Here is a 56,222-nt window from a genome sequence, read left to right on the forward strand (position 1 = left end):
GGTGCTCGGCCCAGACGACGACATCACCTACTTCGAGTACGTCAAACGCAACAACCGCGACACCGGGCCGGCCCTGGTGGGCGTGGAGCTGGGAAACCCCGGCGACTACCGCTTCCTGGTGCAGCGGATCGACGAATGCGGCATGACCGCGGAGGAAGTGGCCTACGACAGCCCGTTCTTCCGCTTCCTCACCTGAGCGTCCTGCGTCAGTGCTTGACGGCGCGCTTCAGGTCCTTGCGGAGCTCCGGCGGCAGCGCGAACTGAAGCGTCTCCTCGGTCAGGCGCTCCTCCACCGCGGGCGGGAAGCCCATGGACTCGAGGTACTCCAGCACCCCGTCGACGAGCAGCTCCGGCACGGAGGCACCCGAGGTGACGCCCACCGAGTGGACGCCCTCCAGCCAGGCGGGATCGATCTCCGAGGCGTTGTCCACGCGGTAGGAGGCCTTGGCGCCGGCCTCGAGCGCCACCTCGACCAGCCGCACGGAGTTCGACGAGTTCTGCGAACCCACCACGATCATCAGGTCACACCCGCGCGAGATCTGCTTGACCGCCAGCTGCCGGTTCTGCGTGGCGTAGCAGATGTCATCCGACGGCGGGTCCATGAGCAGCGGGAACTTTTCGCGCAGCTTGCCCACTGTCTCCATGGTCTCGTCCACGGACAAGGTGGTCTGGCTCAGCCACGCCACAGATCCGTGCTGGGGAAGCTCCACGGAGGCCACGTCCTCAGGCGACTGAACGAGGATGGTCTGCTCCGGCGCCTCACCCATGGTGCCTTCGACCTCCTCGTGGCCGGCGTGGCCGATGAGGAGGATCTGGGTACCCTCGGACGCGAAACGCCGGGCCTCGTGGTGCACCTTCGTGACCAGCGGGCAGGTGGCGTCGATGGTCTTCAGGCCCCGGTCCGCGGCTTCGGTGTGCACCGCGGGAGACACGCCGTGGGCGGAGAAGACGACGGTGGCGCCGGTGGGCACCTCGTCGAGCTCCTCCACGAAGATCGCGCCTCTGGCTTCCAGGGTCTCGACCACATGCTTGTTGTGCACGATCTGTTTGCGCACGTAGACGGGCGGCCCGTACAGATCAAGCGCCTTCTCGACGGTGATGACGGCGCGATCCACACCGGCGCAGTACCCGCGGGGGGCTGCGACGACGACGCGCTTGATGGCCGGGGCAACGCTAGACATGCCAACCAGTCTAGGTGGTGCTCCGCCGGTACCCTAGCGGCATGGATTCCCCCCAGCTCCACGCCGTCGGCTTCGATGCCCCATCCCTGGACCAGCTCGTCGCGTCCGCGTTCAGCGCGGGCGTGCGCGGAGTGGACACCGCGCCGGGCTTCGACCTGGTAGGGACGTACACGGACCCGAGCGGTGCCCGCCTGTGCTTCGTCAAGCGGGAGGGGCAGGGGGTCAGCACGACGGGGGCGCTTGCCTCGGAATCGCGCTACCGCGCCCAGGTGGTTCGGTTCTCGGACCTGCTGGCGCGGGTGGCGCTGTACGGGACCCACGCGCCTGGGCCGCTGCTGGCCCAGTTCGTGGCGCTGGTCGACGACCCCGTCGCCTATCCGCAGCACGAGCTGCGCGCCGGCGGCCAGTACACCGTGATCGAGTCGTTGCGCGTCGCGGCGCTGGCGATCGAGGTCACGGTCTACGAGGATGCTGCCGCGTTCGAGGCCTCCCCGGAGGCTGCTCCCGGAGGCGACCTCCGGATCCCCGCCGACGCGCTGATCTCCCCCAGTCTGATCGCCCTCCAGGCCGCCGCGATCCCGCCGGCCGAGGCCTCCCCCGCGCTCCTGATGGGCGTGGAGGTACTGAGCGTCGAGCCCAGGCGCAACACCCTCACCGGCGTGGAGTTTCAATACGTGGTGGGGCGCAGCGCGATCGAGATCTCCTGCGCGATCCCGGCGGAGGTCCCAGTGTCGGTGGGCAACGTGGTGCACGGCACCTGGTTCGCCACCTGCTCCTCGGGCCTCTGGGACTGACGAGTCTCCGCATGGGGTTGGAGAGTTCCTCGGAGAAGCCGCAGCCGCTCGGCCGGGTGATCATGGCAACCAAGGAGTGGGTGGGGCGCCTGGGAGAGGTGTGGGTGGACGCCCAGGTGGTGGAGATCAAGCGTCGCAACGCTCCCACGCAGTTCCTCACGTTCCGCGACAGGGTGGCCGACATGTCGGTTCAGGTCACGGTCTCCACCATGGTGCTCGACGCCGCCGGGCCCCTTCCCGAGGGATCCCGGGTGACCGCACGGGTCAAGCCGCGGGTGTGGGAGCGCAACACATCGCTCAGCCTGGAGTGCCTGGAGATCCAGGTGGCGGGCGAGGGCCGGCTGCTGGCCCAGCTGGAGCAGCTCAAGCGCAAGCTGCAGGCCGAAGGCCTGTTCGACCCGGCCCGCAAGCGCCGCCTCCCCCTCCTCCCCCGGATGATCGGGCTGATCACGGGCCGGGACTCGGACGCCGAGCGTGACGTGGTGACCAACGTCGGCCGCCGCTGGCCCGCCGCCGGCATCCGTACCCGGCACGCGGTGGTCCAGGGCCCCACGTCGGCGGAGTCGGTCATGCTCGCCCTCGCCGCGCTGGACGAGGACCCCGAGGTGGACGTCATCATCATCGCCCGCGGCGGCGGGTCGCTGGAGGACCTGCTCTCGTTCTCCGACGAGGGCCTCGTGCGCGCCGTGGCCGCCGCTCGCACCCCCGTCGTCACCGCCATCGGGCACGAGCGCGACGCCCCCATCGTGGACCTGGTGGCCGACCTCCGCGCCTCCACGCCCACGGATGCCGCCAGGCGCGTGGTGCCGGATCACGCCGACGAGTCCGCGTCGCTGGCGGACGCGAGGGCGCGGCTGGAGCGGGGGGTCGACGCGCGGCTCCAGGAGGCGCAACGCCAGCTGGACCAGCTCCGCTCCCGCCCCGTCATGATCGACCCCACCAGCGCATTCGCCGCCCACTACGACAGGCTCAGCCTGCTGCGCCACAAGCTCGACACCGCCGTCGACCGCCGGCTGCGCGACGAGGAATCCCACCTGCGCTCCGCCGTCAGCTCAGTCCGCGCGCTCTCCCCGAAACGGACCCTTGAGCGCGGCTACGCCGTCCTCGTCGACGACGCCCACCGGTCTGTGTCGGCCGTGGGCGACACCGCACCCGGCGCCCGCATCCACGCCTATCTCTTCGACGGTCAGCTCGACCTCGACGTCGTCGCCACCACAGCTGAAGGAGACCGGCCGTGACCGATCAGAAGCCCACCTACGAGGCCGCCCGCGACGAACTGGTCGACGTGGTGCGCCGGCTGGAGTCCGGCGGCGCGTCACTGGCCGAGTCCATGGAGCTGTGGCACCGCGGCGAGAAGTTGGCCGAGATCTGCCAGGGCTACCTCGACGGCGCCAAGGAGCAGGTCGCCAAGGCGCGCCGCGCCGTCGAGTGACCGGCCGCGGCTCCCCCTGCTACCCCTCGGTGAGTGTTGCCGCGAACGCTTCCAGCGCCGTGAAGTCCGCGTCGGCCGTCACGATGGAGGTGACCAGGTCGTCCTCGTGCACCAGGCTGCGGGTCCGGCCGTCGTCGCTCTCGAAGCGCTCCCAGGTGCGCCCCGCCAGCTCGACGGCGCCGCCCAGCGGGCTCCCGTCTCTGGTCGTGTCGGTGACGAACGCACCGGCACCGCCGTCGCGCTGCTGCACCCCGTAGTAGATCTCCTCCGGGGAGAGGTAGCCCACCTGCCACCAGTTGCCTGCCGCGGGCTCGCTGGTGATCCACGGGTCGCCCTCCTTGGCCCAGGCCACCCGCACCGGTACCCACCCCTCGTCGAGGTCGCCAGCACGCAGCACGGGGTAGGGCGATTCCGCCTCGGCCCTGGTGAGGGTGGCGTCGACGTCGACCACCTCCGGCTTGGGCTCCGGGTTGAGGGTGAACCACCAGACGATGAGCGCGATGGGCACCAGCAGCACCGTCATCGAGATCACCATGTCGCGCGAGCGGTTCTTGGGGTTGCGGCGGGCCATGCGCGCCATCGTGCCACGACCTGCCGCGGTGCCCCAAAGGCCGGGGATCAGCGACCGAAACGGCGCTCCCGCTGTGAGTACGCCCGGAGCGCTCGGACGAAGTCGACCCGGCGGAAGTCCGGCCAGAGCGCCTCGCAGAAGTAGAACTCGCTGTGCGCGGACTGCCACAGCAGGAACCCGGAGAGGCGCTGCTCGCCGGAGGTGCGGATGATGAGGTCCGGGTCCGGCTGGCCCTTGGTGTAGAGGTGGTCGGAGATCTGATCGATCTCGAGCGTCTCGGCCACCTCGGCCAAGGTGGCACCCTCTGCGGCCCGCGCCGCGAGCAGGGACCTGACGGCGTCGAGGAGTTCGTGGCGGCCGCCGTAGGCCACCGCGACATTGACGTGCATGCCGGTGACCCAGCCCGTCGAGTCAGACGCGGCCCGAAGCGTGTCGGACATCGCCTCCGGAAGGAGATCCAGCGCGCCGACCGCCTGCACCCGCCAGCGCCTGGTGGCGGCAAGGTCCGAGACGAGTTGGCTGATCACCTCCAGCAGGGGGGTCAGTTCATCGTCCTCGGCGCGCTCCAGGTTGTCCGTGCTGAGCACCCACAGGGTGATCACCTGGATGCCCGCGTCGTCGCACCACTCGACGAACTCGCGCAGTTTGGCGGCCCCCGCCCGGTAGCCGGCGACGAGGGGCTGGCCGGGCGCGTTCATCCGGGCCCATCGCCGGTTGCCGTCTGCCAGGACTGCCACGTGGCGGGGCAGGCTGTCGCGGTCCACGTGCCGGAGGACCTGGCGTTCGTAGCTGGCATACAGCCATCTGGGCGGCCACACGCGGTCGATGAGGCGCTGCACCGCTGACATGCGAAATACACTAGCGCCCAGTTGGCTTCCCGCGGCCGGAGTAGTAACCTACGGAAGCGTAAGTTACTCAACCGTAGGTATGTGCATGAGCCAGATAGCAGAACCCCCTTTCGCCTCCACCGACACCGCTGCGGCCAGCCCCGCGAAACCCAAGCTCCGCGGCTGGCTGCACCTCGGCATGGCGCCGGTGGCGTTCATCATCGGGCTGGCGTTCACGGTGTTCGCCCCCACCCTGACGGGTCGCATCGGCTGCGGCATCTACACCCTGGCCGCCGTGCAGCTGTTCGGAACCAGCGCCGTCTACCACCGGGGCACCTGGTCACCCCGCGCCAACGCGATGTTCCGACGGATCGACCACTCCAACATTTTCGTCTTCATTGCCGGCAGCTACACCCCCCTCGCCCTCACGCTGCTCGAGGGATCCTCGCGCGTGACGCTGTTGGTGCTCATCTGGAGCATCGCTGTCCTCGGCGTGCTGTTCCGGGTCCTCTGGCTCGGCGCCCCCCGCTGGCTGTACACCTTCCTCTACCTGGCCATGGGATGGGCGGCGGTCGGCTGGCTCACGCAGTTCTGGGCGGCCGGCGGCCCGGCTGTGGTGCTGCTGATCGGGGCCGGGGGCCTGGTCTACTCGCTGGGCGCCATCGCCTACGCCACCAAGCGCCCCCAGCTGTCGCCGACCTGGTTCGGGTTCCACGAGGTGTTCCACGCCTGCACCGTCATCGCGGCGCTCCTGCACGCCGCCGCCATCGGTCTGGCGGTCTTCGGCGCTTCCTGAGGTCCGGACAGGTCTGGCGTGTGACGGTGGCTACTCGGCGCGCATGGCGGCCAGCGGGCTGAGGTTCGTCGCCCGCTGCGCCGGCACGAGGCCTGCAAGCGTGCCGATCAACGTCGCGAACACCACCGCACCGACCATCAACCATGCTGGGACGACCGACAGCTCACCCGAGCCGCCCTCACCTGCCACCTGTGCGCCGAGGGTGGCGTTGAGCAGCGCCGAGGCCGCCAGGCTCAACACCAGTCCGATCACGCCGCCGAGGAAGCCGATGGCGGCCGACTCGATGAGGAACATCCTCCGGATGTCCCCCAGCGCCGCGCCCATCACCTTCATGATGCCGATCTCCTTGGTCCTTTCGTAGACGCTCATCATCATGGTGTTGGCGATGCCGATGGCCGCCACCAGCAGTGACACGAACCCGATGCCGCCGAAGACCGCCTGGATCATCAGGGCCTGTGATTGGGCCTGCCTGATCCACTCCACGTCGGCGAAGGCCCCGTAGCCCTGTTCACGCAGCGAGTTGAGGACCATCTCGGCGTCTTCTGGGCTGTCGGTCAGGAGCCGGATCTCCGTGTAGATGAACGCCTTCCCCTTCGGCTTCCCGTCGGCGGTGGCGGGCTGGTTGGGGAGCGCCTTGCCCGGCATCGCCTTCTCCATGGCCTTGCGCAGCGCATCGAAGTCGGCGAACACGCTCGATGAGTAGGGCCCCCACTGGTCGTTACCCGGGTTGGCGATCTGGGCCACGGCGGGCATGATGATCCGCTTGGGCGGCTTGGCGGGCTGTGTTGGGTCATCCCCGTCCTCACCCCCGCCGATCGGCACCGGTCCGTACTCGCCAAAGGTGGCGAAGGCACCGAAGATGGTGTCGGATCGGAAGTCGACCTCCAGAGGCATGCCGGTGACAGGGTCCCAGAGCTGTGTGTGAAGAAGGTCTCCCAGCACGAGTCCGAGGGCTTCGCCCGGCTGCGGTAGCTGGCCCCAGGCCAGGTCCAGGTTCATCTCCTGCAGCGCCTCGGCGGGCAGGCCGACGACCTGGAAGTACTGGGTGGCGGCCCCAACGGTGAACTCCACGTCCACCAGGTAGGTCGGCCACACCGCTCGGACACCGGGCTCAGCTGCCAGGATGGGGATCAGGTCCCCGCTCAGCTGGGCGGGTTGGCCGGGAGCGGCCATCTCCGGTGGCGGTACGGAGTTGACGCTGACCTGACGCAGGCTGATCTGCTGGAACTGGCTCGTGAAGCTCGAGGACAACCCGACGCCCAGCGACACCATCACGATCACCGACGTGGTGCCGATGAGGACGCCGAGCACCGTCAGCGAGGTGCGGAAGAGCCGCTGCCTGAGGCTCGCGAGGCTTGTGGCGAGCAGATCCGTCCAGCGCATCGTGGGCCTAGCGGGCCGTGGGCCCGATGAGCGGGTCCTCGCCCAGCTCCGCGAGCGACTCGAGGTCCTCGCGCTCCACCCGGCGTCGTCGACGGCGTCGTACCGCGAGAGCGACGATCACCACCAGCGCCAGGAGTGCCGCCGCGATGAGCGCTGGGATCAGCAGGGATGGTCCCGCCTCCTGGCCTGGTTGCTCCCCGAGGGGGGGCTCCTCGATGGGCATGGGGGCCATGACGGCCACCTCTGCCATCTTGTCCACGGTGGTTACGTTGCCGTTGACGTCCTCGAAGGAGACGGTGATCGTGATCGGGCCGGCTGCCTCCTCAGCCGCGTTGACCGTCATGTCGACGGCGCCCGAGGCACCCGGGTCGATGGTTCCGACGAAGACCTCCGGCGAGGTGATCGCCTGGCCTTCCTTGATGGCGGCCTTAGCGTTGTAGAGCTTGGTCTTGCCCTGATTGAAGATGCTGAACGTCAACGATGCGTCCTGGCCGAGCGTCAGCTGAGAGGGCATCAGCTGCGGCACCGAGGCATCGGCGCGGATGTTCTGCCTGACCTGGATCGAGACCGTTTCGATCGAGGTGAACGGGTTGGCGGCGGCGTCCTCGTAGTCGATAGTCAGGGTGAGCCGGTACGGCTTCTCCTCCAGCGACGGCAGCGAATGGAAGGCCATGGACGCGGTCTCGAGCTGATCGGCCCTGATCCGGCTGATGAAGAGCGAGGAGGAGCCACTGGCGGGCAGAAAGGCCGAATCGTCCGAACTCAGCGTGACTTTCATGTTCTGCACGCGGGTGCGTGTCGAGGTGTTACGCAGGGTGAATGCGACGGTGAAGTCCTGACCCGCGACGACCTCCGCCGGGTCTGTGGTGAACCCGGCCAGGATGACCCGTGGCGTGGACACACCCGGAACGACGCTCGCGCCACCACCGCCGCCACCAGCACCGCCCGTGGTGCCTCCGGTGGCGCCGCCGGTATCCCCGGCCGAATCGGTCCCTGCACTGGCCCCGCCGTCGGCGACCGGATCGCCTGCGGCGCTGATGAGCGGGATCATCGTCAGCCCGAACACCACCATCAGGACTAGGAACAGTCGTTGGGTCATCTTCATGGCGCGACCTTCTGGTTGTCGGCGGTGGTCACTGGGAGTCGGTGGTCGGTGTGGCTGATGTCTGTGATGCGGCCGTCACCGATGGAGATGATCGTGTCAGCGAACGACGCGATGTGCCGGTCATGGGTGACCATGATCCAGGTCTGCTGGAAGCGGCGGATCACGGTGCGGAAGAGAGTGAGGATCTCCTCGGAGGTGTGCGAGTCCAGGTTGCCGGTGGGTTCGTCGGCAAAGACGAGCATCGGCTGGACCGCCATGGCGCGGGCGATGCCCACGCGCTGCTGTTGACCTCCGGAGAGCTGGCCCGGGGTGTGATGCAGGTGCCTGCCGAGACCCAGTTGGGTGAGGATGGCGCGGGCGCGGGCCTGACGGCGGTGGGCGGGGATGCCTCGGAAGCTGAGCGGGAGGGCCACGTTGTTGAGCGCGGTGAGGGACGGCAGCAGGTTGAACGACTGGAAGATGAAGCCCACCTGCTCACGACGGTAGGTGACCAGCTGCGATTCGGTGAACAGGTGGAGCGGCTGCCCCGCGACGAACACCTCCCCAGCCGTCGGCTTCTCGAGCCCTCCGAGCATGTTGAGTAGGGTGGACTTGCCGGACCCGGACGTGCCGACGACGGCGGTGAAGCTGCCCCGCGGAATGGTCAGGTTGACGCGGTTGAGCGCGACGACCCGCGAGTCACCCACCCGGAAGATCTTGGACAGATCCCGCGTCTGCACCAGGGGCTCCCCCACCTCGGGCAGGGGAAGCCGTATCATTGTTGCGGGCACCCCTAACCTCCTCGCTCGAGACCGCGGACCGGGCGTCGACGGCGACGCCTGGGAGAAACCTAGTCCAACGACGGGTCAGCTCCCCTGAGGTGCGGGCCAAGTCGCGACCGGAGGGGGACCGTGGCACCCATCGCATCGGCCCCAGGTACGACGCCCTCCCTTCGGCAGCGAATGACAGCCGTGTAATTCCCTCTGGCGGGTGCCCACTTTCCGGGGCTATTGTCGGGCCATGGAGATCCACTCCATCACAGCCCAGACGGTCCTCTAGCAACATTCGGGGACCGACGCGGCGAGCGCGGGCCCCGGCGAAAGGGAGCAATCGTGCTCAACGCGTCCCCGCAGCAGGCTTCCCCCACCGCTGTCCAGCCCGAAACAGCCATCAAGACCTACGTCGTCGATACCTCCGTCCTTCTCTCCGACCCGAAGGCGATGCTGCGCTTCGCCGAGCACAACGTCGTGCTGCCCATCGTGGTGATCACCGAACTGGAGTCGAAGCGCCACCATCCGGAGCTCGGCTACTTCGCCCGCTCCGCGCTGCGGCTCCTCGACGACCTCCGCATCCAGCACGGGCGCCTCGACACCCCCCTGATCACCAACGAGCAGGGCGGCAACCTACGGGTAGAGCTCAACCACTCCGACGAGCGGTCGCTGCCTGCAGGGTTCCGCCTCGGCGACAACGACACGCGCATCCTCGCCGTCGCCCTCAACTACGCCAACGAGGGCCACGACGTGGTGCTGGTCTCCAAGGATCTGCCTCTGCGCGTCAAAGCCTCCGCCGTCGGGCTGGCTGCGGAGGAGTACCGCAACGAGCTCCCGATCCAGACGGGCTTCACCGGCATGGCCGCCGTCGACGTCACCACCGACGATGTCTCGGCCCTCTACGAGCACGGACACGCCCAGGTGGCCGCCGCGCGCGAGCTGCCCACCCACACCGGAGTGGTGCTGCACGCCCCCGGCTCCAGCGCGCTCGGGCGCCGGATGCCCGACGGCAGCGTCAAGCTGATCAAGCATGACCGGGAGGTGTTCGGCATCCACGGCCGCTCCGCGGAGCAGCGCGTGGCCCTGGACCTGCTGATGGACGACTCCATCGGCATCGTGTCGCTGGGCGGCCGCGCCGGCACGGGCAAGTCGGCCCTGGCCCTGTGCGCAGGGCTGGACGCTGTGCTGGAGCAGCGCAAGTACACCAAGGTGATGGTGTTCCGGCCGCTCTACGCGGTGGGCGGGCAGGACCTGGGCTACCTGCCGGGCTCGGCCGGCGAGAAGATGCAGCCGTGGGGGCAGGCGGTGTTCGACACGCTGTCGTCGCTGACCAACAAGTACGTGATCGACGAGCTGCTCGAGCAGGACATGATCGAGGTTCTTCCCCTCACGCACATCCGTGGGCGCTCACTGCACGACGCGTTCGTGATCGTCGACGAGGCCCAGTCCCTCGAGCGCAACGTCCTGCTGACCGTGCTGTCGCGGGTGGGCCAGAACTCCCGCGTGGTCCTCACCCACGACGTGGCTCAGCGCGACAACCTCCGCGTGGGCCGCCACGACGGCATTGTCGCGGTGATCGAGAAGCTGAAGGGCAATCCCCTCTTCGCGCACGTCACGCTGACCCGCTCCGAGCGCTCCCAGATCGCCGCTCTGGTGACCGACCTGCTGGAGGTCGACGAGCTGGCCTGAGCGCCTCAGAAAGAAATCTGAAAAACTTCCGATCCGGTGCATCCAAGGGCGGTGGTCCGTTCGAAGTACTCAGTGTCAAGGCGAAACCTCGCCTGGAACAGCACTTCGAAAGGACCACTCCCATGAAGCTCTCCCGCCTCTTCGTCGCCGGCTCCCTCGCACTGGCCGCCACCGTCGGTTCCGCTGCTCTGGCCCACGCCGACGACCACACCTCCACCATCTCCATCCTGCACGGCGTGCCCGACGCCACCGTCGACGTCTACGCCAACGGCGCCGAGCTGCTGACCAACTTCGCCCCCGGCACCCTGACCGACCCGCAGGAACTGCCCGAGGGCACCTACGACCTCAAGGTCGTCGCGGCAGGCGCAGGCGCCGACGGAGCCGCGATCATCACGGCCGACGACGTTGCCGTCCCGGCAGGCGCGAACATCACCATCGTGGCCCACCTCATGGCCGACGGAAAGCCCGTCCTCACCCCCTTCGTCAACGACACCTCCGCCTCGGACAAGGGCGCCCGCCTGACGGTTCGCCACGTGGCCGCAGCCCCCGCCGTGGACGTCCGCGCCGGCGGAGCCGTCGCGGTCCCCGGCCTGGAGAACCCGAAGGAAGCCAAGCTCAACATCGCCGCCGGCACGGTTGCCGCTGACGTGGTGGCCGCGGGCACCGACACCGTCGTCCTCGGCCCCGCCGACCTGGACATCAAGGCCGGCATGAACACCATCGTCTACGCGTGGGGTTCGCTGGAAGACGAGAACCTGGCTCTCGCGACCCAGAGCGTGAAGCTGGCCACCGGCATGCCGAGCACCGGCGCCGAAGGCCCGGCCGACACCTCGTTCCTCAACCTGGCGGTCGCGTCCCTGCTCCTCGCGGGTGTGGCCACCACGGTTGTCGCCTCGCAGCGGGCCCGCGCGCGCAGCTGATCCGAGTCCCCCCGACTGCGGCTCCCGCCCTCCACATGGTTCCCAGGGGCGGGAGCCGCGCCTCGTCTCCGCCATCACCGGTTGGCGGTGTGCAAGACTGGCCCCGTGACTGTCGACGCACCCGCCACCCCCATCGGGGTCCTCGCGGCACGCTTCTCGGAGGGCGACGAGTCGGCTCTGCGAGAGGCGTTCACACGCTGGTCCCGGCTCATTCACACGATCGCACGAAGCTCACTGGGGTCCTCGGACGACGCAGACGACGTCACCCAACAGGTGTTCATCGCAGCCTGGTCGTCCCGGGCCTCGCTTCGGGCCAGCGACGAGTCGCTGCCGGCGTGGCTGATCGGCATCTGCCGGCTCAAGGTGATCGACGCGTTGCGCGCCAGGACCCGGGCGTTCCGCAAGGACGAGGCCATGACCCAGGAGGCCATGACGGGGGACCCGCCCATCGAGGCGGCCCGGGTGGACGAGGTGATCGACTCGGTCATCATCCACGACGCCTTGGCTGCCCTGGGTGACCCACGGGCGACCATCCTGCGGCTGGTGTATCTGGAGGATCGCACCCACGACGAGGTCGCCAGGCGGCTTGATCTGCCGCTGGGAACCGTGAAGAGTCACGTCAGACGAGGTTTGGAAAGGCTGAGAGCAGTGTTCGAGGAGGTGGACGCAGCATGATCGAGCGCGAGAGTTTCCCGTTGGACGCAGTGGCTGACCGCTTCCGCCGCGCTGCCCGCGCCGAACCCCAATGGTCGGATCCCGGCGACGGCACCTGGGACGCCATCGCGGCCGCCACCGGGGTCGCGGCGGCACCGGGCCCACCAACGCCACCCGAGCCTGCGTCTGCCCCGAGCGTCGGGATCGGCCGCCGGGAGTGGCTGTTCGGGCTGGGCGGCGTCCTCCTGGGCGCAGCCGCCGGCGCCACCGGGATGTGGGCCTCAGGTGGGGCGGCAGAGCTGGGCGACGCGGTGCGTCGCGCCGTCCTCACCCCCCTGGACCGCCCCGATGAGGAGCTCGGCCGCGCGGAGTTGCTCCGCCGCAGCGCCGGCTACAGCCTGGCGGTCGAAGTGCCCGGCGGGGTGAACAACCCCAACGGCTACGTCGAGGTCTGGCTGATCAACATCGACCTCGCGCGCATGATCTCGGTGGGCGTCTTCGCCGCAGACGAGGTGGGCCGCTTCACCATCGACCCGTCGCTGATCGAGTCGGGCTATCTCATCGTGGACCTCTCCAACGAGCTGTTCGACGACGAGCCCCGTCACTCCGGCGACACGATCATGCGCGGAGAACTGCAGCTCTGACCCTGGTGCGCTACACCCGGGACCAGAGCGGCGTCTTCAGCTCGTTGTAGTCGGTCACCGGGTCGAAGCACACCGTGCCGCGGCACACGTAGACCGCGTGCTCGGTGCGGTGCTCGAGGTGCGACCCCCAGCCGTCCGCGCCCTCGGACGCCGTCAGCACCACCGACCCGGGCGGGGCCAGCCGCCACGCGGCGCGGGCCAGCTCGTCGAACGGGTCAGGGCTCACCACCACCGCGACAGCGGGCTTCAGCCCTCGGCGCGCCTCGTCCGACATCATCAGGTCGGCCAGCGCCGCGCCCGCGAACCGGGGGGTCTCGGCAACCGCGACCCATGTGGTCCGGGCGGCGGCATCCGCCCTGTCGACGAGGTCCTGCCGCTCGGCGAGCAGGCCCACCACCCGCAGCGCCGCCACCAGGGCCGACGTGCCGCTGGGCGTGACGCTGTCGGTGAAGGAGCGGGGCCGGTCGAACAACCCGGTCTCCGCCGCGTCGTAGAACCCGCCGTCGGCGTGGCCGAACAACTCGACGGCGCGGTCGGCCAGCGCCTCCGCCCGGCGCAGCCATCGGGCGTCCCCCGTCGCCCCGGCCAGCAGCGCGAACGCCTCGGCAACGGCCCCGAAGTCCTCCGCGACACCCACGCCCTCGCCCGCGACACCCTCGCGCGAGGAGCGCCGAAGGTCGCCGTCGGCCAGGTGCACCGCGACGAGGTGCTCGGCGGCCCTCACCGCCAGCTCCAACCACCCCGGCTCGTTGAACACCATTGACCCGGTCACCAGCGACGAGATCATCCAGCCGTTCCAGGCGGCCACCACCAGCGCGTCGGAACCGGGACGGAAGCGGGTGCCGCGCTCCTCCAGGAGGACTGCGGCCACCTCCTCCAGCTTCGCGAAGTCCGGCCGTCCGCGGAGCTGCAGCGTGGACAGCCCGTCCTCGAACGTGCCGCCCCTGGTCACGTGGAAGACCTCGGAGGCCCACTCCCCCAACTCCGGGCCGAGGGCGTCGTCGAGCAGTTCCGGGTCCCAGAGGTAGAAGATGCCCTCGTGGACGGCGCCTCGGATGTCGCAGGAGTCGGCGTCGAGCCCGCTGATGAAGGCGCCCTGCTCGCTCACCATCTCCCGCTCCAGCCATTCAACGATGCCGTAGGCGGTGCGCTCGAACAGCGCCCGCAGGCCGGAATCGTGGTCTGCGGTGCGGCGCCAGCCGCGCACGTAGGTGCCCAGCAGCAGCGCGTTGTCGTAGAGCATCTTCTCGAAGTGGGGCACCACCCAGCCGGCGTCGACGGCGTAGCGGTGGAAGCCCCCGCCCACCTGGTCGTAGATGCCGCCGCGGGCCATGGCCTCGAGGGTGCGCTGGGCGAGCTCGAGCGTGCGCGGGTCGCCCTTGACCAGGAGCGCGTCGATGAGGGTTGGGGCCGGGAACTTGGGCTGATGCCCGAAGCCGCCGTGGATGAGGTCGAAGGAGGACTCGACGGTGTCGACCGCCTGGCGCAGGTCCGGCGCCGCCTCCTGCACGGGCGCCTCGTGGCCCTTGAGCGTGGCGACGATGTGGTCGGCCGAGCCGATGATCGTGTCGCGGCGCGAGCGCCACGCCTCCGCCATCGCCTCGAGCACCTGGCGCAGCGAGGGCTGTCCGCCCTGCGGCTCCGGGGGGAAGTAGGTGCCGGTGAAGAACGGGGCGCCGGAGGGCGTGAGGAATGCTGTCATCGGCCAGCCGCCCGACCCTCCGTTCATCGCCTGGGTGGCAGTCATGTACACCGCGTCGACGTCGGGGTGCTGCTGTCGGTCCACCTTGATGGCCACGAAGTGCTCGTTGAGGTAGCGGGCGATCTCGGGATCGTCGAACGACTCGTGGCTCATCACGTGGCACCAGTGGCAGGAGGCGTAGCCCACGGACAGCATGATGGGCCGGTCCAGCTCGACGGCTGCGGCGAGGGCCTCCGGGGACCACTCCCACCAGTCGATGGCTTGGTATGCGTGCTGCAGGAGGTAGTCGCTGGCGGACTGGGCGAGGCGGTTGACCATGCGCGTAAGCGTATCGGCCGCCGCCACGGGAGTCGCGGCGGGTACCCTCCCCCGGTATTGTGCGCCGGCTTGCCCCGTCCGACACACTTGAGTCATGCCCCAAGCACAGGCCTCACCCCCCACGCTGTCCCGCGCCCTCGTCGTCGTCGGCGGCCTGCTGGCCCTGATGTGGGGTCTGGAGGTGATCGACGTGTTGACGCTCAACAGCCTGGACAATCTCGGCATCGAGCCACGCCAGACCAGCGATCTGCCCAACATCCTGGTGGCACCGTTCCTGCACTTCGGATGGCCTCACCTGATCGGCAACACGCTGCCCTTCCTGGTACTCGGCGTCCTCACCTACCTCGCCGGAGTGGTGCGGTGGGTGGTGGCCAGCATCACCTCCGTGCTGACCTCAGGCCTGGCGGCCTGGTTCCTGTCCCCGGTGGGCACCATCACCGCCGGGGCCTCCGGGGTCATCTTCGGCTGGCTCACCTACCTCCTGGTGCGGGGGATCTTCAGCGGCAGGCCCGGCCAGATCGCCATCGCGGTGGTGGTCTTCCTCCTCTACGGCTCCGTGTTGTGGGGGGTCTTCCCGACGGCGCCTGGGGTCAGCTGGCAGGCTCACCTGGGCGGGGCCATCGGCGGCGTGGTCGCGGCCTGGCAGCTGCACCGTCGCCCGGATCAGCAGCGCGCCTAGATGTAGAACTCGGGCGTGGTGGGGAGGTCGCGGAGGCCGGCGAAGAGGTCGGTCTCCGGGATCATCGTCGGCACCTTGGAGATCACCAGCTGGTAGTCCTCCGTGGGCCAGCCCGCCTGCTGGATGGCCAGCGGCACCGTGAACCATGGCCCGTCGGGGTCGATCTGGGTGGCGTGTGCCCTCAACGCCTCGTCGCGGGCCGGGAAGTACTTCGAGCACTCGACGAACGTGGTCAGCCGTGCGTGTGAGTACGGGTCGTCGTCGCGGGCCGGAACCTGGTAGTCCAGCCCGCTCTCGTGCATCGCCATCTCCAGCATCTCGTAGCGACGACGGTGGAAGCTCATGTGGTAGTACAGCTTGGCCGCCTGCCACGCCTCGCCGTGCTCGGGCCAGGCCTCCGGGTCCGCGGCCGCGCGGAACGCCTCCACCGTGATCCGGTGGCACATGATGTGATCGGCGTGCGGATAGCCGCCCCGCTCGTCGTAGGTGGTCACGACGTGGGGCCGGAACTGGCGGATCACCGCAACCAGGCGCCCCGCCGCGACCTTCGGGTCCTGCAGTCCGAAGCACCCCTCCGGCAGTGGCGGCGGCGGATCCCCCTCGGGGAAGCCGGAGTCCACAAATCCCAACCAGACCTGGCTGATGCCCAGGATCTCCCTGGCCCGCTCCATCTCGCGCCGCCGGATCTCGGCGATGTTGGCCTCCACGAACGGGTCTCCCGCGAGCTTCGGGTTGAGCACCGAGCCCCGCTCCCCTCCGGTACAGGTGGCCACCATCACCTGAATTCCCTCGTCGACGTACCTGAGGGTGGTGGCCGCGCCCTTGCTGGACTCGTCGTCGGGGTGGGCGTGGACGTGCAGCAACCGCAGCTGGGTGGGCTCGGGGCCTGGCATGCCCCGTATTGTGGCAGGCGCGGATGGCCGGCCGGCGCGGGCAGGGCACAATGGACGGCGTGACCAGCCAGGACGAAGCCCGCATCGCCGCCCGCTACCCCAGGCGTTCCGCCGTGGATTACCTGATCGGCGGCGGGGCCGCCCTCGCCGTGCTGGGCGTCATCGTGCTGGTGGTCGTCACCGGGATCACCCGGGCCAACCCGCCTGTGGCCGCCATGGTCCGCGACTTCGACGTCATCAGCCCCACGAAGGTTGTCGCGGCGCTCGTGATCCAACGCACGGATCCCTCCACGCTGGTGGAGTGCAGCATCTACGCGCAGGCGACCTCCTACGAGAAGGTCGCCGAGCAGCTGGTGAAGGTCCCGGCCGGCACCGAGGTACTCACCACCGTCGAGGTGACGCTGACCACGGTCAAGGAGGCCACGAGCCTCAGCATCGAGGGGTGCCGCGCGGTGGGCTGATAGGCTTGCTGAATGTCTGAAACTTCTACCGACGTGGTCTGGCTCACGCAAGAGGCCTACGACAAGCTCGAGGCCGAACTCAACAATCTGAAGCTTGTGGGGCGCCCGGACGTGACCGCACGCATCGCCTCTGCCCGCGAGGAGGGCGACCTCAGCGAGAACGGCGGCTACCACGCCGCCCGCGAGGAGCAGGGCCAGATGGAGGGGCGCATCCGTCAACTCGAGCACCTGCTGCGGCGCGCCCAGGTGGGCGAACCGGAGGGCGCGCACGACGAGGTGGCGCCGGGAAAGGTGATCACGGTCGCCTACGACGGCGACCCCGACGACACCGAAACGTTTCTCCTCGGCTCCCGCGAGATCCTGGGCTCTGATTCCTCCATCAGCCACGCGGTGTCGCCGCAGGCGCCGCTCGGCGCCGCCGTCGTCGGCGCGAAACTGGGCGACGAGGTGCGCTACGAGGCGCCCAACGGCCGCGAGATCATGGTCGTGGTGACCGGGATCACCACTCTCTGACCCTTACCCGAGCAGCTGGGCCGCCACCTCGGCGCTCAGCTCCCCCCGAGCCACCCGCGCCAGGATCTGATCCTGTGCGCTCGCCGACGGGGGCGCCTCCGACGGGGACGCCTCCGATGTGGGCGCCTCGTCGGTCGGCGTGAGGCCCAGCTTGGCCAGCACGGCGTCCAGACGGGCCCTCGCCGTCGGGTAGGAGACCTGGAGATGCTTCTCCACCTCACGCAGGTTTCCCCGGGAGCCGAGGAAGACCCGAAGCAGGCCGAGGTCGGCCTCGCTCAGCGCACAGAAGTCACATCCGGCGAACTCGCCGGCGATCTCGGTGCCGCACTGCAGGCATCCCTTGCGGATGGTGATGAGCGCTTCCCCGCACACGGGGCAGTCCGCGGGGGCGTGGTACAGGTGGCGTCCGGTCATCTCAGTCCTCCGACCTGATGGTGGCCATGCCCATCACGACGGCCACGTCGAGCCGCGCCGAGCCGTTGCCGACGACATATTCGTCGACGCCTTCGCCGCCCCCTGGCCAGGTGATCCTGCCAAGGCGCGCCTCGCCACGGATGGTGACGTTGGCACCCTTCGTGAGATGGACCGTGAGGGTGCCGGACTCGACCCTGAGTCGCGACCGACCCATGCTGATGGGGCCACTGATGCTGATCCCGCCGGCCTGACTCAGCAGGTCCTCCACCTCGTGCACGTCCTCAAGGCTCGAGCCGCCGGCCGTCACCCTGATCCGTCCCAGCCTCGGCACATTCAGGGTGCGCAGCCCGCCGGTGGTGACCTCCGCATCGACGATGAGCTGAGGGTTGACGCGGATGGTGAGTTCCTTGCCCAGCCCGATGTCGCGGAGATCGTCGAGGTTGCGCGGTGGCCGGATCAGGGAGAATCCCTGGAAGCTGGGGCCGAACTCGCCGGTGGAGTTGACCTCCATCACCGTGCCCACGCGGCGCAGGACGTGCGGGCCGTCGATGGTCAGCGTCGAGACGGTGGGGTCTCCCTCGATCCGCACCCGCCGGCCCACCGCGGTGACAGAGATGCGCGCCAGCCCGCCGGCCTTGGGACCGCCGGGGGCGGAGTTGTCCGCGGGTGTGTCGCGGGGCGTGTCCTGCGGGGTCGTCAGGGCTGCCGCCGCCTTCGCTGCTTCGATGCGGCGGCCGGCTTCGGCGGCGTCGATGCGCCCGGCGGCCAGGTCGTCCAGGATAGGACCGAGATCGGGGTTGGTCATGACCTAATGGTAAGCCTGCTTTCCATATTCGGAAGTCCCGGTTGCCATTTATCGGGGGAGGGTCAGGTGCATCCCTGGGCGACTCACGAGGTCTGGGCGTGTGCCAGAGTTGGTCACATGCCGAAGCCGCTCGCCGAACTCGTCGCACCGGACTGGGCCGCGGCCCTCGCCCCGGTGGAGGACCGCATCGCCGCCATGGGCGCCTATCTTCGGGAGGAGGTGGCCGAGGGGCACGGCTACCTGCCGGCCGGGGAGAACATCCTGCGCGCGTTCACGCGCCCACTCGCGGAGGTGCGCGTGCTCATCCTCGGGCAGGACCCCTACCCCACCCCCGGCAACGCCGTCGGCCTGTCCTTCTCGGTGGCCCCGGAGGTCCGCCCCCTGCCCGGCAGCCTGGTCAACATCTACCGTGAGCTGAAGGCGGACCTGGGCATCGAGCCGGCGCCCCACGGGGATCTGACGCACTGGTTCGAGCAGGGCGTGCTGCTGCTCAATCGTGTGCTGACGGTGCGGCCCGGCGCGCCCGCGTCGCACAGGGGCAAGGGCTGGGAGGAGGTCACGGCGTGCGCGGTTGAGGCGCTGGCGGCCCGGGGCGGCCCGCTGGTGGCGATCCTCTGGGGACGGGACGCGCAGACGGCCCGCCCACTGCTGGGCGAGGTGCCGGTGCTGGCCAGCGCCCACCCGTCGCCGTTGTCGGCCAGGAGCGGCTTCTTCGGGTCGCGGCCCTTCAGCCAGGCGAACCTCCTGTTGGACGAACAGGGCGCCGCCCCCATCGACTGGCGCATCCCATCCTGAGCCCTTGGGGGGCCGGTTAGCATCGTAACCATGGAGATCGACGTCCTCGCCTGGCTCAACGCCCGCCGCGGCCACCCGCAGATGGTGTCGGAGGCCGATGCCCTCGCCGGCCGAAGCGCCCCCGTGCTGTCCCCGATGCCTGTCCACGAGGTGCTCGGCCTCCCCCTCGACGAGGTACCCGCAGGCTGCGAGGTGGCCTACTTCGCGCTCGGTTGCTACTGGGGTGAGGAGCGGCTGTTCTGGGAGACCGACGGCGTGGTCAACACCGCTGCCGGCTTCATGGGCGGCTTCACCCCCAACCCCACCTACAAGGAGACCTGCACGGGCCTCACCGGGCACACGGAGACGGTGCGCGTGGTCTTCGACCCGACCCGCGTCTCGTTCGAGGACCTGCTGAGGCTCTTCTGGGAGAACCACGACCCCACTCAGCTCAACCGACAGGGTAACGACGTCGGCACCCAGTACCGCTCGGCCGTGTTCGCCGTCGACGACGCCCAGCGCGAAGCGGCTGAGCGCACGCGAGCCGAGTTCCAGGCCCGCCTCACCGAGGCCGGATACGGGCAGATCACCACGGAGATCACTCCCGGCGCCACCTTCTACTACGCCGAGCGTGAGCATCAGCAGTACCTGCACAAGAACCCCCACGGGTACTGCCCCAACCACGCCACCGGCGTGCGGTGCGGCCCACGGGCCTGACCTGTGGAGTGGGTGCCCCCCGGCCCCTTCTACACTGGCGCCATGAGGACGTGGCGGATCGGGGCGGTGGCGCTGCTTGCCCTCGTCGCCGGCTGCACAGCACCCGCCCCCGGTCTGACCGGTAGCGGGTCCCCCACACCGGACATTCCGTCAGCCAGCCCAACCCCCTCTGCCACGGCGTCGTTCACCGGGAGGCCGCTGCCTGACAGCTACTTTCCCTTGGACTTCACCGTCACCGTGCCCCTGGCGGACGGCTCCGCGGGAGAGGTGGTCGCCGAGTTGCACCGGGTTGCCGGGGGCCTTCCGGTACTCAAGGTGGACGTGACCGCAGACGCGGCCACGCTCAGCGCGCTGCTCCCCGACCTGTCTGTGGCCACCTACCAGTGGCGCGACGGCACGATCAGCCGGGTGGACTCTGACGTGCAGTACTTCGAGCAGGCCACCTTCGACCCCGAGGATTTTCCCGTGGATTCGGTGGGGCGGATGTTCGACATCGCAGACCTCCGCGGGGTCCGCGGAGACCTGGTGCTGCAGATCGTGGACTACCGCGACGGCCAGGTACTCATGACCGTCACGTCCAGGCCCGAGTCCGAGACCGTCTTCTTCCGGCAGGACGGCACCGCGGTGGCCGTGCTGGGCATGACCAGCGTGGCGGACATCACCTCGGGCATCGAGGAAGTGATCGGGGAGGACCTCGAGGCCTACGCCGTCGGGTTCAACGCCACCCGCGGCTACTGGGCCGACCTTCCCGATGCGGAGGGCGGGGTGGTGCTGAACCGGGCACGCGTGGGCGCCGTCCCCGTCTTCGAGACCCGCCGCAACGACTCACCCACCGTAGCCACGTTCGACCCATCGCTGATCCAGGCTGCCGCGCTCGCCAAGGCGGTGGCCCAGTTCCAGACCACCCCGGAGGAGCAGTGCGACGTCGTCATCGACATGAGCCTGCAGCGCTCCGCGCCGGTGGTCAAGGTGGACTGCCAGGGCGAGCTGCACTACGCGGACCTCGAAGGCCGCGACATGACGGCGCTCGTCGACTGAACGCGGGCCCTACTGCCCCAGGTCGTCGGTGGAGAAGGTGTCGCACACATTCGGATCGCCGCTGTTGAAGCCCTTGGCCACCCACAGCTGGCGCATCTCGGACGAGCCATGGGTCCAGCTCTCGGGGACCACACGGCCGCCCTGTTGCTGCTGGATGTGGTCGTCCCCGACGGCCCGCGCCGCGTCCACGATGCGGTTCAGGTCGTCCTGGGTGATGGACTCGATCGGCGACTCGGGATCCTGGAGCGTATTGGCGAACCACACCCCCGCGTAACAGTCCGCCTGCAGCTCCAACCGGACCTGGCCCGAGGTGGGGCCGGAGTCGTTGCCCATCGAGCGGGCCTGCTGCATGGTGCCGGTGAGGTTGGAGATGTGGTGGCCGTACTCGTGCGCGACGATGTAGGCCTCTGCGGCATAGCCCCCGGCTGCGCCGAGCTGGTTGAGCAGGACGCCCATGAACTCCGTGTCGATGTAGATCGTCTGGTCGCCTGGGCAGTAGAACGGGCCCATCTCGGAGGAGCCGGTGCCGCAGGCTGTGGCCACCTGCCCGCTGAACAGCTGCGTGGTGGCCGGGCTGTAGCCCTCGACGACCTGGCTCCAGTAGTTCTCGATCGCGACGACATAGGCGGGCCAGCGACATTCCGGGTTGCTCTCGATGTCCGCCCCGGTCTGGCAGTCCGGATTCGGTTCGACCTGCTGGGGCGCCGCCTCACCGCCGCCGAGGATGTCGTCCGGATTGATGCCCAGGTTGCCGCCGCCGAACACCATGAGCAGAATCGCGATGATGAGGCCACCGAGCCCGCCACCGACCGCCAGGCCACGGCCGCCGCGCCTGCCCCCACCGCCGCCGCCGTAGCGAATGTTGGCGTTGTCGATTCGGGCATTGTCACGAAACTCCACGGCGCGCCTCCCTCAGCTCTGTTCCGCCATACTAACCGCCGGCCGTCATCGCGGCGCTCAATCGCGCCCGGGGGCACCGTCTAGACTTGTCCAATGCGCGTCGTGGGGGTCACCAGTCCAGTGGGGGCGCCGGTGATCAGCTACCACGTGGAGCACGGGCAGCACCCGAAGGTGACCATGTTCGACCACGGCTATGTGCCGATCCGGCCCCTGTCCGCCACCATGCACGACGGCGAGATCTTGTTCACCTGGCTGGTGCGCGACGTGTGCGCCGCGGATCACCGCCCCCTCGAGCGGCACACCGTGTACGTGGCCTCCTCGAGTGAGACCCCGCACCGGCATCAACGGATCGGCGCCTACGCGCTCGTGGTCTCCGACCGCGGCCTCCTCGGCACCATCAATTCCTCCGTCACTGCGGCCCCCGGCACCTGGGCCCTGCCCGGCGGCGGCGTGGACCCGGGCGAATCACCGGCGGACGCCGTGCTGCGGGAGGTGTTCGAGGAGACGGGCCAGAACGTGGTCATCGACAGGGTGTTGACCCTGGAGTCCGAGCACTGGGTGGGGCGCTCATTGGCGGGGCGGCTGGAAGACTTTCACGCCCTCCGCGTGGTCTACGGGGCCACATGCGAAGCACCCAGCGACCCCGTCGTCCACGATGTGGGTGGATCGACGCAAGGGGCCAGCTGGGTGCCGACGCGCTCCTGGCGCTCACTGCATTGGACCAATGGCTCGCGGACGCTGCTCTCGCAGTACGCCCGCAAGCTCAGCCGGCCTCAGTTCCTGAAGTAGCTCATGATGCGCAGGATCTCGGTGTACAGCCACACCATGGTGACCGTGATGCCGAGGGCCGCGCGCCACGATTCCTGAGCCGGGGCCTGGGCGGCGATGCCGCGCTCCACGGAATCAAAATCCACCACGAGGCTGAGCACGGCCAGGATGACCGCGATCACGGAGATGCCGATGGACAGCAGGCCGGCGCCCGAGCCGATGTCACGGATGCCGAGGTTGATGCCGAACAGCGCAAGGACGAGGTTGACCAGGAACACGGCCGCCAACGACGCCGTGGCGATGAACACGACCTTGCGGAACTTCGCGGTGACCCTGATGTTGAAGAACTTGTACGCCGCGAGGGTGGCGCCGGCTGTCACGAAGGTGGCGAGCACGGCGGAGACCACGATGCCGGGGTACATCATCTCGAACAGGAGCGAGAACGCGCCGACGAAGACGCCCTCGATGACGGCGTAGAACAGCACGCCGCCGATGGGGAGCTTGGCGCGGCCGGCCACCATCAGTACGGTCACGAACCCGACCAGGGCCGAGACGATGACCGCCGGGTACAGCAGGTTCGGCGGCATGAACATGAAGGTGGCGATCGCGGTGACGAAGACCACGCCGAGCATGATGGCCGTCTTGGCGATCACGTCGTCGAGCGTCATCACGCCGCCGGTGCGGACCGGCTGCTGGTAGGGGGCGGTGGCCGGCGGCGGGTACTGGGAGTACTGATGCTGGTCATAGCCGTAGGTGGGCTGCTGCGGGGCAGCGTTGCGGGTGAAGGCGTCGGGGCGCCCGATGATGGGATTTGCCATGTCACTTGCTCTTTCTGGGTGCAACCCGAGGAGGAGGCTGTCGATCTCCATGGTACCGAGAGGCGCAACCAAAGCTGTGCTTCGCCCACTCGGGCGCGGCGTCGCCACCCCCGTGCCAGGATCGTGGGTATGCGAACACCTCAGAGCGCGACCCTGACGTTCCTCGGGGCCGCCGGCACCGTGACAGGCTCGAAGTACCTCCTGACCATCGATGGGCGACGCATCCTCGTCGACGCGGGCATGTTCCAGGGGGAGAAGCAGTGGCGCACCCAGAACTGGGCCCACTTCCCCGTCGATCCTGCCTCGATCTCCGACGTGCTCCTCACGCACGCGCACGCCGACCACACCTCCTACCTGCCCGCGCTGGTCAAGCACGGCTTCCGCGGGCCCATCTGGTGCACGGAGGCCACGGCCCGGCTGGCGGAGATCATCCTTCGGGATTCGGGGCGGCTGCAGGAGCAGTCCGTGAGGGACGCGCTGAAGGGCGGCTACTCCAAGCACGAGCCCCCCGAGGCGCTCTACACCAGCGCGCACGTGGAGGACACGCTCCCGCTGATGCGCCCGGTTCCTTGGGATGAAGACGTGGATCTCGACGGCGTCCTGGCACGCTGGGTCCGCGCCGGGCACATCCTCGGCTCGGCGAGTGTCCACGTGAGCTTCGGCGGGCGGAGCGTCCTGTTCTCCGGGGACCTCGGCCGCCACGATCACCCGATCCTCAAGCCCCGTGAGACCCCGCCCGGCGCGGATGTGGTGCTGTGCGAATCCACCTACGGAGACCGGGAACATCTCGAGCCGGAGTTGGCGCACGAGCCGTTCGCCGAAGCAATCAGGCGCACCGTCGCCCGGGGCGGCCAGGTCGTGGTGCCGGCCTTCGCGATCGACCGGACCGAGACCGTGCTGCATGCCCTGGTGCAGCTGACCCGAGAGGGACGGATCCCCCAGGTGCCCGTGGTGGTGGACGGGCCGATGTCGATCGCGGCGCTGGCCGTGTACGCCGATGAGTCGCTGGGCGAGCTTGCCGACGACATCACGTTGGCCGACTTCACAGACCTGGACCTCAGCGAGGCACGCGAGGCCAAGGACTCGAAGAAGCTCAACCTTCGCACCGAACCCATGATCATCGTCAGCTCGTCGGGCATGGCCGAGGGCGGCCGCGTGCTCTATCACCTGCAGCGCCTCCTGCCGGATCCCCGCAACACCGTGGTCCTCACTGGATTCCAGGCCGAGGGGACCCGTGGCCGCGCGCTGGAGGACGGAGCCCACACGGTGAAGATCAACGGGCGCTACGTGCCCGTCAAAGCCGAGATCGTCCGCGACCACGAGTTCTCCGTGCACGGTGACGCGTCGGACCTCCTGGACTGGCTGCGCGCCCTGGGCAGGGAGCCGGAGACGGTCTTCGTGACGCACGGCGAGCCGGCCGCCGCCGCCACCTTCGCGCGGCGGATCGAGGACGAGCTGGGGTGGGTGGCCGTGGTGCCGAGATTCGGAGAGGTGGTCAGCCTCTTGGCCGACGCGGCGGAGCCAGAGGACGTGGACGCCACGGCCTGACCGTGCCCTCGACGGGATTCGAACCCGCACTGAAGCGGGTTTAAGCCGCCTGCCTCTGCCAGTTGGGCCACGAGGGCGCGACGGCGAGTTTATCCCGCGGAAGCACTCCCACTGCTGCGCCACCCGCCTGACCGCCTCCTCGGGGCGGTCCGGTGGCACGTGCATATCCGGACAAGCTGAGGAGGGCCGCCCGCGGAGCGGCGTGGACCGTCGCCCTCGCCCCCTGAGGAGGGCCGCCCGCGAAGCGGCGTGGACCGTCGCCCATCGCCCCCTGAGGAGGGCCGCCCGCGGAGCGGCGTGGCCTGTCTCGAAGGGTCGTGACTAGCACCTTCACGCAGATCTTGTGTCGGGTGCGGTGAGCCGTGAGTCGATGCCCGGGCGGCCGTTGTCCATGGTCTCGATGTTCCGGCCAGCCAGGTCGGTGGTCGGGTGGTGAGGCCGCCCGGGCATCGACTCCCGTCACCCCGCACTCGTCCTCCTGTGGCGTTGCCAGGTCCCGGGTGCGGGCCGGCAGGGCGGCGTTGGGGTCGGGTCTGCTCGAGCGGGATGCCGGTCGGGTGATCGTCGGGTTGGGCACCGCTGCGCAGTGCCGCCCTGCCGTCCTCCACCCTCTCGTCACCATCAGACCGCTGTTCGCTGAGGTGCCGCGAAGCGGCCTCGAAGCCTAAAAACGCAAGCTGACAAGCCAACTCACCCGCCACGTCGAGGCCCCGTCGCCGGCGCCGCACCCCCCAAGCGACGTCCAGAAACTCTTGAAAGAATCTTTGCCGGGCCCCGCTCCTGGGAGCGAAAAGTGTCAGTGGTCGGCCGTAGCGTGGACTCCATGAAGGACAAGGCGCGCGAGGTCGCGGAGCAGTTGCGCTCCGCCGACGAGCTGCGCCGCTTCGCTGAAGCCCAGACCCTCACCCTCCTGTGCGACCTCGCAGAACACTACGCGGTGGACTACGACCAGGTGGTGGAGGTGCTCGCTGAGCGCAAGGTCGTGGTCGGGGGCATCGGAACCCCCGCGGTCTCAGAGTTCATCGGATTGGAACTGGCCGGGTTGCTGCGCTGCCCACCCATTGTGGCCGCCTCCAAACTCGCCGACACCCTGAACCTGAAGCACCGCCACCCCCGGCTGTACGCGGCGACGCAGGAGGGCCGCGTCGAGGCCGGGCGGGCCTGCAAGGCCGCCGACCTGTGCCGCGAGCTGCCCGCCGAGGCGGCCGACGCCGTCACCGACCGGTGGCTGGGCAGGCAGGACGGGTTGGGTTGGACCGCCGCGTTCACCCTGTTGAAGAAGATGATCATCGAGGCGGACCAGGCCCGCGCCGCGGAACGCGAACGCCGGCAGCGCACCTCCCGCGGGGTGCACCTGTGGGGGCTGCACGACGGGGTGATGAACCTCACCGGCCGCCTCGACGTGCTCGACGCCCGCTACCTCGATGCCGCCGTCGACCGGATCGCCGACCTGCTGGCTGTCGAGCAGCCTGAGGAGTCGAAGACGATCCTCTCGGAGTGCTCGCCAACCCCGCCTACGCCCTGGCCCTGCTGCAGCAAGCGGCGCAGCCCGCGCTCCTGGAGAGCCTCGCCGCCGCCCTCGACGCCGCCCCGGCCACCACCCCCAGTGCCCAGAGCACCGCGGCTGCCGGCGCCGCACTTGCCGATCCTGCGGTTTCTGAGGGTGGGCAGCGGCATGACCCGCACTGCCTCGGCGCGCTGTGCGGCACCATCACCACCCCCCTTGCCAAGCTTCGCCCGAAGCTGGAGCTGGCGGTCCACCTCCACACCGACGCCCTCGGCGAGCTCACCGGAACCGCCCGCATCGACCGCGCCGGAGGGCGAGGGTGACGAAGGAGGACCCGCGGGCAGCGCTGGCGGTGGCGTAGTCGCGGGCAGCGAGCGCGTCGCGCACGGTGTTGGTGGCGGCCACCGACGCCGGCAGCGAGCTGGCGGTCGCGGTGTTGTGCCGCACCCCCACCACGTGGGACGACCCGTCGGGGCCGACCTCGAGGAGCTGTCGGGCCGCCGCGTGCCCGAGCAGCGTGGGCATCCACCGGTCGTAGGCGGAGGGACGCCCACCGCGCTGCACGTGTCCCAGGATGGTCACCCGCGCGCGCTCCCCCAGCCGCTCGCCGATCGCCGCCTCGACGTCGGCGCTGGTGATGCGGTTGCCCTCGAGGTCCGTGGCCCCCTCGGCGACGATGACGAGCGCGTCGCGCTGGCCCGTCGAGCGGGCCCGTTCGAGCGACTCGACCAGCCCTGCCTGCCAGCCCTGCGCCGGTGGCCCCTCGGGCAGGAGGACGGCGTCCGCACCTCCGGCGATCCCGGCCATCAGCGCGAGGTAGCCGCAGTGCCGGCCCATCACCTCCACGATGAAGGTGCGCTGGTGGCTGGCCGCCGTCGACCCGATCGCGTCGAGGGCGACGATGATGCGGTGCAGCGCCGTGTCCGCGCCGATCGTCATGTCGGTGCCGGCCATGTCGTTGTCGATGGAGCCGACGAGCCCGGCGACGATCAGCCGGGGATGGGCGTCCCGGGTCGCGGGGTCGAGCTCGCCGGCGGCGACGAGCTCGTCGAGCAGCTCGGGCCACTCGGTCCGCAGCTCCTCCGCGCCGCGCAACGACCCGTCGCCGCCGATCACGACCAGCCGGTCGATGCCGTGCTGCACCAGGTTGCGGGCGGCCCGACGGCGTCCGTCCCGCTGCACGAACTCCGGGCAGCGGGCCGTGCCGAGGACGGTCCCGCCGCGCTGCAGGATGGAGCTGACGTCGCTCCAGCCCACCGCTCGGATCCCGTCCCCGCCGGCGACGGCGCCGCGCCAGCCCTCGAGCACGGCATACGGCTCCCCACCCATGCGCAGGGTGGTGCGCACCACTGCGCGCACGGCGGCGTTCATCCCCGGGGAGTCGCCCCCGGAGGTGAGCACCCCGATCCGCACCGGCGGCTCGGTCGGACCCGGGGAGGCCCCGGGAGGGGTCGGGGAGTCTGCGGGACGCATGGTCAGCACCTTTCCATCACGGTATGCCGTGACCGGTCAGGTCCATCCTCGCGCACCCCACCGACACCCCGGGCGGGCACCCTCCTCAGGGCTGCACGAACACCGCGACCGTGCGGGCCGGGACGCGGGCCGTGGCGCTCGAGGCGTCCCAGCCGGCGTCCTTGACGACGTCGTCGGCGCCGTCGGCCTGCACCGGGGAGAGCTCCAGGACCAGGTCCTCCAGACCGGGTACCCGCTGCTCGACCGCCTCGTCGGAGGCGTTGAAGACGACGACCAGCCCGTCGAGGGCGGGGTCGACGTCCGTGCCGGCGGTGTCGTCGATGCGCATCACGATGACCTGGGGGTCGCCCTCGTCCGTGCCGGACACCGGGAAGGAGACCTTCTGCTCGATGAGGTCCGCGTCGCCGAGCCGGAACAGCTCGGTGGAGTAACGGAGCCGCAGCAGGTCCTGCGACATCGCGCTGGCCTGCTCGATGTCGGCGGGGGCCGGCTTGAGCGACGCGTCGGCCAGGAGGGGACGCATCAGGTCCCACTTGTCCGAGTTGTCGGCGGCGGGCGGCAGGCCCCGGCCGAAGCCGTTGTCCTGCTTGGTGAAGTCGAGCAGGTTGAACCAGTCGCCGCTGTCGTAGGAGTTGCGGTCCAGGCTCTTGCTGCGGAGCAGGTCCGAGCCGGCGTGCCAGAACGAGATGCTCTGGCTCAGCGTGACGGTGGCCATGGACAGGGCGTTCATCCGGACGCGGTCCTCCATGGAGGTGTCCTGCGGGAGCTTGAACGTCAGCGAGTCGAAGAGCGTCTCGTTGTCGTGGGCGTCCGCGTAGTTGACGACCTCGTCGGGGTCCTCGGCGTAGGCGGCCGGTGAGCCGTTGTAGTCGATCCCCGTGCCGGGCACGAGCTGGCCGGTCTCCTGGCTGCGCAGCTCGAAGTCCCGGAGGTTGCCCGCCAGGCCGATCTGGACCAGGTCGGTGTCGTTGGCGCTGCTGCCCCCGGAGCCGAACCCCCTGTCCGTGGTCGGGTCCTCGTCGAACGGACCACCGCCGCGCACACCGTCGCGCAGACGGTCGTTGAAGGTCGCGATCGAGGTCCCGTCCAGCTGACCCTGGGTGGCCTGGTAGAACCGCGCGTTGTTGGCGACCTCGCCGAAGTTCCAGCCCTCGCCGTAGAGCGTGACCGCACGGCCGTCCACGCCGTGCTTCTTCACGGTGAGACCGTCGAGCGCGGTGCGCACGGCCTCCATGTTCTCCCGGGAGTGGTGGCCCATCAGGTCGAAGCGGAAGCCGTCGACCTTGTAGTCCTTGGCCCACAGCACGACCGCGTCGACCATGAGCTTCTGCGCCATGGCGTGCTCGGTGGCGACGTTCTGGCAGCAGGTCGAGGTCTCGACTGCCCCGGTGGCGTTGAGGCGGTGGTAGTAGCCGGGCACGACCTTGTCGAGCACCGACTTCTCGCCCTGGCCCGCCTGGGCGGTGTGGTTGAACACCTTGTCCAGCACGACCCGCAGGCCGGAGTCGTGGAGCCCGCCGACCATGGTGCGGAACTCCTTGACCCGCTCACCGCCGTGGGCGGCCTCCGCGGTCGAGGCGTAGGACCCCTCGGGGGCCATGAAGTGCCACGGGTCGTAGCCCCAGTTGAAGGCGTCGTCGCCCGAGACGGCCTTGACGCACTCCTGCTGCTCCTCGCTGTCGGGGGCGTACGACTCGAGCTCGCAGTCAGGAGTCTTCTGCTGGGCCGGGTCCTCCTCGATCGAGGCGATGTCGAAGGTCGGCAGCAGGTGGACGGTGTTCATCCCGGCCTCGGCGAGGTCCTCGAGGTGGCGACGGCCGTAGCCGTCCTCGGCGAACGCCAGGTAGGAGCCGCGCAGCTCCTCGGGGACGTCCGGGTCGGCCATCGAGAAGTCGCGCACGTGCAGCTCGTAGATGCTCTGGTCGACCTCGTCCTCGAGCACGGGCGCAGCGGCGGTCCGCCACACCTCGGGCTGCCAACGACGGTCGCGCAGGTCCACGACGACGGAGCGCTCGGAGTTGAGCGTCAGCGCCACCGACCACGGGTCGGTGACCTGGTTGGTCTCGACCGTGCCCGTGGAGGGCACGTAGACGTCCACCTCGTAGCGGTACTCCATACCGGTCCAGGAGCTCTTGCCCCTGGCGGTCCAGGAACCGTCGCCGGCGCGCGTCATCTCCACCCGCTGGGGGGCCTTGTCACTGCCCTTGGCCCAGAGGAGGAGGTCGACGTCCTTCGCGGTGGGCGCCCAGAGGGTGAGCGTCGGGTTCGTGCCCTTCCAGGTGATCCCGTATGCCGTCTGCGTCGCCTTCTGCGCGTAGAGCGCGTCGAGCACGCCAGGGGTCTGGACGCCGGTGGCGTCGCGGAGACGGCCCAGGTCGTCGTACATCGCCACGGCGACCTGGCCCTTGAGGATCTCGCCGGCCTGCTTGGCCGTCTTCTTGTCCAGCCGCAGCGCGAGGTAGCCCTTCAGGTGCGGAAAGTCCTCGACCACCGAGGCCGGGAGTCCGGCGGGGTCGTAGGTCAGCGGGGCGGACGAGCCACCCGTGACGTCCTCGGCGTCCACGGTCAGCCCGCCGTCGGCGGACCAGTGCAGGCGCCAGTCGGTCAGCTCCGGCGAGTCCACGCCGTCCGCCGGCCAGGCGAGCAGGTCGGGCGCGAGCCAGTAGGCACGGGAGGTGCTGAGGTCGGGCGCGACACCCGCCTCGCTGGTGGTGACGGAGATCTCGTGCGTCGCCAGCACGTAGCTGATGGTCGTGACGATCCCGTCGCGCGGGACGGAGAAGGGCACGTTGGCAGCTCCCCCGTCCAGCCCGTAGCTCTCGTCCCAGCTGAGCCCGTGCGCGACCTTGAACGCGTAGTTGCCGGCCGGGACCTGGGTGCTGGACCAGGTGTAGGTCCCGTCGCCGTCCGGGTCGATGAGCCAGGGCTGCAGGCAGTCTGGTGCCCAGTCACCGGTGCAGCCGAGCTCGCTCTGCATCGAGCCGGGGGCCGTGATGATGTCGCCCTCGGCGTCGGAGGTGACGTAGTGGCGGGCGTGGTCGTAGTAGAAGCTCACCGGTCCGCCGGGGGCGGTGTAGGGGATGTCCGCCCCACCGGGGGCCCCGCCGGCGCCGTAGTTCTCGGTCCAGCTGTTGTCGATCGCAGCCTTGTACGCGTAGTCCCCAGCGGGGATGTCGAAGGTGCCCTTCCAGACGCCCTCGGCGCCGAGCGAGAGCTGGGCCTTTTCGCATCCCGGCTCCCAGTCGCCATCCGTACCGAGCACTGGGAGACATCCCATCTCGGAGTTGTGGCTCCCCGGCACCGACACGGCACCAGGCTGCTCGACAGGGCCGACGGGGTCGCTGCCGCCGCCACCCCCGCCAGTGCTGGCCGGCTCGCCGACGGTCCCGTAGGACGACGATGCGGAGACGTTGCCCGAGTGGTCCTCGAGGACGGCGCGGTACTCCAGCAGGGTGCCGTGCGGCATACCGGAGACGTCGTGGAAGACGCGGTAGGGGGCGTTGTCGTCGGTCCCGAGGACGGTCCACGCGTCCACGCCCACCGGGCGGTAGGCGAAGGTCACCTGGGCATAGGTGTGCTCGGGGACGGAGGCGCCGATCTCCGCGCGCCCACCGACGACGCCACCCGCGGACGGGGAGTCGAGGTAGACGGCGGGCGCCTCCTGGCGGGGCGTCAGCGGCTTGCCGGCACGGTAGACCTCCACTGACAGCGGGGCCACCTCGACGGCGAGGCGGGCGTCGGTGCCGGTCTTGATCTTGGCCGTGTCGCCGTAGACCGCGGTGAACTGCGCCTTCTCCGACCAGGTGGGGACGGTGACCCTTGTGGCCTTGGTGGAGTTGTTGGCCACCACGACGTACTCGACGAGCTCGTCGGCATCGACGCGCGAGAAGGCGTAGACGCCGGCGTCGGCGCTGGCGTAGCGGTGGATCTGGGCGCCGTCGACCAGGGCGGGGTGCTGCTCGCGCAGGTCGGACAGCGTCGCGATCTGGCGGTAGAGGGGGTGCGTGGTGTCGTAGCGGTCGCGCGACCCGGACTCAGCGGCGATCAGCGGCTCGGTCATGTAGGAGTCGACCTGCGTGGCGAACATGTCCTGACGGGCGTCCTTGTCACCGCCCGCGCCGATGAAGCCCTGCTCGTCGCCGTAGTAGACGACGGGCTGGCCGCGCGTGAGGAACATCAGCTCGTTGGTGAGCTCGACGCGATTCTGCAGGTCTGCACCGGAGTAGTCGTCGTCGAGCATCGACGCGGCCCGGCCCATGTCGTGGTTGCCGGTGAAGGTCGGCAGCATGTAGGCGTTGGAGTTGGTGTCGGTGTAGTAGTCGTCCTGGGCGTAGAAGTCCCGGAGCACGGTGGTCGGGGCGCCCTTGGCGAAGTCGATCGAGCGCGACTGGAAGCCGAAGTCGATGACGCTCTGCAGCTGGCCGGCGGTGGTGAAGGTCGACAGGTAGGCGGGGTTGCTGTCGTACACCTCGCCGAACATGAAGAAGTCCTCGTTGCTCTCGCGCGCGGCGTCGAGGACCGCGGGGCTGAACTGCTGCCAGAACTCGAGGTTGACGTGCTTGACGGTGTCGATCCGGAAGCCGTCGATCCCGAAGCGGGCCCACTCGGCATAGATGTCGATCATGCCGTCGACGACCTCGTGGCGCTCGGTCCACAGATCGTCCAGGCCCACGAAGTCGCCGTACTCGCTGGACTCGCCGGCGAAGGTCGAGTCACCCCGGTTGTGGTAGAGCCTCGGGTCGTTGAGCCACTCCGGGACCTTGACGGTCATGTCGGCCTCGTCGACGACGGGGGTGTAGGGGAAGGAGCTGAGGTCGATCTCCGGGAACTCGTCCGTGCCGGCGTAGGTCTTGTCGTCGAACACGTCACCGCCGGCGTCCACGTAGGGAGCGGCCTCCTTGGAGACGTAGTCGTACTCGCCCTCCGCGTAGCTGATGACGTCGGCCGTGTGGTTGGTGATGATGTCGAAGTAGACCTTCATCCCACGGGAGTGCGCCTCGTCGATGAGCGCCTTCATCTCCTCGTTCGTCCCCAGGTGCGGGTCGATCTGGGTGAAGTCGGTGATCCAGTAGCCGTGGTAGCCGGCGCTGGCGCTCTCGCCGGTCCCCTGCACCGGTCGGTTCTTGAAGCTGGGAGTCAGCCAGATCGCGGTGGTGCCCAGGCCCTGGATGTAGTCTAGCTTGTCCATGACCCCCGCGAGGTCGCCACCGTGGTAGAACCCCTTGTCGGTGGGGTCGAAGCCGTGGTCCAGCCGGTCGCCCTCGATCCCCGCCGTGTCGTTGTCCGGGTCGCCGTTGGCGAACCGGTCGGCCATCACGAAGTAGAACTGCTCCTCGGTGACGTGCTCGCGGAGGCTGTCCTGCGCCAGCGCGGCGTCGGCCTCCGTCGCCGGACCCTCGAGCGTCGCGGGCGCCACACCGACCCTGTCGGACTCGTCGTCGAAGGTGAAGGTCAGGGTGGCGGGACCCTCGAGGACCAGGGGCAGGTTGTCCTTCGGGTAGGCCTCGTCCCAGGCCCCGTCGAGCGCTACCTTGAACTCGTACGTCCCGGCAGGCACCTCGAAGGTGTCGGAGTAGACGGTCCCGCTCCCCTCCACGAGATCGAGCCCCGTGTCCTCGCACGCCGGCTGCCAGTCCCCGGGGCAGCCCAGCTCGGACTGCAGGTCACCGACGAGGGTGACGGTGCGGGCCTCCGCCGCCGAGGCGGGGGACGCTGTGGCCACGCCGAGGCTGACCGGAGCGGCTGCTGCGGCGCTCAGCAGCAGTGCACCGGTGAGGACACCGGCGAGGACGGGACGCGGCATTGCGACTCCTGGGTTGATCGAGGACAGTCAGGGGTATGCCGGAACTGTAGACGCTCGTTGTCGGCCCGACAACACCACGACGATCATCAGAGAAGTCAGCCGCGAAAGGGTGATCGTTCCTCACACAACTGCAGCCGCGAACGTGAGGGCGGTTCACGCTGGAGCGATGGGATCGGATCTATCGAGGACTGCCGTGATCGAAGTGACACGCAAGTACGCCCGGGCGTATGTGGCGGCGACGAAGAAGGTCAAGGGTGCGATGCTCGACGAGTTCTGCCTCGTGACCGGGCTGTCGCGGGACCGGGCCCGGCACCTGTTGACCGCCACCGGCACCCGGCCCTCGAACGTGGCCAGGATCGACCGCCGCCGCGCGAAGCCGAGGAAGTACTCCACCGATGCCGCCAGGGTACTGGAGCGGGTGTGGGTGCTCTCCGGCTGTGAGTGCGGCCCCTACCTGGCCGCGGACATGACCAGGCTCCTGTCGAACCTGGAGGCCAACAGTGAGCTCGTCCCGGGGCGGGGCGGTTACAGCCCGGGGGTGCGTGCCGAACTGGAGGCGATGTCCGGGGCCACGATCGACCGCTATCTGGCCGGGTTCAAGGCCACCCACGGGCTACGCGGGTTCACCACCACCCGGCCGGGTCCGCTGCTGCGGACCTCGATCCAGATCCGCAAGGCCGGCGACGAGGCCGAAGCCGAGCCCGGGTTCCTCGAGGTCGACACCGTCGCCCACTGCGGCCCCACCCTGAAGGGCGAGTTCGCCCGCTCCGTGTCGTTGACCGACGTGGTCACCGGCTGGACCCAGGTGATCGCGATCCGCAACAACGCCCGCCGCTGGATGCTTGAGGCCCTCGACCAGGCCATCGACCTGTTCCCATTCCCGATCCAAGGCCTCGACTGCGACAACGGCTCCGAGTTCATCAACCACGACGTCATCAACTGGGCCGGCCACCGCGACATCTTCTTCACCCGATCACGGCCCTACCGGAAGAACGACCAAGCCACCATCGAAGCCAAGAACAACCACATCGTGCGCCGGCGAGGGTTCTACTACCGCTACGACACCCCCACCGAACTCGCGCTCCTCAACCAGCTGTGGCCCCTCGTGGCTGACCGCGGTAACTACTTCATCTCCACCAAGAAACCCGTCGGCTGGGGCGCCGACAAGGCCGGACACCGTAAACGCATCTACGACCGCCCCAGTCCACCCCTGGACCGGCTCCTCGCCGCCCAGATCCTGTCCCCAGCCCAGCAAGCCGACCTGCTGGCCCGCCGCGAGCAGCTGAACCTGGCCGAACTCACCCGCGACATCACCCGCATCCAAGGGCTCCTGATCGCCGCCGCCAAAGACAAAACCGGCGCCCTCTACACCGCCAAGCTGACCCTCCCCAGCGCCACCACAGCGATCAAGACCCCACGCACCGCCTGACCCATTTCGCGGCTAAACCATGTGAGGAACCAGGAATCATTTCGCGGCTACCTTGACATGAGGAACTACGCACCAGACTGCAAGATTTTGCACAACCGTGACCATCGCTCACGGCTGGTCCTCTTGCTCTCAGAAGACGGCGCCGTCGACGATCCGCCCGTACTGCGGCACCCAGGGGAGCTCGTGGCCGAGCGTGTGCGCCGCACGGTGCCACCAGCGGGGGTCGGCCAGGGCCGCCCGGGCGAGCATCACCGCGTCGGCCTGACCGGTGGCCAGCACGTGCTCCGCCTGCCGCGCGTCGGTGATCATGCCGACCGTGCTCACCGGGACGGAAAGCTCACGGCGCAGGGCCGCCGCGAACCGCGTCTGGTAGCCCGGCCTGACCGGGATCCGCGCCTGCGCCTCGTTGCCACCGGTGGAGACGTCGACCAGGTCCACCCCCAGCTCCGCCAGTCGCCGGGCGACGACGATGGTCCGCTCGAGGTCACCCTCGACACCACCCGCGGCGTCCGGCGACCAGTCGGTGGCGGACAACCGCACGAGCAGGGGTATGCGGTCGGGAAGCGCATCACGCACCGCCGCCACCACCTCCTCCAGCAGGCGCGACCGTGCCCGGTCCGTCCCGCCGTACCCGTCCGTCCGGTCGTTGACGAGGGGGCTGAGGAACTGGGCCAGGAGGTAGCCGTGCGCGCCGTGGACCTCCACCAGATCGAAACCCGCAGCAACAGCACGACGCGCCGCCTGGGCGAAAGCACGCACGATCGCGTCGAGCTCGTCGGTCCGTAGCCCCCGCGGTGCGGCATACCGACCGAACGCCCTGTCGGTCGGGCCGACGGTCCCCCAACCCCCGTCGTCGAGGGGCACCGTGCCCCGCTGGTCGTGGAAGGGCGCGAAGACGGACCCCTTGCGGCCCGCGTGCCCGAGCTGGATGCCGATCCGGGAGCCGACCTCGTGCACCTGCCGGACGACCCGTTCCCATCCGGTGATCTGCTGGTCCTCCCACAGACTCCTGGCCGAACTCCTCACCGGCCTCGACGTCACCGTGCAGCCGGTAATCGATCTGCCCGAGATCCCCGCCGAAGACCACTACGCCCCATCGGCCGGACTGAAGAAGGCCCTGCTGCTGAGCATGGACCACGAAATGTTCCCCTACTCCAAGCGCCGAGCCAACGGGCTGGATCTGGATCACACCCAACCCTTCACGCCCGGCTGTCTCGGCCAAACCCGGAGCGGGAACCTGGCCCCACTCAGCCGCAGGGCCCACCGCGCGAAAACCGCCCGCAACTGGCGCGCCGACCAACCCAGACCAAGCCAGCTCCACTGGTCCAGCCCCCTGGGCTACCGCTACGAAGTCACCCCCAACGGCACCCGCATGCTCGCCTAGCCGGAGGGCTGCATCGGGCTGCCGCTAGGCTGGGGGTGTCCACCCATCGGAGGGAGCTGCCGTTGACTACGTTCTTGATCATCGGCGCTGTGGGCATCGCGCTTGTGCTGGTGACCCTGATCCTCGGTGATGTGCTCGACGGAGCGCTCGGCCTCGACGCCTTGGACAGCGATCTGTTCTCCATCTCCAGCATCGCCGCGTTCGTCGGCGCCTTCGGGTTCGGCGGCGCACTCTCGCTGGCCCTGGTGCCCAACACGCTGCTGGCCGTCGTCGTGGGAGCCGGCATCGGCTCCACCGCCGCCTGGGGTGCGGTCTGGCTCACGCGAGCCCTGCGCTCCGGTGAGGACACCGCGACCTTCCGGTCGGACTCGATGATCGGCGCCACGGCGCGCGTCATCACCCCCATCCCCGAGGGGGGCTTCGGTGAGGTCCACCTCACGGCGAGCGGACACGTCCGCAAGTTCAGCGCCCGCTCCGAGCACCCCGTCGACGCGGGCACCGACGTGTGGATCTCCGGCATCGTGTCCCCCACCGCCGTCGAGGTCACGCCCACGGCCCCCACCCCAGAACTGGAACCCTGACCGAAAGGCCCGTCCCATGCCACCAGTGTTGACCGCCATCGCGGGGCTCATCGCCCTGCTCCTCCTCGTGGGGCTGCTCATCGCGAGCCGCTACAAGGTGGCCAAACCCAACGAGGCCTTCATCATCACCGGCCGCAAGGGCAAGGAGGTGCGCAACCCTGAGACCGGCCTGGTCTCCACGGACCTCAGTGGCCAGAAGGTGGTGATGGGCGGCGGCGTCTTCGTCGTCCCGTTCATCCAACGCCTCCACGTGCTGGACCTGTCGTCGCGACGGATCATGGTGACCATCCGCAACGCCGTGTCCGGGCAGGGGATCAAGCTCAACGTCGACGGTGTGGCCATCGTCAAGGTGGGCGGCAATGAGGACTCCATCCGCGCCTCAGCCCAGCGCTTCCTCTCCCAGCAGGACGAGATCGAGACGTTCACCCAGGAGACGCTCGCGGGCTCGCTGCGCTCCATCGTCGGCTCGCTGACCGTGGAGCAGATCATCCGCGACCGTGCGGCCTTCGCGCAGCGCGTCACGGACGAGTCCGAGTCCTCGCTGACCGGCCAGGGGCTGGTGCTGGACACCTTCCAGATCCAGGACATCACCGACGACGGCACCTACCTGTCGGACCTGGGGCGCCCCGAGTCCGCGAAGCTGGGACGGATGGCCGCGGTCGCGGAGGCGGAGGCCCGGCGCGAGGCCGAGCAGGCGCAGATCGCCGCCGAGCAGGAGATCGCCATCGCCAACCGTGCGCTGGTGCTCAAGCAGGCCGAGATCCAGGCCGAGACCGACGCGGCACGCGCCCAGGCAGCCGCAGCCGGCCCGCTCGCCCAGGCGGACCGGGACCAGTCCATCCTGATGGAACAGGAGAAGGTGGCCGTGGCCCAGGCCGCACTGAAGGAGCGCCAACTCGACACCGAGGTCCGCCGCCCTGCGGACGCCGAGCGGTACCGGATCGAGACCGCCGCGGAGGCTCAGCGCAACGCCGCGATCTTCGAGGCCGACGCCCGCAAGGCGGCCTCCATCGCCAACGCGGAGGCCGAGGCGGAGAAGGCACGGCTCAGCGGCGTGGGCGAGAAGTCCCGTCGCTCGGCGCTGGCCGAGGCCGAGGCCATCGAGGGCGCCCGACGCGGCGAGGCCGAGAAGGCCCGGCGCGTCGCCGAGGCGGACGCCGTGCGCGCCGAGGGCGAGGCGCAGGCCGCTGCGGTGCTCGCCGTCGGCCAGGCCGAGGCCGAGGCCATGGACAAGCGGGCCGAAGCGTTCGCGCACTACAACGACGCGGCGGTCCTTCAAATGCTGATCGAGGTGCTGCCTGAGATCGCGGAGAGGGTCGCGGCCCCGATGGCCAACATCGAGACCCTCACCGTGGTCTCCACCGAGGGTGCCTCCGCGCTGCCCAAGGCGGTGGCCAGCAACATGCTGCAGACCCTGCAACTGGTGAAGGACACCACGGGCTACGACCTCACCACCGTGCTGGAGGGCTTCACGCAGAAGGAGCAGAGCGCCCAGCCAGTGGAGGGCTAGCCGCCGAGCAGGCCCAGCGCGATGCCGTCGAGGATGTCGGTCTCGCTGACCAGCACCGCTCCCCCGGGCACCCGGCGCGAGATCTCGTCGAGGATCAGGCCACCGGCGCCGAGCACGGCCGCCCGGAGGGGGTGCATGCACGGCTCGGCCGCGGTCTCGGCCGCGGTCTGGGCCAGCCACCGCTCCACGGTGCGCTCGATGTCCGCGCGGCTGAGCAGCGTCTCGTGCACCGCCTGCCGGGAGTACTGCTGAAGCCCCAGGACGGATGCGGCCACGCTGGTGACGGTCCCCGCGACACCGATCGCGGAGGCCAAGGAATCGAAGTCCACTCCCGCACCGTCGAGCAGGCTGCCCACGTGGCGGCGGGCCGCGGCCACCTCATCGGGGGTGGCGGGGTCCGAGGGCATGAGCCGCTCGTTGACCCTCACAGAGCCGACGTCCAGGCTGACCGCGGAGGCGATGGTCGGCCCGTCGTGCACGACGATCAGCTCCGTCGAGCCGCCTCCGATGTCGAAGACGAGCGCCGGTGTGGAGGCCTCGACCCCGCTGAGGACGCCCGTCGTGGACAGCAGCGCCTCCTCGTCGCCCGAGATCACATCCACCTCGACGCCCAGCCGATCGCGGACATTGCGCTCGAACTCCGCCCTGTTGCTGACGTCGCGCGCGGCCGAGGTGGCCACGAAGCGCACCTCGCCCACCTGGTGGCGCTCCATGATGCCCGCGTACTCCTCAAAGATGACGTTCGCCCGGGCGAGCGCATCCGGGTGGAACTCGCCGGTGGCGTCGACGCCCTGCCCCAGGCGCGCGAGCCGCACCTCGCGCGCCAGCTCAACGACCACGCCGTCGGCGTCCTTCCGGAGGATCAGCAAGCGGATCGAGTTGGTGCCGCAGTCGATGGCAGCGACGGTGGTCATGCGTCCTCCTCGAGGCACGGGGTGGTCCAGAACTCGCCCAGCAGCGCGAGCGCCTCGTCGCCGAGGGGATTGACGCCCGGGCCGGCGGCGAGGGCGTGCCCGACCAGCACGTGCAGACACTTGACCCGGGTGGGCATCCCCCCGGCCGAGACGCCGTCGATCTCCTCGACGTGCCCCAGCTCAGCGCGGTCTGCGAGGTAGGCCTCGTGGGCGGCCCGGTATCGGGCCGCCAGATTATCGTCCTCCGCGAGGCGCTGCGTCATCTCCGCCATCAGGCCTGAGGCCTCGAGGGTTGAGCATCCGGCGACGGCGCGCTGGCAGGTGAGGTAGTAGGTGGTGGGAAACGGCGTCCCGGTGGGCAGGCGCGGGTGGGTCTTGACCACTCCGGGCTTACCGCACGGGCAGCGCCACGCCACCCCCGCGACCCCGCGTGGCTCGCGGCCGAGCTGTGCTTCGACCGCGGCGAGGTCCGCCTCTGTGGGCTCGATCATCGACAACGTCTCCTAGCTCTCGGGCTCTGGGCTGGGCGCGACGGTGCGGTCCGGGTCCGCCTTGGGCGCGCTCTCCTCGACGGGCTGGTCCGCGAGGGCCACCGAGCCCCACATCCGCTCCCACCACAACCCGGTGTTCGCGGGGTCTGGGGCCTCGATGCTGGCACCGTCGAGCGGCTGCCCGTCCGCGCCGATCACCCGGTAGCCCACCTCGCCGGGCATCACCCAGCCGAGCCGCACCCGAGCGACGGCGCGCACGTACTCCGGGTCGTTCCAGCGGTTGAGCTTGTCCTCGAGTTCCGCGATCTGCTCCTGCTTGACCGCGATGTCCGCCCGGACGGCGGCGATCTCCTGGGACTGCGCGAAGTACACCCGCAGCGAGTGGGCCAGCACCAACCCCACCCCTGCGACCACGACGAGGAGGATGGCGAGGCGCCAGGTGGCTGACAGCGCCCGTTGCGCGCGCGGCAGCGGACCCGGCTTCGGATCGAGGGCGGCCTTGGCCTCGGTGTCGGGCAGCGGCTCCACGCGCGGGCGCTGCACGCGCTCCCCCGGACGCGCAGTGGTCCGGGCCCGCGGAGTTCCGCGACCCGGACCACTGGTGGTCGGTTTGTTGTTCCGAGGAGTCTGAGGCACTGATCCAGTGTGCCGGATCAGGCCCTCAACTCAGCCCTTGAAACGCGGGAAGGCCGAACGACCGGCGTAGACGGCCGCCTCGTCCAGGTCGTCCTCGATGCGCAGCAGCTGGTTGTACTTGGCCACTCGGTCCGTCCGGGCGGGGGCGCCGGACTTGATCTGGCCGCAGCCCAGGGCGACGGCGAGGTCCGCGATGGTGACGTCCTCGGTCTCGCCGGAGCGGTGCGACATCATGGTGCGGTAGCCGTTGCGGTGGGCGAGGTCCACGGCGTCGATGGTCTCGGTGAGCGATCCGATCTGGTTCACCTTCACCAGCAGCGCGTTGGCGGTGGCGGTGTCGATGCCCCGCTGGATGCGGGTGACGTTGGTGACGAAGAGGTCGTCACCGACGATCTGGACCTTGTCGCCGAGGCGATCGGTCATGGCCTTCCAGCCGTCCCAGTCCTCCTCGTTGAGCGGATCCTCGATGGAGACCAGCGGGTAGGCGTCGACGAGCTCGGCGTAGTAGTCGACCATCTCCTCGGCCGTCTTGGTGGCGCCCTCGAAGGTGTAGCCACCGTCCTCGAAGAACTCGGAGGCGGCCACGTCCAGGGCGAGAGCCACGTCGACGCCGGGCTCGTAGCCGGCCTTCTTGATGGCCTCGAGGATCAGGTCCAGGGCCGCACGGTTGGACTCGAGGTTGGGGGCGAAGCCGCCCTCGTCGCCGAGGCCGGTGTTGAGGCCCTTCTCCTTGAGGACGGACTTCAGCGCGTGGTAGACGCCGGCGCCCATCTCGACGGCCTGAGCGAAGCTCTCGGCGCCGATGGGAGCGATCATGAACTCCTGGATGTCCACGTTGGAATCGGCGTGCGACCCACCGTTGAGGATGTTCATCATGGGGACGGGCAGGATGTGGGCGTTGGGGCCGCCGACGTACTTGTACAGCGGCAGGCCGGCCTCTTCGGCCGCGGCGTGGGCGACGGCCAGGGACACGCCGAGGATGGCGTTGGCGCCGAGCTTGGCCTTGTTGTCCGTGCCGTCGAGCTCCAGCATGGCCATGTCCACCAGCCGCTGCTCGGAGGCGTCGATGCCGAGGATCTCCTCGCCGATCACCTCGGTGACGTTCTGGACGGCGGTGAGGACGCCCTTGCCGCCGAAGCGACCCTTGTCGCCGTCGCGGAGCTCAACGGCCTCAAAGGCGCCTGTGGAGGCACCCGACGGGACGGCGGCGCGGCCGCTCGCTCCCGAATCAAGCTCGACCTCGACCTCGATGGTCGGGTTGCCTCGGGAATCGAGGATTTCGCGGGCCTGGATGAATTCGATGGATGCCATGTGCTCCCTTTCAAGAGTGGTTCTCTTTCGTGGCCCAGCCTAGCTTCCACAGGGTGGGAAGCAGTGGCGGGACGGTTTAACTTTCCGCGCTCCGGACGCGGTTCTCGAGCTCGCGCAGCGCCTCCCTGGCAGCCGCATCGGCGTCGATCCCGTGCGCCTGCGCCCGGGCCACGAGATCCAGGATCCCGCGGCCCACGCTCTGCGCGTCCAACGGCTCGTCCGGCAACTCGACGGGGACCCCATGGGAGCGGCTGCGTGAGATCACCTTGTGAGCGCGGCCGAGCACACTGAGCGATTCGGCGATGCCCTCCAGCGCGGAGGATCGCCCCTTCTCAGCGCGCTTGCGCTCCTCCCAGCTCTGCCACATGTCCTGGGGCACGGCCTCGTCGGCGAACACGTGCGGATGCCTGCGGATCAGCTTGTCCGCGATGCCGGCGGCCACGTCATCGAGGGTGAAGCGACCCTCGTCCTCGGCGATGCGCGCATGGAAGTAGACCTGAAGCAGGAGGTCACCCAGTTCTTCCTGGAGCTCGACGTCGTTTCCGGTCTCGACGGCGTCCACCACCTCGCAGGCCTCCTCGATGAGGTGGTTGAGGAGCGATCGGTGCGTCTGCTCGGCGTCCCAGGGGCATTTGAGCCGCAGCTCGGCCATCACCTGGCGGAGCCGCTCGAGCTCAGAGGTCATGTGGTGCGAGGCTCCGATCAGGAGGGGACCGACATCGAGCCGGTGCCGGTGACGCCCTCGCCCGCCGGGTCCCACTGGCCGTAGCGCGGGTTGAGGTCCACGTCCACGTCTTCGAACATCTGCTGGAGTACTGCGATGTCCGCGTCCTCGCCCAGCTTGGCGACCAGGATCTGCAGCTTCGAGCCCGCCGCCGCGATCCTCGCGCACTCCGGGTCGTTCAGCGCGGGGCTCTCGCCGGCGGTCTCGCGCAGCACGGCGAGCGCCTCTTCGTCGGTGACGGTCTGATCGAGCTCTGCCGCGATCTCCACCGCGACGGCGCCCAGGATCTCAGACATCACCAGCGTGCGGCGATCAACCTGATCCGGGCCGATGCCGACGGACTCACAACTGGCGACGACGCCGTCCACCTGGGCCTCGGAGATGCGCGTGTCCCCCACCTGAACGGCCGTGCTCGGCATGGGGCTGCAGCCGGCGAACAGGGCCGCGGCGGCGACCAGCGGGACAACGCGCTTCAGCAACATGTGTGACCTTTCACCGAACCTTCGACCGTGCCCCAGGGCACCGCGGTCAGCCTAGCGCATCGCCCTCGGCGAGCCCGAGGCCGCCGTCGGCTCAGCCGAACAGCTGGCCCAGCAGCGTGGTGGCCCACGTCAGGTGGTCGCCCTCCGGTTTCGGGACCAGCAGCTGATCCTGGGCCGGCTTGAGCGAGGCGCCCGGATAGAGGCGCTGCAGCCTGATCTGCCGTGATTCGGGCAGGTGGACCGGTGAGAACCGCACCACCTTGCCTTGGGGCACGATCTCCTGGATGCCGTGCGCCCGGGCCAGCATTCGAAGGCGTGCCACGCCGAGCAAGGCCTCGACGGGGGCCGGCGGCTGGCCGTAGCGATCCGTCATCTCGGCGCGCACCGCCTCCAGGTTGGCCTCCGTGCGGATCTCGGCGATCTCCTTGTACATCTCCAGCCGCAACCGCTCCGAGGAGATGTAGTCCTCCGGGAGGTGCGCGTCGATGGGCAGCTCCACGCGCATCTGGGGCTCGGTCTCGGTGTCGTCGCCGCGATAGCTGGCCACGGCCTCGCCCACCATGCGCAGGTACATGTCGAAGCCGACGCCCTCGATGTGCCCGGACTGGTCCTCGCCGAGCAGGTTACCTGCGCCGCGCAGCTCGAGGTCACGCATGGCGATGGCCATCCCGGAGCCGAGGTCCGTGTTGGCGGCCATCGTGGCGAGGCGCTCATGGGAGGCCTCGGTGAGCGGCTTGTCCTGCGGGTAGAGGAAATAGGCGTAGCCACGCTCCCGGGAGCGGCCCACACGCCCGCGAAGCTGGTGCAGCTGGGACAGGCCCAGGGTGTCAGCGCGGTCGATGATGAGGGTGTTGGCGCTCTGGATGTTGAGGCCCGCTTCGATGATGGTGGTGGAGACGAGCACATCAGCCCGGCGCTCCCAGAAGTCCAGCATCACCTGTTCGAGGCGGCTCTCGCTCATCTGGCCGTGGGCGGTGACCACCCGCGCCTCGGGGATGAGTTCGCGGAGGTGGGCGGCCGTCTTCTCGATGGTGCCCACCCGGTTGTGCACGAAGAACACCTGGCCCTCGCGCGCCAGCTCGCGACGGATGGCGGCCTTCACCTGCGCGTCGTCGTGAGGCCCGGCGAAGGTCAGCACCGGGTGCCGCTCCTCGGGCGGGGTGGCGATGACGCTCATCTCCCGGATGCCGGTGATGGCGATCTCCAGGGTGCGCGGGATGGGGGTGGCGGACATCGACAGCACGTCCACGTTGACCCGCATGGCCTTGAGCCGCTCCTTGTGTTCGACGCCGAACCGCTGCTCCTCGTCGATGATCACCAGGCCGAGGTCCTTGAACTGGATCTCCTTGCTGAACAGACGGTGGGTGCCGATCACCACGTCAACCCGGCCCGTGGCCAGGCCGTCGATCACCTTCTTGGACTCGGAGTCGCTCTGGAAGCGGGAGAGTTGCGCCAGGTGCACCGGGAAGCCTGCGAAGCGCGAGGCGAAGGTCTGGTAGTGCTGCGTGACCAGGAGGGTGGTGGGCACCAGCACCGCCACCTGCTTGCCGTCCTGAACTGCCTTGAAGGCGGCCCGGACGGCGATCTCCGTCTTGCCGTATCCCACGTCGCCGCAGATCAGCCGGTCCATGGGGATCAGCTTCTCCATGTCCGACTTCACCTCGGTGATGGCGGCGAGCTGATCCGGGGTCTCGACGAAACTGAAGGCGTCCTCCAGCTCCCGCTGCCACACGTTGTCCGGCCCGAACGCATAGCCCTTGGTGGCCTGCCGGGCCGCGTACAGCTTGATCAGCTCGGCGGAGATCTCGCGTACGGCCGAGCGCGCCTTGGCCTTGCGCTTGGTCCAGTCCCCACCGCCCATCTTGTCCAGTGCGGGCGCCTCGGAGCCGACGTAGCGGCTGAGCTGGTCCAGCTGGTCCATCGGCACGTAGAGCCGGTCCCCGGGATGCCCTCGCTTGCTGGGCGCGTACTCGACGACGAGGTAGTCGCGGACCGCGCCCTGGACGGTGCGCTGCACGAGTTCGACGAACCGGCCCACGCCGTGCTGCTCGTGCACGACGGGATCCCCGGACTTCAGCTCCAGTGGAGCGATCGCGGCCTTGCGTCGGGCGGGGAGCTTGCGTTCCGTCCGGTCGGTGACCGTCTGGCCCGTCAGCTCGGCGGCGGTGATCACCTCGAGCTTCGCCTCGTCGGCGCGCCAGCCCTGGCGCAGCGACGACGTCACCACGGCGACGCGGGCAGGGGTGGGCGGCTTCTCGAGGTCGTCGAGTGAGGCGGGGATTCCGGCCTCATCCAGCACCTCGATCATGCGGGCCGCCAACCCGCGACCCTCGACGCAGAGGATCACGCCCCAGCCGTCGGCGAGCTTGGCCGAGATGTGGCGGGTGGCCACCTCGGTGTCTCCGTGGAAGGACTCCGTGGTGGTCACCTTGATGGTGCGGGAGTGCACCGAGTCGGCGTCGAAGGCGTGCGGCTCGTCGTCGGCGGCGAACGGAGACAGGGACCACCAGCGGTGCCCGATCGCCAACGCGTGCTGCCGCACGTCGGAGAGGCCCCAGTAGGCGGAGGCACCCAGGTCCACGGGAGACTTCCCGCCGCCGGCCGCGGCCGCCCAACTGGCCTCCAGGAACTCCTGGCTGGTCTGGACGAGCTCCGCGGCGCGCGCCCGGATCAGTTCGGGCGAGCTGGCGAGGATCAGCGAGCCCTTCGGCAGCACGTCGACGAGCAGCTCGAGGCCGTCCACGAGCACCGGTGTGAGCGCCTCCATGCCCTCGACGGCCTGGCCCTCCGCGATGCGCCCCAGCATGTCCCCGAGCTCGGGGTGTTCGGCGGCCAGCCGCTTGGCGCGGGCCCGCACCGCCGTCGTGAGGAGGAGCTCGCGGCAGGGCGGCGCGATCACCGACGATGCCGTCTCGCCGGTCGAGCGCTGGTCCGCGACGGTGAAGGAGCGGATGTCGTCCACGTCGTCGCCGAAGAAGTCCACCCGGACGGGATGCTCGGCGGTGGGCGGGAAGATGTCCACGATGCCGCCGCGGACGGCGAACTCTCCGCGGCGCTCCACCAGATCAACGCGGCTGTAGGCGGCGCCCGCAAGGTCCGCCAGCAAGGTCGAGAGGGGGTACTCCTCCCCGACGACGATCCGCACCGGCGCCATGTCCGCCAGCCCCTTGACCTGGGGTTGGAGGATGGATCGGATGGGGGCGACGACCACCTTCGGCGGGGGCTGCTCGCCCTTGCCGGCGAGGCGGCGGAGCACGGCGAGGCGGCGCCCGACCGTGTCCGCTCTGGGCGACAGCCGCTCGTGGGGCAGGGTCTCCCAGGCGGGGTAGTAGGCCACCGCGTCCTCGCCGAGCAACCCGCCCAGCTCTGTGGTCACCTGCTCGGCCTCGCGGTAGGTGGAGGTGATCATCAGCACCGTCTGGCCGGACTCCTCAGCGATGGCGGCGGTCAGCAGCGGGAAGAAAGGCGTCACTGCCGTGACGTCGAGCGCGGTGACACCCGAGCGGCGCGAGTCCGCGAGGGTGGCCGCAAGGGCGTGGTCGCGCTCGAGTGCGGTCAGTAATCCGGGGAACTTCACGCGATCATCCTTGCACCGGGTTTCAAGAGTTGAAGCGGTTCTGCGTGGCGACGAGGCCCTCGCGCACCAGTAGCTCCACGGCGTCGGCGGCGACGGCCGCGTCCACCCGGAGGCCCTCGAGGTCTGCCGGCTTCATCTTCGCCAGCACCCAGGCGGCCGCGTCCTGCCTGCCCGGCGCCCGGCCGATGCCGACGCGCACCCGGTAGAAGTCGCCCGTGCCGAGGTGGGCGCGGATGGATTTGAGCCCGTTGTGCCCGTTGTCCCCGCCGCCGATCTTGACGCGCAGGCGGCCGGGTTCCAGGTCCAGCTCGTCGTGGATGGCGATCACGTGAGAGGGCTTGATCTTGTGGAACGCCGCGACGGCCTTGACCGCGGACCCGGAGTCGTTCATGTACGTGGTGGGCCTGGCCAGCACCAACTTGACGGGCGACGGCCCCGGGAGGGTCAGCGTCGCCAGCTCGGCGCGCATCCGGGAGTGGGAGGAAAAGGAGGAACCGTAGCGGTCCGCGAGGTCCGCTACGGCCCAGAACCCGACGTTGTGCCGGGTGGCCTCGTAGGTCGGGCCCGGGTTGCCGAGCCCGACCACGAGGTAGGTGGAATCGGTCACTCGGCCGCGACGGCGCCCTCAGCGGCAGCAGCCTCGGGCTCGTCGCCGAGGTCCTGCACCGGCGCCTGGCCGACGCTGACCACCACGACGTCCAGCGCGACGGCCGCCTCGACGCCCTCAGGCAGCGGGATGTCCCCGACAGTCAGGTGCGAACCGGAGGAGAGGCCCTCGATCGAGACGACGAACTCGGTGGGGATGCTGGCGGCCGGGGCCAGGACGCTCAGGTTGTTGAGCTCGTGGTTGACCAGGGTGCCGCGCTCGGCCTCGCCGGTGAACGTCAGCGGGACGTCGACCGTGACCTTCTCGCCCGCCTTGATCAGCACGAGATCGATGTGATCGATGGAGTGCAGGATGGCGTGGCGCTGGACCTGCTTGGGCAGCGCGAGGAACGGCGTCTTGTCGCCCTCCACCGTGATCTGGAGCAGCACGTTGGGCTGACGCAGCGCGAGGAAGGTCTCCCGGGCCGGCAGCGCGAGGTGCACGGGATCGGTGCCGTGACCGTAGAGGACGGCGGGGGTGGATCCGGCGCGGCGGAGCCTGCGCGAGGCGCCCTTGCCGAACTCGGTGCGGGTGGTGGCGGTCAGGTTGACATCTGCCATGGTGAATCTCCTCAAGCTGTGGATATCTGCGCGTGCGGGCGCCGAGCGAGGAAAAGAGCTAGTCGATCACGGACCCTGGGGGTCCCTCGCCAGGCAGCCCGCCAAGCTTACCCCAGCCGCTCCGGGGCGCGCCAATCGGATCTACAGGACGAACTGGTTGGGGCGGGGGGCCTCGAAGCTCTTGCTGCCGCGATACATCTCCACCGATTCGCGCAGCGCCGTGAGGAAGTAGGGCGGGAAGTCCATGCCCTTCTCGTTGGCCCACAGCAGCTTCGCCTCGAGGCGCCCGATCTCGCGCGCGTAGATCTCGATCTCGGCGTCGATGCCGAGCTCGGCCATCACACCGCCGAACTCCTGCTGGTAGTACTTCACGTAGTCGACACCCACCATCGTGAACGATTTCGAGCGCAGCAGCCGCGCCACCTGCACCTGCCAGGGCTTGAGCTCATCGTCCTGCACCATCTTCTCGGCGCTCATCCTGTAGAACGCGAAGTGCCCGGGCTCCTGCTGCTTGATGGGGTGGATGATCGTCTCGGCGATGGCCGTCTCCCCCATGCGGGTGAGCTCCTTGATCAGCGACGAGTAGGCCAGCACCGCCTGCCGCTCTGTCGACGCGCCGGTCAGGTAGTAGAGCATGCGCGAGATGTCGTGGATGGGCTCCCAGTGCGCGAGCGCGCCGAGCAGCTTCATCCGGAGCGGGATGCTCATGAAGGGCTCCTGCGGCTCCATCCCGAGGTCGCCTTGAAGCTGATCCAGGAGGTAGCCGTGGGCCATCTCCTGGTCGTACCAGACGTCCTGATAGAAGATGCGGTCTACCTCGCTGACGTTCGGCAGTACGGTCAGGAGCTCCAGGACGTTGCGGTCCACCTCGAGCTCGACGCGGGCCAGGTAGTCGATGACGTGGGCGAACCGGGTGCGGACCAGCTCCGGGTTGCGCACGGTGCGGTCCGCGGAGGCGAGTTGGATGGGCGGGTGCTTGTCCCCCAACTGGAGCACGAAGGCCCGAAGCGATGCGTCTGTGATCTTCGCGGCCATGGCAGCCTCCCCTCGCTATCGACTCAAGCATGGCCCATCTCCCCAAGTGGGATGCCGTCTCGTCCACCGTGTGGGCCGGCGTCAGCGGGCCAGCGCAGCCGTGGACGAACGCTCGATCAGCTCCGGCCTGATCACGTGACGTGTCGGCGGGCGAGCGGGGTCGGCCAACTCGTCGAGCAGGATCTGGGCCCCGACGGACCCCATCTCGTCGCCGTGCTGGGCGACGGTGGTGAGCGTCACGGGGCCACCCCAGGCGTTGATGTTGGCGTCGCAGCCCATCACCAGCACCTCACCGGGCACCGGCACGCCCCCGGCCGCCAGAACCTGGATGATGGCCATGCCGGTGAGGTCGGCCACGCACACGACACCGTCAGGGCGCAGCTGAGGATCCATGGCCAGCAGCTGACGCCCGGCGACGATGCCACCCGCGATCTGCAGATCGCTGGTCTTGATGTCGAGCAGGTCGACGGCCTGCGACTCCGCGACCGCCCGGGCGACGCCCCGCCGACGCTCGTCGGCCGGCTGGAGCGATTCGGGGACCCCGACGAAGGCGAGGCGGCGGCAGCCACGGCCGATCAGATGGCTGGCCGCGAGGTAGCCCACGTGCTCGTTGTCCACCAGGACCGTGGACCACGAGGCACCCGGTGTGTCGTGGTTGAGGACGACGACGCGTCGGCCGTGGGAGCCGAGCCGATCGATGTCATCGTCGGGGTCGAACTGGGGCGCCAACAGGATGCCTGCCACCCGCGTCTCGTCGAAGTAGTCCAGATGCTCGCGCTGCTGGCGCTGGTCGGTGTCGGAGTCGGTGATCACCAGTTGGTGGCCCCGCTCCCGAATGGTGGCCTGAGCGCCTCTGGCGATGTCCACGAAGAGGCTGTTGCTGAGGTCGAACACGTTGAGCCCGATGGTGTGCGAGGTAGCCCCGACGAGGGAGCGGGCATTGAGGTTGCGCACGAAGCCGAGGCGGGTGATCGCGGCCTGCACCCGCTCGACGGTCTCCGGTCGGCAACCCTGCGGCTTGTTGAGCACGTTGGACACCGTGCCGAGAGAGACGCCCGCCTCGCGGGCGACGTCGTTCATGCTGGGCAGGCGCCCCCCGGCGCGCGGATTCATAGGCAGCAATGTAGGCGCTCCGAAGATGAAACGCTCCATTCGCCGCGAAACGGAACCCAGAACAGGGCTTGACGAACTCCTCCCCTCGGGCCACCATAAGATGAAACGTTTCACGAAGAAGCGTCAGTCTCAACGTCGAGGAAGCAGATGACCACCACCACACGACTCCGAGTCGAGAACCGCCCCGTCTCCCCCACTGTCCTGGGCCTGGGCGATCCCACCCCCCGCCTCTCCTGGCAGGTCACCGACGCCCCCGACGGCTGGGCGCAGTCCGCGTACGCCGTCGAAATCCAGAGAGAAGACTCCGCCACGGTTCACGAGACCGAGTCCGCCGAGCAGCTGTTCGTCGCCTGGCCGCAGGCGCCGCTCACCTCTCGCGAGCGTGTGGTCGTGCGCGTGCGGGCACAGGGCGCTGACGGCGAGTGGGCCGCCTGGAGCGAGCCGGTGGCCGTCGAGGCCGGGCTCCTCGAGACCACCAACTGGCAGGCCCGGTTCATCTCCCCCGCGACCCTCGGTGGCATCCTCACCCCGGCACCCCTGCTCACCACCGAGTGGGACCTCCCCAGCGAGATCGTCAGCGCACGCCTCCATGTGACGGCGCACGGCCTCTACGAGATGAGCCTCAACGGTGAGCGCGTCGGCGACGAGTACCTCGCGCCCGGCTGGACCACCTACAGCCACCGCCTGCGCTACCAGACCCACGACGTCACCGACCTGCTGCACGAGGGCGCCAACGACGTGCGCGCACTGCTCGGCAACGGCTGGTTCCGCGGGCGGCTCACCTGGGGCAACCGGCGTGCGCTGTACGGAGACAGGCTCTCCCTCCTCGCCCAGCTCGAGGTGGTCACCGCCGACGGCACCCGGCACATCCTCGGCACCGACGACACCTGGCGCGCCCACACCTGGCGCGTCCTCGCCGACGACATCTACGACGGCTGCACCACCGATCTGCGGATCACCGAGCCCCAGGGCGACGACGCCGTCGAGATTGTCGACGCCGACCTCAGCCTGCTGGTGGCCCCCGACGGCCCGCCCGTGCGCGTCACCGAGGTGGTGGCAGCCCAGAAGACGTGGCGCTCCCCGTCGGGCGCCCTTCTCGTCGACTTCGGCCAGAACGTCGTCGGCTGGGTCCGCCTCATCGTGCGCGCGGAGTCCGGCCGCGAGGTGATCGTCACCCAGGCGGAGGTGCTCGAGCACGACGAGCTGGGCATCCGCCCTCTCCGCACCGCCAAGGCCACCGACACCTACTACCTCGCCGGCACCGGCGACGAGGTGCTGGAGCCCACCTTCACGTTCCACGGCTTCCGCTACGCCCGCGTCGACGGCGTCGAGGAGGCCGAGATCGTCTCCGCCGAGGCCGTGGTCATCCACAGCGACATGGAGCGCACCGGCTGGTTCGACTCCTCCCACGAGCTCCTCAACCGGCTGCACGAGAACGTGGTGTGGGGCATGCGCGGCAACTTCGTCGACGTGCCCACCGACTGCCCGCAGCGCGACGAGCGCCTCGGCTGGACCGGCGACATCCAGGTGTTCACCCCCACAGCCGAGTTCCTCTACGACAGCACCGGCTTCCTTCGCTCCTGGCTCCGCGACCTCGAGGCCGACCAGTTCGACGACGGCGGCGTGCCGATCGTGGTGCCCAACGTCCTCGGCGGCATGGTGGCCACCGCCTGGGGCGACGCCGCGGCGATCGTGCCCACCGTGCTGCACGAGCGCACCGGCGACGAGGCCGTCCTGGCCCGCCAGCTGCCGAGCATGCGCCGCTGGGTGGAGTTCCTGGACAACGCCGCCGGCGAGGACGGCGTCTGGTCCGGGGGCTTCCAGTTCGGCGACTGGCTGGACCCGACGGCGCCGCCGGAGGAACCCGCCCGCGCCAAGGCGGACCCGGACGTCGTGGCCACCGCCCACGTCTACCGCAGCGCCGACTTCACGGCCCGAGCCGCGGCCATCGTGGGTGACGCCGACACCGAGGCCTACGCCCGTTCCGTGGCAGACCGGGCCCTGGCCGGCTTCCGGCGCGAGTTCGTGACCCCGGGTGGCCGCATCCTCAGCGACGCCCAGACCGTCTACGCGATGGCGCTGGTGTTCGACCTCCTGGAGACAGACGAGCAGCGCGCCGCGGCCGCCTCCCGGCTGGCCGACCTGGTGAGGGTCTCGGGCTTCCGGATCTCCACCGGCTTCGTGGGCACCCCGTTGGTGACCGACGCCCTGGCCGATGCCGGCCACGTCGAGACGGCCTACCGCCTGCTGCTGCAGACGGGCTGCCCCTCCTGGTTGTACCCGGTGACCATGGGCGCGACCACCATCTGGGAGCGCTGGGACTCGATGCTGCCCGACGGCACCATCAACCCCGGCGAGATGACCTCGTTCAACCACTACGCCCTGGGCGCGGTGGCGGACTGGCTGCATCGCACCGTCGCGGGCCTCGCCCCCGCCGCACCCGGCTACCGCCGGATCCGCATCGCGCCGCGCCCCGGCGGCGGCCTCACCCACGCCTCCGCCCGCCACCTGTCGCCCTTCGGCGAGATCGCGGTGGGCTGGAAGCGTGAAGGCGACGACGTGGTGGTCTCCGCCAGGATCCCCGCGGGCGTGACGGCCGAGGTGGACCTGCCTGGTGTCGCCGTCGAGGCGGGTTCCGGCACGCACGAGTGGCGCGTCAGCTTGCCCGAGCCGACGTACGGCCCGCCCGCGACCGTGCGCGACCTCATGGACGATCCCGCCCGATGGGACCGCTTCGTGGAAGGCACCATCGCAGCGCCCCTGCGGGGCATGGTGCACTTCACCGACGAGGCCTCAGTGGCCGACCGGATGGCTGCGCACCTCGAGGACCGTGTGGAGGTCCTGGTGGACGCCTTCACCCTTGGCGGCAGCGACGGCGGTCGGGACGAGATCCTGGCCGTGGTTCGGGAGAGCCTGACCTGACGAAACCCAGTTGGTTACGGCCGACGCTCTCCGGCGTCGGCCGTGACCAAACTGAGACCTGGAACCCCTTGACAGGGAGACCAGCAACATTTTAACCTTTCAACATGCGGATGAAACGTTTCATCTGATTGAGTCCAACGGAGGCCAACCTGCTGCAGTTCTCCTGGCCCGAGCAGATCGTGCTGTGGGAGAACATCGTCACGGTCATCCAGACCCGGGACTTCATGCTCATCATCGCGTTCATCAACTCCACCATCCTCACCGTGGCCAGCGTCACGCTGATGGTGATCTTCGGCGCGATGATCGCCTACGTGCTCCAACGCCGCAAGAGCTGGCTGAACCCGTGGATCAACGGCCTCGTGCTGGCCGGCCTCATCATCCCGCCCGCCGTCGTCCCCACCATCTGGGTGATGCAGACGCTCGGGATCTTCAAGACGCTGCCCGGCCTGATCCTCATCGAGGTGGCGTTCGGACTGTCGTTCACCGTCCTCATGATGCGGGCGTTCATCGCCGGCATCCCGAAGGAGATCGACGAGGCGGCCATCGTCGACGGCGCCGGGCCGATGCGGCTGTTCTTCCAGGTGGTCCTCCCGCTGCTCCGGGGCGTCATCGTCACCGTCGTGGTGGTGCAGTCGGTGTTCGTGTTCAACGACTTCCAGAACCCGCTCTACTTCCTCCCGGGGGATCAGAACGCGACGGTGCAGCTGACGCTGTTCAACTTCCAGAGCCAGTTCAACACGTCCTACAACCTGCTGTTCACCAACATCCTGCTCATCACCATTCCGCCGCTGATCATGTACATCTTCTTCCAGCGCCAGATCGTGGCCGGGATGACATCGGGAGCGGTGAAGGGATGACCATCGCGACGGGGTCGTCGTCGCGGCGCCCTCGTCGTCCGCGGCCCGAGGGGGGTCGGCGCGTAAAGTATGCGCAGCCCCCCGAATCCGAACGGAGTCCGGTGAACCATCCGCGCCTCAGCATGCGTGACGTGGCCGAGATGGCGCGCGTGTCCATCGGCACCGTGTCCAACGTCATCAACAACCCCGAGCGGGTACTCCCGGCAACCCGTGAGCGCGTGGAGGAGGCTATCCGCCACCTTGGCTGGGCGCCCAATCAACAGGCTCAGGCGCTGCGGGCCGGGAAGAGCAAAGTAATCGGGCTGGCCGTGATGGACGTGGCCAACCCGTTCTTCGCCGACGTCCTGCGCGGCGCCCAGGGCAGGCTGGAGGAGGCGGGCTACGCGGCCACCATCGGTGACTCGGACAACCGCCCTGAGCGGGAGGCCTCCGCGCTGCGCTCGTTCCGGGACCAGCGGGTCCGGGGCGTGATCCTCGGGCCGATCGGCGCCACGCCACCAGAGGTCGACGCCCTGCTCCAGGCGCGCATCCCCACAGTGCTGGTGGACCGGGCCCACGGCGGGACAGGCTGCACCGTCGGCGTCGACGACGTGGCGGGCGGGCGGATCGCGGCCGAGCATCTCATCGCCCAGGGGCACACGGCGCTCGCCTTCGTCGGCGGCCCCTCATCGCTGGCGCAGGTCCGGGACCGTCGCGAGGGCGCCGAGCTGGCGTCCTCGGAGGCCGGGGTCAGCTTCCTGGCCGTCTCCGTCGACGCCCTGGACTTCGCGTCGGGCCGTGCGGCGGCGGAGCAGCTGGCGCTGCTGTCGGCCACGGAGCGCCCCACGGGGATCTTCTGCGCCAACGACATGATCGCGATCGGGCTCCTGCAGGGCCTGGTGGCGGCCAGGATCAGAGTCCCGCACGACGTGGCCATCGTCGGCTACGACGACATCGACTTCGCCGCCGCCGCGGCCGTGCCGCTGTCCTCCGTGGCGCAGCCGAGGCGCGAGCTCGGGTCCTCCGCGGCAGAACTCCTGCTGCAGGAGCTGGAGGACCAGGACCACGGCCGCCCGCACGAGCACCGCACGATCACCTTCACCCCCACCCTGGTAGCCCGGGCATCAAGCGTCTCGTAGTACCCCCGGCGTTGACCCCACACCCACAGAGTTGTATCGTTTCAATCAATCGCCTGAAACGATTAAAGCGCGAGGAGGCGCCCACCATGATCAGCACCATCAGCAAGCAACTCGAGGACCAGGTCATCGAGGTCCCGTCGTGGGCCTACGGCAACTCGGGCACCCGGTTCCGCGTGTTCGGCACCCCCGGCACCCCCCGAACCATCCAGGAGAAGCTGGCCGACGCCGCCCAGGTGAACCTGTACACCGGCCTGTCGCCGAAGGTCGCCCTGCACTACCCCTGGGACAAGGTCGAGGACTGGAGCGCGCTCAAGACCTACGCCGCCGATCTGGGCGTCGAGCTCGGCACGGTGAACTCCAACACGTTCCAGGACGAGGCCTACAAGTTCGGCAGCCTCGCCCACAACGACCCAAAGGTCCGCCAGATGGCGATCGACCACCACCTCGAGTGCCTGGGCATCATGACCGAGATCGGCTCGCAGGACCTCAAGATCTGGCTCGCGGACGGCTCCAACTACCCCGGCCAGGGCGACATCCGCCGTCGTCAGGACTGGTTGGCAGACTCCCTGGCCAAAATCTACAGCCAGCTCGGCGCGGAGCAGCGCCTGGTGCTGGAGTACAAGTTCTTCGAGCCGGCCTTCTACCACATGGACGTGCCGGACTGGGGCACCTCCTACGCGCACGTCAACGCGCTCGGCGACCGCGCGCTGGTCTGCCTCGACACGGGCCACCACGCGCCTGGCACCAACATCGAGTTCATCGTCGCCCAGCTGCTGCGCCTCGGGAAGCTCGGCTCGTTCGACTTCAACTCGCGCTTCTACGCCGACGACGATCTCGTGGTGGGCGCGGCCGATCCGTTCCAGCTGTTCCGCATCCTCTGGGAGGTGCGCCGCGGCGGCGGTCTCGACCCGGCCAACGGCGTGGCGTTCATGCTGGACCAGTGCCACAACGTCGAGGACAAGATCCCCGGCCAGATCCGCTCCGTGCTCAACGTCCAGGAGATGACGGCCCGCGTGCTGCTCGTCGACGCCGACGCCCTGCAGGACGCCCAGGACT

53 protein-coding genes and 1 tRNA gene (2 of these 54 running past the window's edge) are annotated in these 56,222 nt (G+C 69.4%); 26 read left to right on the top strand and 28 right to left on the bottom strand.

Annotated features, from left to right (window positions below):
- Nucleotides 1-196, top strand: the final stretch of a protein-coding gene (gene ilvA, locus ACX1D1_RS13380) for a threonine ammonia-lyase IlvA (protein WP_459054860.1). It extends 1,070 nt beyond the left edge of the window; only the last 196 of its 1,266 coding nucleotides appear in the window; the start codon falls outside the window, past its left edge; its stop codon occupies nucleotides 194-196.
- A gap of 10 nt (nucleotides 197-206) precedes the next feature.
- Here the strand turns inward: ilvA and ACX1D1_RS13385 are convergent, their stop codons facing one another.
- Nucleotides 207-1,181, bottom strand: a complete 975-nt coding sequence (locus tag ACX1D1_RS13385) for a 4-hydroxy-3-methylbut-2-enyl diphosphate reductase (protein WP_459054861.1) — start codon at nucleotides 1,179-1,181, stop codon at nucleotides 207-209.
- A gap of 41 nt (nucleotides 1,182-1,222) precedes the next feature.
- Between ACX1D1_RS13385 and ACX1D1_RS13390 the strand changes: the two genes are divergently transcribed.
- From ACX1D1_RS13390 to ACX1D1_RS13400, 3 genes are read left to right on the top strand one after another with little or no spacing between them, the layout of a single operon-like run.
- A complete protein-coding gene (locus tag ACX1D1_RS13390; protein WP_182798564.1) occupies nucleotides 1,223-1,975 on the top strand; it encodes a hypothetical protein in 753 nt (250 codons plus the stop codon).
- A gap of 11 nt (nucleotides 1,976-1,986) precedes the next feature.
- A complete protein-coding gene (xseA, locus tag ACX1D1_RS13395) occupies nucleotides 1,987-3,213 on the top strand; it encodes an exodeoxyribonuclease VII large subunit (protein WP_182798565.1) in 1,227 nt (408 codons plus the stop codon).
- Nucleotides 3,210-3,407, top strand: a complete 198-nt coding sequence (locus ACX1D1_RS13400) for an exodeoxyribonuclease VII small subunit (RefSeq protein WP_459054862.1) — start codon at nucleotides 3,210-3,212, stop codon at nucleotides 3,405-3,407. The genes xseA and ACX1D1_RS13400 overlap by 4 nt, the downstream gene beginning before the upstream one ends.
- Before the next feature lie 19 nt (nucleotides 3,408-3,426).
- Here ACX1D1_RS13400 and ACX1D1_RS13405 read toward each other — a convergent pair whose 3' ends face one another.
- Together ACX1D1_RS13405 and ACX1D1_RS13410 are read right to left on the bottom strand one after the other, a co-directional pair.
- Nucleotides 3,427-3,978, bottom strand: a complete 552-nt coding sequence (locus tag ACX1D1_RS13405) for a DUF4245 domain-containing protein (RefSeq protein WP_459054863.1) — start codon at nucleotides 3,976-3,978, stop codon at nucleotides 3,427-3,429.
- Nucleotides 3,979-4,025: 47 nt separating this feature from the next.
- Nucleotides 4,026-4,826: an isoprenyl transferase gene (locus tag ACX1D1_RS13410; protein WP_182781831.1), complete on the bottom strand. Its 801-nt coding sequence runs from the start codon at nucleotides 4,824-4,826 to the stop codon at nucleotides 4,026-4,028.
- Between the two features lie 94 nt (nucleotides 4,827-4,920).
- On the opposite strand from ACX1D1_RS13410, the gene trhA reads away from it, so the two are divergent.
- On the top strand, nucleotides 4,921-5,601 hold the full coding sequence (trhA, locus tag ACX1D1_RS13415) for a PAQR family membrane homeostasis protein TrhA (RefSeq protein WP_459056590.1): 681 nt from the start codon (nucleotides 4,921-4,923) through the stop codon (nucleotides 5,599-5,601).
- A gap of 30 nt (nucleotides 5,602-5,631) precedes the next feature.
- Here trhA and ACX1D1_RS13420 read toward each other — a convergent pair whose 3' ends face one another.
- From ACX1D1_RS13420 to ACX1D1_RS13430, 3 genes are read right to left on the bottom strand one after another with little or no spacing between them, the layout of a single operon-like run.
- A complete protein-coding gene (locus tag ACX1D1_RS13420) occupies nucleotides 5,632-6,984 on the bottom strand; it encodes an ABC transporter permease (RefSeq protein ID WP_182781829.1) in 1,353 nt (450 codons plus the stop codon).
- Between the two features lie 7 nt (nucleotides 6,985-6,991).
- Entirely contained in the window at nucleotides 6,992-8,089 is a 1,098-nt protein-coding gene (locus ACX1D1_RS13425; protein ID WP_459054864.1) for a COG1361 S-layer family protein, read from the bottom strand.
- A complete protein-coding gene (locus ACX1D1_RS13430) occupies nucleotides 8,086-8,847 on the bottom strand; it encodes an ABC transporter ATP-binding protein (protein WP_182781827.1) in 762 nt (253 codons plus the stop codon). Before ACX1D1_RS13430 ends, ACX1D1_RS13425 begins: the two co-directional genes overlap by 4 nt.
- 441 nt (nucleotides 8,848-9,288) lie before the next feature.
- Here ACX1D1_RS13430 and phoH2 point away from each other — a divergent pair, with 441 nt between their 5' ends.
- The 4 genes from phoH2 to ACX1D1_RS13450 all read left to right on the top strand — a co-directional run bounded on the left by phoH2 (nucleotide 9,289) and on the right by ACX1D1_RS13450 (nucleotide 12,745).
- Nucleotides 9,289-10,527, top strand: a complete 1,239-nt coding sequence (gene phoH2, locus ACX1D1_RS13435) for an RNA 5'-3' helicase PhoH2 (RefSeq protein WP_459056591.1) — start codon at nucleotides 9,289-9,291, stop codon at nucleotides 10,525-10,527.
- 122 nt (nucleotides 10,528-10,649) lie between these two features.
- Nucleotides 10,650-11,447: a DUF4397 domain-containing protein gene (locus tag ACX1D1_RS13440; RefSeq protein WP_459054865.1), complete on the top strand. Its 798-nt coding sequence runs from the start codon at nucleotides 10,650-10,652 to the stop codon at nucleotides 11,445-11,447.
- 105 nt (nucleotides 11,448-11,552) lie between these two features.
- Nucleotides 11,553-12,122 (top strand): RNA polymerase sigma factor, encoded by a 570-nt coding sequence (locus tag ACX1D1_RS13445; protein ID WP_459054866.1) that lies wholly within the window; start codon nucleotides 11,553-11,555, stop codon nucleotides 12,120-12,122.
- A complete protein-coding gene (locus tag ACX1D1_RS13450) occupies nucleotides 12,119-12,745 on the top strand; it encodes an anti-sigma factor (RefSeq protein ID WP_182781824.1) in 627 nt (208 codons plus the stop codon). The genes ACX1D1_RS13445 and ACX1D1_RS13450 overlap by 4 nt, the downstream gene beginning before the upstream one ends.
- A gap of 10 nt (nucleotides 12,746-12,755) precedes the next feature.
- On the opposite strand, the gene ACX1D1_RS13455 is transcribed toward ACX1D1_RS13450, so the two are convergent.
- A complete protein-coding gene (locus ACX1D1_RS13455) occupies nucleotides 12,756-14,765 on the bottom strand; it encodes a thioredoxin domain-containing protein (protein ID WP_459054867.1) in 2,010 nt (669 codons plus the stop codon).
- A gap of 94 nt (nucleotides 14,766-14,859) precedes the next feature.
- Between ACX1D1_RS13455 and ACX1D1_RS13460 the strand changes: the two genes are divergently transcribed.
- Nucleotides 14,860-15,444: a rhomboid family intramembrane serine protease gene (locus tag ACX1D1_RS13460; RefSeq protein ID WP_182781822.1), complete on the top strand. Its 585-nt coding sequence runs from the start codon at nucleotides 14,860-14,862 to the stop codon at nucleotides 15,442-15,444.
- Here ACX1D1_RS13460 and mca read toward each other — a convergent pair.
- The gene (mca, locus tag ACX1D1_RS13465; RefSeq protein ID WP_182781821.1) at nucleotides 15,441-16,337 is read right to left on the bottom strand and encodes a mycothiol conjugate amidase Mca; all 897 of its coding nucleotides are present in this window, start codon (nucleotides 16,335-16,337) and stop codon (nucleotides 15,441-15,443) included. The two genes, ACX1D1_RS13460 and mca, sit on opposite strands and share 4 nt — an antisense overlap.
- Nucleotides 16,338-16,396: 59 nt before the next feature.
- Between mca and ACX1D1_RS13470 the strand changes: the two genes are divergently transcribed.
- Together ACX1D1_RS13470 and greA are read left to right on the top strand one after the other, a co-directional pair.
- Entirely contained in the window at nucleotides 16,397-16,798 is a 402-nt protein-coding gene (locus tag ACX1D1_RS13470) for a DUF4307 domain-containing protein (protein ID WP_182781820.1), read from the top strand.
- 12 nt (nucleotides 16,799-16,810) lie between these two features.
- Nucleotides 16,811-17,311, top strand: a complete 501-nt coding sequence (gene greA, locus ACX1D1_RS13475; protein ID WP_182781819.1) for a transcription elongation factor GreA — start codon at nucleotides 16,811-16,813, stop codon at nucleotides 17,309-17,311.
- 3 nt (nucleotides 17,312-17,314) lie between these two features.
- Here greA and ACX1D1_RS13480 read toward each other — a convergent pair whose 3' ends face one another.
- Nucleotides 17,315-17,725: a DUF2089 domain-containing protein gene (locus tag ACX1D1_RS13480; RefSeq protein ID WP_182798572.1), complete on the bottom strand. Its 411-nt coding sequence runs from the start codon at nucleotides 17,723-17,725 to the stop codon at nucleotides 17,315-17,317.
- Between the two features lies 1 nt (nucleotide 17,726).
- Nucleotides 17,727-18,530 (bottom strand): hypothetical protein, encoded by an 804-nt coding sequence (locus tag ACX1D1_RS13485; protein ID WP_182781817.1) that lies wholly within the window; start codon nucleotides 18,528-18,530, stop codon nucleotides 17,727-17,729.
- A 117-nt stretch (nucleotides 18,531-18,647) separates the two neighbouring features.
- Between ACX1D1_RS13485 and ACX1D1_RS13490 the strand changes: the two genes are divergently transcribed.
- The 3 genes from ACX1D1_RS13490 to ACX1D1_RS13500 are packed head-to-tail and all read left to right on the top strand — an operon-like array spanning nucleotide 18,648 to nucleotide 21,059.
- Nucleotides 18,648-19,325 (top strand): uracil-DNA glycosylase, encoded by a 678-nt coding sequence (locus ACX1D1_RS13490; RefSeq protein WP_459054868.1) that lies wholly within the window; start codon nucleotides 18,648-18,650, stop codon nucleotides 19,323-19,325.
- A 30-nt stretch (nucleotides 19,326-19,355) separates the two neighbouring features.
- On the top strand, nucleotides 19,356-20,021 hold the full coding sequence (gene msrA, locus ACX1D1_RS13495; protein ID WP_459054869.1) for a peptide-methionine (S)-S-oxide reductase MsrA: 666 nt from the start codon (nucleotides 19,356-19,358) through the stop codon (nucleotides 20,019-20,021).
- 42 nt (nucleotides 20,022-20,063) lie between these two features.
- A complete protein-coding gene (locus ACX1D1_RS13500) occupies nucleotides 20,064-21,059 on the top strand; it encodes a hypothetical protein (protein WP_182781814.1) in 996 nt (331 codons plus the stop codon).
- Nucleotides 21,060-21,068: 9 nt separating this feature from the next.
- Here ACX1D1_RS13500 and ypfJ read toward each other — a convergent pair whose 3' ends face one another.
- Nucleotides 21,069-21,959: a KPN_02809 family neutral zinc metallopeptidase gene (gene ypfJ, locus ACX1D1_RS13505; RefSeq protein ID WP_182781813.1), complete on the bottom strand. Its 891-nt coding sequence runs from the start codon at nucleotides 21,957-21,959 to the stop codon at nucleotides 21,069-21,071.
- Between the two features lie 93 nt (nucleotides 21,960-22,052).
- Here ypfJ and ACX1D1_RS13510 point away from each other — a divergent pair, with 93 nt between their 5' ends.
- A complete protein-coding gene (locus ACX1D1_RS13510; protein WP_255443428.1) occupies nucleotides 22,053-22,748 on the top strand; it encodes an NUDIX hydrolase in 696 nt (231 codons plus the stop codon).
- On the opposite strand, the gene ACX1D1_RS13515 is transcribed toward ACX1D1_RS13510, so the two are convergent.
- Nucleotides 22,733-23,545, bottom strand: coding sequence for a Bax inhibitor-1/YccA family protein (locus tag ACX1D1_RS13515; protein ID WP_459054870.1), 813 nt, complete (start codon nucleotides 23,543-23,545; stop codon nucleotides 22,733-22,735). The two genes, ACX1D1_RS13510 and ACX1D1_RS13515, sit on opposite strands and share 16 nt — an antisense overlap.
- A gap of 129 nt (nucleotides 23,546-23,674) precedes the next feature.
- On the opposite strand from ACX1D1_RS13515, the gene ACX1D1_RS13520 reads away from it, so the two are divergent.
- Nucleotides 23,675-25,093, top strand: a complete 1,419-nt coding sequence (locus tag ACX1D1_RS13520) for an MBL fold metallo-hydrolase RNA specificity domain-containing protein (protein ID WP_459054871.1) — start codon at nucleotides 23,675-23,677, stop codon at nucleotides 25,091-25,093.
- Nucleotides 25,094-25,096: 3 nt separating this feature from the next.
- On the opposite strand, the gene ACX1D1_RS13525 is transcribed toward ACX1D1_RS13520, so the two are convergent.
- Both ACX1D1_RS13525 and ACX1D1_RS13530 read right to left on the bottom strand, forming a co-directional pair.
- A tRNA-Leu gene (locus ACX1D1_RS13525) sits at nucleotides 25,097-25,170 on the bottom strand.
- A 935-nt stretch (nucleotides 25,171-26,105) separates the two neighbouring features.
- Entirely contained in the window at nucleotides 26,106-26,462 is a 357-nt protein-coding gene (locus tag ACX1D1_RS13530) for a hypothetical protein (RefSeq protein ID WP_459054872.1), read from the bottom strand.
- A 128-nt stretch (nucleotides 26,463-26,590) separates the two neighbouring features.
- On the opposite strand from ACX1D1_RS13530, the gene ACX1D1_RS13535 reads away from it, so the two are divergent.
- Entirely contained in the window at nucleotides 26,591-26,923 is a 333-nt protein-coding gene (locus tag ACX1D1_RS13535; RefSeq protein ID WP_459054873.1) for a hypothetical protein, read from the top strand.
- Here the strand turns inward: ACX1D1_RS13535 and ACX1D1_RS13540 are convergent.
- Both ACX1D1_RS13540 and pulA read right to left on the bottom strand, forming a co-directional pair.
- A complete protein-coding gene (locus ACX1D1_RS13540; RefSeq protein ID WP_459054874.1) occupies nucleotides 26,880-28,073 on the bottom strand; it encodes a 6-phosphofructokinase in 1,194 nt (397 codons plus the stop codon). The two genes, ACX1D1_RS13535 and ACX1D1_RS13540, sit on opposite strands and share 44 nt — an antisense overlap.
- A gap of 85 nt (nucleotides 28,074-28,158) precedes the next feature.
- Nucleotides 28,159-33,876, bottom strand: coding sequence for a pullulanase-type alpha-1,6-glucosidase (gene pulA, locus ACX1D1_RS13545; protein WP_459054875.1), 5,718 nt, complete (start codon nucleotides 33,874-33,876; stop codon nucleotides 28,159-28,161).
- Nucleotides 33,877-34,069: 193 nt separating this feature from the next.
- On the opposite strand from pulA, the gene ACX1D1_RS13550 reads away from it, so the two are divergent.
- Nucleotides 34,070-35,305: an integrase catalytic domain-containing protein gene (locus tag ACX1D1_RS13550; RefSeq protein ID WP_459054876.1), complete on the top strand. Its 1,236-nt coding sequence runs from the start codon at nucleotides 34,070-34,072 to the stop codon at nucleotides 35,303-35,305.
- A 129-nt stretch (nucleotides 35,306-35,434) separates the two neighbouring features.
- On the opposite strand, the gene ACX1D1_RS13555 is transcribed toward ACX1D1_RS13550, so the two are convergent.
- Nucleotides 35,435-36,262: an oxidoreductase gene (locus ACX1D1_RS13555; protein ID WP_459054877.1), complete on the bottom strand. Its 828-nt coding sequence runs from the start codon at nucleotides 36,260-36,262 to the stop codon at nucleotides 35,435-35,437.
- A gap of 25 nt (nucleotides 36,263-36,287) precedes the next feature.
- Here ACX1D1_RS13555 and ACX1D1_RS13560 point away from each other — a divergent pair, with 25 nt between their 5' ends.
- From ACX1D1_RS13560 to ACX1D1_RS13570, 3 genes are all read left to right on the top strand, one after another.
- Complete coding sequence (locus ACX1D1_RS13560) at nucleotides 36,288-36,689, top strand: hypothetical protein (protein ID WP_459054878.1); 402 nt, start codon at nucleotides 36,288-36,290, stop codon at nucleotides 36,687-36,689.
- A 62-nt stretch (nucleotides 36,690-36,751) separates the two neighbouring features.
- The gene (locus ACX1D1_RS13565) at nucleotides 36,752-37,270 is read left to right on the top strand and encodes an NfeD family protein (protein ID WP_182781808.1); all 519 of its coding nucleotides are present in this window, start codon (nucleotides 36,752-36,754) and stop codon (nucleotides 37,268-37,270) included.
- A 16-nt stretch (nucleotides 37,271-37,286) separates the two neighbouring features.
- Nucleotides 37,287-38,780, top strand: a complete 1,494-nt coding sequence (locus tag ACX1D1_RS13570; protein ID WP_182781807.1) for a flotillin family protein — start codon at nucleotides 37,287-37,289, stop codon at nucleotides 38,778-38,780.
- Here ACX1D1_RS13570 and ACX1D1_RS13575 read toward each other — a convergent pair.
- The 11 genes from ACX1D1_RS13575 to ACX1D1_RS13625 all read right to left on the bottom strand — a co-directional run bounded on the left by ACX1D1_RS13575 (nucleotide 38,777) and on the right by ACX1D1_RS13625 (nucleotide 50,236).
- On the bottom strand, nucleotides 38,777-39,694 hold the full coding sequence (locus tag ACX1D1_RS13575) for a Ppx/GppA phosphatase family protein (protein WP_459054879.1): 918 nt from the start codon (nucleotides 39,692-39,694) through the stop codon (nucleotides 38,777-38,779). The two genes, ACX1D1_RS13570 and ACX1D1_RS13575, sit on opposite strands and share 4 nt — an antisense overlap.
- Nucleotides 39,691-40,185, bottom strand: a complete 495-nt coding sequence (locus ACX1D1_RS13580; protein ID WP_459054880.1) for a DUF501 domain-containing protein — start codon at nucleotides 40,183-40,185, stop codon at nucleotides 39,691-39,693. Before ACX1D1_RS13580 ends, ACX1D1_RS13575 begins: the two co-directional genes overlap by 4 nt.
- A gap of 12 nt (nucleotides 40,186-40,197) precedes the next feature.
- Entirely contained in the window at nucleotides 40,198-40,728 is a 531-nt protein-coding gene (locus ACX1D1_RS13585) for an FtsB family cell division protein (RefSeq protein ID WP_459054881.1), read from the bottom strand.
- A 123-nt stretch (nucleotides 40,729-40,851) separates the two neighbouring features.
- A complete protein-coding gene (gene eno, locus ACX1D1_RS13590) occupies nucleotides 40,852-42,132 on the bottom strand; it encodes a phosphopyruvate hydratase (RefSeq protein WP_459054882.1) in 1,281 nt (426 codons plus the stop codon).
- A gap of 76 nt (nucleotides 42,133-42,208) precedes the next feature.
- Nucleotides 42,209-42,817, bottom strand: coding sequence for a nucleoside triphosphate pyrophosphohydrolase (locus ACX1D1_RS13595; protein ID WP_459054883.1), 609 nt, complete (start codon nucleotides 42,815-42,817; stop codon nucleotides 42,209-42,211).
- Nucleotides 42,818-42,834: 17 nt separating this feature from the next.
- Nucleotides 42,835-43,338 (bottom strand): hypothetical protein, encoded by a 504-nt coding sequence (locus ACX1D1_RS13600; protein WP_459054884.1) that lies wholly within the window; start codon nucleotides 43,336-43,338, stop codon nucleotides 42,835-42,837.
- Nucleotides 43,339-43,429: 91 nt separating this feature from the next.
- Nucleotides 43,430-46,915, bottom strand: a complete 3,486-nt coding sequence (gene mfd, locus ACX1D1_RS13605; protein ID WP_459054885.1) for a transcription-repair coupling factor — start codon at nucleotides 46,913-46,915, stop codon at nucleotides 43,430-43,432.
- A 22-nt stretch (nucleotides 46,916-46,937) separates the two neighbouring features.
- A complete protein-coding gene (gene pth, locus ACX1D1_RS13610) occupies nucleotides 46,938-47,522 on the bottom strand; it encodes an aminoacyl-tRNA hydrolase (protein WP_459054886.1) in 585 nt (194 codons plus the stop codon).
- Complete coding sequence (locus ACX1D1_RS13615) at nucleotides 47,519-48,121, bottom strand: 50S ribosomal protein L25/general stress protein Ctc (RefSeq protein ID WP_459054887.1); 603 nt, start codon at nucleotides 48,119-48,121, stop codon at nucleotides 47,519-47,521. The genes pth and ACX1D1_RS13615 overlap by 4 nt, the downstream gene beginning before the upstream one ends.
- A 141-nt stretch (nucleotides 48,122-48,262) precedes the next feature.
- Entirely contained in the window at nucleotides 48,263-49,156 is an 894-nt protein-coding gene (locus ACX1D1_RS13620) for a GTP-binding protein LepA (protein WP_459054888.1), read from the bottom strand.
- A gap of 81 nt (nucleotides 49,157-49,237) precedes the next feature.
- Nucleotides 49,238-50,236, bottom strand: a complete 999-nt coding sequence (locus tag ACX1D1_RS13625) for a LacI family DNA-binding transcriptional regulator (RefSeq protein WP_459054889.1) — start codon at nucleotides 50,234-50,236, stop codon at nucleotides 49,238-49,240.
- Between the two features lie 180 nt (nucleotides 50,237-50,416).
- Between ACX1D1_RS13625 and ACX1D1_RS13630 the strand changes: the two genes are divergently transcribed.
- From ACX1D1_RS13630 to rhaI, 4 genes are all read left to right on the top strand, one after another.
- Nucleotides 50,417-53,191, top strand: a complete 2,775-nt coding sequence (locus tag ACX1D1_RS13630; RefSeq protein WP_459054890.1) for a glycoside hydrolase family 78 protein — start codon at nucleotides 50,417-50,419, stop codon at nucleotides 53,189-53,191.
- Between the two features lie 128 nt (nucleotides 53,192-53,319).
- Nucleotides 53,320-54,048, top strand: coding sequence for a carbohydrate ABC transporter permease (locus ACX1D1_RS13635; RefSeq protein WP_459054891.1), 729 nt, complete (start codon nucleotides 53,320-53,322; stop codon nucleotides 54,046-54,048).
- A 101-nt stretch (nucleotides 54,049-54,149) separates the two neighbouring features.
- Nucleotides 54,150-55,166, top strand: a complete 1,017-nt coding sequence (locus tag ACX1D1_RS13640) for a LacI family DNA-binding transcriptional regulator (protein WP_459054892.1) — start codon at nucleotides 54,150-54,152, stop codon at nucleotides 55,164-55,166.
- Between the two features lie 86 nt (nucleotides 55,167-55,252).
- Nucleotides 55,253-56,222 carry the 5' portion of an L-rhamnose isomerase gene (rhaI, locus tag ACX1D1_RS13645; protein WP_182781792.1) on the top strand. The gene runs 191 nt beyond the window's last position, so only the first 970 of its 1,161 coding nucleotides appear in the window; its start codon is at nucleotides 55,253-55,255; the stop codon falls past the right edge of the window.

This window comes from Tessaracoccus luoxuelianae (genome assembly GCF_054483915.1).

Coding starts and splice junctions, on each gene's coding strand:
- ACX1D1_RS13385 (WP_459054861.1), bottom strand. CDS start 1,181: ATGTCTAGCGTTGCCCCGGCCATCAAGCGCGTCGTCGTCGCAGCCCCC.
- ACX1D1_RS13390 (WP_182798564.1), top strand. CDS start 1,223: ATGGATTCCCCCCAGCTCCACGCCGTCGGCTTCGATGCCCCATCCCTG.
- xseA (WP_182798565.1), top strand. CDS start 1,987: ATGGGGTTGGAGAGTTCCTCGGAGAAGCCGCAGCCGCTCGGCCGGGTG.
- ACX1D1_RS13405 (WP_459054863.1), bottom strand. CDS start 3,978: ATGGCCCGCCGCAACCCCAAGAACCGCTCGCGCGACATGGTGATCTCG.
- ACX1D1_RS13410 (WP_182781831.1), bottom strand. CDS start 4,826: ATGTCAGCGGTGCAGCGCCTCATCGACCGCGTGTGGCCGCCCAGATGG.
- ACX1D1_RS13420 (WP_182781829.1), bottom strand. CDS start 6,984: ATGCGCTGGACGGATCTGCTCGCCACAAGCCTCGCGAGCCTCAGGCAG.
- ACX1D1_RS13425 (WP_459054864.1), bottom strand. CDS start 8,089: ATGAAGATGACCCAACGACTGTTCCTAGTCCTGATGGTGGTGTTCGGG.
- ACX1D1_RS13430 (WP_182781827.1), bottom strand. CDS start 8,847: ATGATACGGCTTCCCCTGCCCGAGGTGGGGGAGCCCCTGGTGCAGACG.
- phoH2 (WP_459056591.1), top strand. CDS start 9,289: ATGCTGCGCTTCGCCGAGCACAACGTCGTGCTGCCCATCGTGGTGATC.
- ACX1D1_RS13440 (WP_459054865.1), top strand. CDS start 10,650: ATGAAGCTCTCCCGCCTCTTCGTCGCCGGCTCCCTCGCACTGGCCGCC.
- ACX1D1_RS13450 (WP_182781824.1), top strand. CDS start 12,119: ATGATCGAGCGCGAGAGTTTCCCGTTGGACGCAGTGGCTGACCGCTTC.
- ACX1D1_RS13455 (WP_459054867.1), bottom strand. CDS start 14,765: ATGGTCAACCGCCTCGCCCAGTCCGCCAGCGACTACCTCCTGCAGCAC.
- ACX1D1_RS13460 (WP_182781822.1), top strand. CDS start 14,860: ATGCCCCAAGCACAGGCCTCACCCCCCACGCTGTCCCGCGCCCTCGTC.
- mca (WP_182781821.1), bottom strand. CDS start 16,337: ATGCCAGGCCCCGAGCCCACCCAGCTGCGGTTGCTGCACGTCCACGCC.
- greA (WP_182781819.1), top strand. CDS start 16,811: ATGTCTGAAACTTCTACCGACGTGGTCTGGCTCACGCAAGAGGCCTAC.
- ACX1D1_RS13480 (WP_182798572.1), bottom strand. CDS start 17,725: ATGACCGGACGCCACCTGTACCACGCCCCCGCGGACTGCCCCGTGTGC.
- ACX1D1_RS13485 (WP_182781817.1), bottom strand. CDS start 18,530: ATGACCAACCCCGATCTCGGTCCTATCCTGGACGACCTGGCCGCCGGG.
- ACX1D1_RS13490 (WP_459054868.1), top strand. CDS start 18,648: ATGCCGAAGCCGCTCGCCGAACTCGTCGCACCGGACTGGGCCGCGGCC.
- msrA (WP_459054869.1), top strand. CDS start 19,356: ATGGAGATCGACGTCCTCGCCTGGCTCAACGCCCGCCGCGGCCACCCG.
- ACX1D1_RS13500 (WP_182781814.1), top strand. CDS start 20,064: ATGAGGACGTGGCGGATCGGGGCGGTGGCGCTGCTTGCCCTCGTCGCC.
- ACX1D1_RS13510 (WP_255443428.1), top strand. CDS start 22,053: ATGCGCGTCGTGGGGGTCACCAGTCCAGTGGGGGCGCCGGTGATCAGC.
- ACX1D1_RS13515 (WP_459054870.1), bottom strand. CDS start 23,545: ATGGCAAATCCCATCATCGGGCGCCCCGACGCCTTCACCCGCAACGCT.
- ACX1D1_RS13520 (WP_459054871.1), top strand. CDS start 23,675: ATGCGAACACCTCAGAGCGCGACCCTGACGTTCCTCGGGGCCGCCGGC.
- ACX1D1_RS13540 (WP_459054874.1), bottom strand. CDS start 28,073: ATGCGTCCCGCAGACTCCCCGACCCCTCCCGGGGCCTCCCCGGGTCCG.
- pulA (WP_459054875.1), bottom strand. CDS start 33,876: ATGCCGCGTCCCGTCCTCGCCGGTGTCCTCACCGGTGCACTGCTGCTG.
- ACX1D1_RS13570 (WP_182781807.1), top strand. CDS start 37,287: ATGCCACCAGTGTTGACCGCCATCGCGGGGCTCATCGCCCTGCTCCTC.
- ACX1D1_RS13575 (WP_459054879.1), bottom strand. CDS start 39,694: ATGACCACCGTCGCTGCCATCGACTGCGGCACCAACTCGATCCGCTTG.
- ACX1D1_RS13580 (WP_459054880.1), bottom strand. CDS start 40,185: ATGATCGAGCCCACAGAGGCGGACCTCGCCGCGGTCGAAGCACAGCTC.
- eno (WP_459054882.1), bottom strand. CDS start 42,132: ATGGCATCCATCGAATTCATCCAGGCCCGCGAAATCCTCGATTCCCGA.
- ACX1D1_RS13595 (WP_459054883.1), bottom strand. CDS start 42,817: ATGACCTCTGAGCTCGAGCGGCTCCGCCAGGTGATGGCCGAGCTGCGG.
- ACX1D1_RS13600 (WP_459054884.1), bottom strand. CDS start 43,338: ATGTTGCTGAAGCGCGTTGTCCCGCTGGTCGCCGCCGCGGCCCTGTTC.
- ACX1D1_RS13615 (WP_459054887.1), bottom strand. CDS start 48,121: ATGGCAGATGTCAACCTGACCGCCACCACCCGCACCGAGTTCGGCAAG.
- ACX1D1_RS13620 (WP_459054888.1), bottom strand. CDS start 49,156: ATGGCCGCGAAGATCACAGACGCATCGCTTCGGGCCTTCGTGCTCCAG.
- ACX1D1_RS13625 (WP_459054889.1), bottom strand. CDS start 50,236: ATGAACGACGTCGCCCGCGAGGCGGGCGTCTCTCTCGGCACGGTGTCC.
- ACX1D1_RS13630 (WP_459054890.1), top strand. CDS start 50,417: ATGACCACCACCACACGACTCCGAGTCGAGAACCGCCCCGTCTCCCCC.